This is a genomic window from Massilia sp. DJPM01 (assembly GCF_030348125.1).
In the GTDB taxonomy this organism is placed as follows: Bacteria; Pseudomonadota; Gammaproteobacteria; order Burkholderiales; family Burkholderiaceae_D; genus Telluria_A; species Telluria_A frigida.
In genome coordinates, this window is the sequence record NZ_JAQOZV010000012.1 from 1 (window position 1) to 57,671 (window position 57,671).

Genomic DNA, 57,671 nt, shown 5'->3' on the forward strand with positions numbered 1-57,671 from the left:
GTCGAGACTGGGCCAGCCTTATACAAGGCAGGCTGACGACAAAGTAGGTGCTGGAGGCCTCTGCCCCGATGAGTGCGATCCTGGAAAATTCGCCAAGGCTGATCCGCCGGAATGCGGATATCTATCTCCATCGGCGCCCGGACGGTACTGCCGATGCCTGCATCACTTGCAAACGGCCGGCCGGAAAAGTCTGCAGCCTCGACTATCCCCTGGCGCCAGCGCTCAAGGCTTCTGTCAGCGTGCAATTCCCAAGCTACTTGCTGCCTCAATGGGCAACGCTGCAATCGTCAGCGTCCGCCATGATTCTCGGTTTCAGGCGCACAATCTGATTGTGACTGCTTGCGCAGGCCAGTTGACGCCATCGCCAACTGGCCGCATGCCGGCGCTCACCCCGCCGGCACCACCGATCAGGCGCGCGCGCCCAGCTGCCTGCGCCGCATCACGCCCAGCGCCGCCAGGCCGACACCCATCATCATGTAGGTAGCCGGCTCGGGCACGACCTGCACCGAACCGTTATCGGCCGTGACCGCGATCTCGTTCAGATGGGAGTCGAGGAACAGCACGTCGGAGAACGTCAGCGCCGCACTGCCCAAAGCGAGCGCGTCCAGGCTGATGTGCGCCAGGTCGCCGCTGCCGAAGGCACCGGCGCCGGCACCGAGGCGCGTGTTGAACACGTACGAAATCAATCCGGTCGCGTTGTTGATCACACCGCCGTCGCTGTAGGTCGGACCAGCTGTGCCCAGGAAGCCGCCCTCGACGACACTGTTCGCCTTGAGCAAAGCCGAGTCGAAAGTGAGCGTGAACTGATAGCTGTACAGGTCCGAAATATCGGAGATCTTCACGGCCAGGTCCACCGTCGAGCCCACCGTGGCCGGCGCCGCGCTCAGCGACAGCGTTGGAATAGCAAAAGCCTGGGTACTGGCGGCCAGCAGCATGGCAGCCAGGCATTTCTTCAAAATCGTCATCGTGTTTATCCTATTGCCCCAAGGGGCGTGTTGTACGGTAAGGGCCAGCCGGATGCACGCACCCGGCCGGCCGCATTTGGTCAGTTGCAGGAAGTGCCTTGCGACAGGCGCTGCGCTACGTAAGCCAGGTCGCGCGCATTGACAACGCCGTCGACCACCACGTCGGCGCGGGAGTCAAAGCCCGCCTGGCCGGTGCGCTTGCCGAACGAGGCCTTGACGATCGCCAGGTCGGCGCAATCGGCAGTGCCATCGACGTTCAGGTCACCCGCCAGGCGGATCGCGACGTCCGCGTTCGACACGTCGAAGAACACGTTGCCGACCGCTTCCACCTTGATCCGTGCGGCTTTGGTCGTCACCGACGGCAAGGTGACGCTGGCGCTGCCGTTGTTCGGCACGCCCTCGGCCAGCAGGTAAGGCCAGGTCTTGCCGCCGTCAACCGACAGCGCAATGTTCACGCTGGCCGTGTTCACCGGCGCCACATTGGTGTTGGCGACGTTCCAGCTGACTTTCTGCACCGAGCCCGAATCGACCGTCACTCCTGTGTCGAACGAGGTCACCAGGAACGGCCCGGCGTTGGCAGCCAGCACCAGGCTGGTGCTGGCGCTGTTGACGCCGCCCCTGCCATCGCGCGCCGTCAGCTTGAAGGTCAGCGATGCCGGCGCGGCGTTGGTGCCGGCCAGGCCCACGTAGTCGGCGGTCGGCAGGAACTCCGAATAGCAGTCGATGTCGGCCACGCTCGGCGGCGTGGCGGCAACGGCACAGGCGCCCGTGACCGCATTCGTGTTGTTGGCCAGGATTTGCACCATGTCAGGGAACACCCGCGTCGGGTCGGCCGTGGTGTGGTTCTCGCCCGCCGAGTTGTATTCGAGCGAATCGGCGTTGCTCACGACGGCGCGCGTGCCGAACTGGCGGAACAGCGGGCCGTTGAGCTTGACGTTGCTGGTCAAGCCGGTCCCGCTGGACGCGCCACGGTCGTTCTGCTCCCACATGTAGGTGATCAGGTCGCCATCGGCATCGGTCGCGCTGCCGGTCAGGGCGAACGGCGTGCGCAGCGGGATCGTGTAGCCGGTCGGCACCGTCACGACAGGGGCGATGTTGCCCGATGCCGACACGGCACCGCCGCGCGTGGTCGGTCCGCCCTTGGCGACTTCACCGACCAGGCCGCTGCAACCGCCCGTGCAATCGGCCAGCTTGAGCGTAGCGACATTGACGCCGGCGAGCGCACCATTGAACGTCACGGTGAACGCCGTGTCGGACAGCGCGCTGACCGACACCGTGGCGCCCGCTGGCCAGCCCGGACTGCCTTCCAGGGCGGCCTTGACCCCGCTGGTGGTGTAGTTGGTGCCGCGCACGATCGGCGCCGACAGGTTGCCGTTCACGTCGATCCGGAATTGCTGGCCTGCCGTATTGAAACCCCGCAATGCCACGACCTGGACTTCGTTCAGGATCGACTCGGCGCTGGAGGTGTAGGTCACGATTTCGTCGAGGCTGCGCTGCGACCAGTACGGGTCGCTGTGCGGCTGCAGATTGTCGGTGCCGCAAATGCCGGCATACGCCATGATCGACGAGCCGCTGCCCACTTCCACCGAGGTGCCGCCATTGCGGTTGCCGCCGCTGCAATTGGAGGTGATGCCGTTGAAGGTGTGGTTGCCGGCAAACTGGTGACCGAGTTCGTGCGCCACGTAGTCGACCGCGAACGAGTCGCCGACCGGCTTCGGCAGGCCGGTGCAACCCTGTGCCTTGGAATTGCCGCCAACCACGCCGAGGCTGGCAATGCCGCCGCCGTTCAAGCCCAGCGCAATGTGGCCGACGTCGAAGTTGCTGGCGCCGGCCAGCAAGCCCGTGACGACGCGCGTGCGCGACAGGGTCGAACTGCCGCAGCCTTCCGACTGGGTGACGGTGTAGCATGCCGCCGCGCCGCAAGGGCCGTCGGTGCCGGTCATCTGGGCGGCGCTGTCGAGGTTCAGGGCGTCGGTGGCGTCGATCAGCACCAGGCGGATCGACGTTTCATCCTCGTAGACCTGGCTGACGCGGTTGATCAGCGTGACCTTGGCGGCCGTGACGTTGGCCGGGCCGCCGAAGTGGGTGGCGTAGCTCGGGTCGGTGACCAGCGCCAGCCGGTAGGTGCGCAACTGGTCGCTGACGACCGCGTTCGGCGCCATGTCGCCGTCCACCACCCGGAACGGGGCGGCGCTGGTGGCCTTGCCGTCGGTGGCGCTGACTTCGAACGCGCCGCTGCGGCCGGCGGGCAGGCTGGCCGCGACCGCACCCTTGGCGTCGGCCGTGGCCACGACGCTGTGCAAGGTGGCCGTGTCGCCTTCGCCGCGCACGCTCAGGTTGACGCTCGCCCCCGGCGCGAAGCCGAAGCCGCGTACCTCGACCGCGCTGCCCTCTTTATAAAACGAATGCGACAGCGCCAGCTGCGGCTCGGCCAGCGCGCCTTCGATCAACGGGCCGTGCGAGTTGATCAGGTCGACGCGGTTGTAGCTGGCGTACACGCTCGTATCGAGGTGGTAGTACGGGTCCACATACCAGCCGCCATTGGCCGAACGCACCGAGGCGTGCAGGCCGAGCGGCGTGATGTCCATGCGCAGGGTGGCGCTCGGATCGTCGATGCCGCGCCCCTTGTAGGTCTTGATCTCGGGGTGCTTGGCGGCCAGGCCGGCTTCCATGACGGGCGACTCGACCAGGGTGAAGCGCTGGTAGCCGCCATCCGGATGCGGCAGTGAAATGGTCTGGGTGCTGGCCAGGGCGCTGCTGCCGCGTTCGAGCGGGGCGTCGGCAACGTGCGACTGCATGCCGGCCGCGTCCAGCGTGGCGCTACGGAAGCGCCTGAGGTTCAGGGCTGGCGTGCGGGCGCTGGTGGCGCTCATCCGTCCAGCGGAGACGGCCACGTCTTGCCAGTACGGCGCGGCGCGCTGGGTCGATGCCGCTGCGGCGGATGGGCCGGCCGCGCCAGCCTGCGCGAACGGCGCGGCGGCAAAGGCAAGGGCAATACAGAGGGCAAGCGAGGATTTCTTGCATGCGGCGCTACGCGGATGTTGCAATCCGCCGTTGTCTAACGGATTCCAAGGCTTCATTGTCATGCGGTGCCCTTTCGCGGCGTGGTGAGCTTCGATTCGTCGGTGAGATTTCTTCCTGTGCTTTTTTCCGGCAGTACGGGCGTGCTTTTTCTTCAGGCAAGCACTGCCCTCGTCTTGCTGCAACTAAGGCAACAAGACTGGAGTAATAATATTGTCATATTTCCACTTTGCACAAGAATAATTAATTTCCTGTTGTAAAGTCAACGAAGGAAAGGAGCGTGGGCGGTACAAAGCGCATCGCTGGTATGCGCATGGCATGAAAGGTGGCCAAAACAGTCGCCGCGCCGGTCAAACTTGACACCCAGCGGCCAGCCTCGGTGGTCAGGCTGGCGGTCCTCGAACGCCAGCATGCCACTCGCGGGCAGCGGCAGGCGACCCGGCCTGCACGTCGGGCTGAGAAACAGGCTCACGGTGTCCTGCGCATCGGGAGAATAGTTGAACAGCAAGGCCGCCACGCCCTCGGCCGCGCGGATGATCGAGCCGCAGCACGGCTGCACGATCACACTCTGCTGATCGAAAGCGGAAGTGATTCGTTGAGCTTGCAGAAGATGCGTTTTTTGACGCAAGAAGACCAACCGTCGGCACGCACGCCGGGATTCGCTTTTAACAGCGATCCTGGCGCGCGGCCCGAGAAACTGCGCTTGAGCACCCTCAGTTGGCGGACGACGGGATTGGGCCCGCAAGCCGAAGAAATTCGGACAGTGCGCGTACACATATCGAGGTCGTCAACAAGGCCTTCATCTCCGGTTGCGGATCGAGCGGCGTCGCCGTCGTTCGGTCCGGCACGAGAAGCACCGGGGATCCCGGCCAGGCAGGCGACTGCCACTGGTCGAGCAGCACCGCACACCACCCGTTGGCCGCGTCGGCATCGTGCAGGGCCAGTGCGGCGAGAAGCCGGTGGGCGACGTCGAAACACGACGCGGGCCGGGGTAATGCATCCAGCGCCTGCCGACACCCGGGCGGCAGGCCGCCCGGCGCCTGGGCTGGACAGGCACTCAGCAAGCGCAGGCCCCAGGCGATGCCGTAGGCCTGGGTCGACCACCAGAAGGTGTGGCCGGGACAGCACTCGACCACTCTGCGCACGATCCTTTGCAGCGTGGCACCCGCCTTCGGCATGGCGAGCAATGCCAGGCCGGCGTTCGCCGCAACGTCATCGTGCGCGTCGGTCCAGCGCCCCCATCCTGGCTCGACAAAGGTGTGGACTCCCCCGCCCGCATCGACGTAGGGCGCCAGCAGGCCGGCACCGTCGAGTGCCACGCCCTGGGCCGCGCAAAAGCGCAGTGCCCACGCCGTGGAATCGGCGTCGGCACCGGTACGGCGGTTGTAGCCCCACCCCGCGTCGCCCTTGGCGGACATGACCGCGCGGCAGGCGCGGGCCAGCGCCGCCTGGACCCGCACGCGCGCCGCCGGGCCACGCTCGGCGGCGCCGCTCAGGCACCAGCCCACCCACGCCGTCGTCCATGCTTCGGACGGACCGGGCGCGAGGTCGAACTCGCGCCAGAATCCGTCCTCATCCTGCTGCGACAACAGGTAATCGATGCCGCCCGCAATGGCATCGCGGATGGCGCGCTCGAATGGCGCTGGCACGGGACCCCGACTCACCAGTCGTCCGGGCCGTCGATACCGACGCACACGCCGCAGGGATAGGGCGTGTGGGTGTCCAGGGTGCCGTAGCCGACGAAGACGCCGTTCCAGCTGACGGGCGCCGATCCGCCGGGGCAGAAATAGACATCCTTGCACCACTGGACCAGGGCGGTGCAAAAGGTATCGGTCCCGAGCGGTCTGCACGCCTGGGCCGAATCCCAGGGACCGGCCAGCGCGACGGCCGGTTGCGAAGCTTGTAATGCTGTGAATCCTGGTAACATGTCATTCTCCTTGAATCGTTGATGATGGGTAAAACATCCGGGCCGCACCATCACGGCCCGGCCTGGTGCTAGTAGTGCGGCAAGCGCCGCAGTTCCCGCAGGTTTCGCTGGGTGTCGATCAGGGGCCGGCCCGGCGCACTGGTGCTGCAAGGTTCGCAAGCAAAATAAATGCGCCAGCCCCGCAGGCCATCCGGGCCGTATTGCGCGCTCAGGTAGCTCGCCGCGTCGGCCCTGAGATCGCGCGCGCTCCGGCGCAGAGCGTCAATGCGCTGCGCCGGGACCTGCGCACGGGCCAAAAAGTCGAAGGCGATGTCCAGCGCAACGTTGGCGGGATCGAACTTCAAGGCGCGCGCCTGTCCCTCTTGCCCATCATCTACGCCGATCACGCCCACAGGGCCAGGCCGGTACAGCGCGTGCAAGTCTTTTTCCAGCAGCGATTGCAGCTCGGCCGGGTAGCCGCAGGCGGCCAGCAAGGCGGGCATCCTTTCTCCGAGCGCCCTGCCCGCGTGTTCCCCGCTTTTGAAGTACAAGGCCGTGTTGTTCATCCCCTTGCCGCTGGACCGAAAGGCGATCCCGCGCGGACCGTTCACGCCCAGGGCGCGCGCGAGATCGTCCGGGCCGGGGCCGTTCCAGTCGAATGGCCGGGCATGCGCCAGCGCCGCCCGAAACGCGGCCTCGTCCGGCTCGCCCGGAAAGCGGCAATACAAGGTGAGCGCGCTCGCCGTGTTCCCCTCCCAATCGAGGCGCAGCAGGAACGCGTCGGGACGGACCGCTTGCGCGAAGCGGCGCACCGACCAGGCCCAGTCGCCGGCGAACGGTATCTCGGCGGCCAGCACCTGCAGGTCGGGCAACTGGCTCGCGCTCAGCGGAATCATGCTGCTGAAGCGATGTTCGTCGTCGCTGTAGCTGTACTCCACCTGGCGGCTGAGCGCGCCCCGAAAGAGTTGCTGGAAGGTCGCAGCGGCACCCATGCTGTGCCGCCTCAGCCGGCCGCGTACATCGCGCTGTCGACGAAGGGGGCCAGGCCGAGTGCCGAGGTGGACGCCTCCGTGCCCACCACGAACGGCCACTCCTCGGTCACGTCGACGCTGCAATACAGGCGCTCGGCGACGCCGGTGGCGCGGTCGACAAAGGCCAGGATGACGATCACGTGGCGCCGTCCGCCCACGGTCTGGTGCACGCGCGTCTCGACGCTCGCCAGCTGGTGTCCGGGCCGTTCCGCAGCCGCCAGGAAGATGCCGGGATGCTGCACCAGCAGATAATTCAGCGCCCGGTGGCCCTCGGTGGCGCCCAGGTTCTCCGGGGTGCGCGAGGTGTCGCGGAACAGGTTGCGCGCCACGGCGTCGAAGTGCGCCGCGTCGATCTTGCGTGATTCGAGCACCGGCTGCGCGCTGCGGGTGAGCCCCTCGACCCATTCCGACAGGGAGAAATTGTAGAGCTGGTCGGCCGATACCGTCGTCAACAGCAAACCGCCGTGCGCGGGCGCCGCCGCGAACGTGCCGGTACGCCCGACCAGCACGCAGAAATGAGCCTGGTCGTCGCAGCGGGCAACGGCCTCGAACAGCGCCTCCTTCATGAAGCCCCCGGCCGGATTGATGGCGTACGCGGGCATGCCGTCGATCAGGAAGATGTAGCTCATGCGCATGGCCAGATGGGGGTTGCGCTCAAGAACCGAACAGATGCGGGCTCCACGCGCCAGACCGCTCGACTCGCGCAGCGCGCACTCGCGCTGCTGGTACTCGCGCTCGATGCCCAGCGAGGGGAAGCGCACTTCCAGTTGCCCGATCGCGTAGACATACTGTTCCGACACGCTGGTGCGGGCCTTGCCGGCACAGTCGGGACACGGCGCGGCCGATGGGGCTGATGCCGGCGCCGGCGGCGATCCGGGAAGATTGGCGGGGAGTGGGGACGTCTCAGGCTGCATCGCATTCATATCGTGATCTCCTGGGCAAGGCGAGTTGGTGGGAAAAGTACGGAGGCGTCCAAAAAACGCCATGGTGGTTTGAACAACGTAGCGACAAGATCGGGCCAGGCATCGGCGGGGCGCATCACGCGCAGCAGTTCCAGTGCGCCGGCCGCAAGCACCGCCGCGAAACTGGTTCCGGAGCGCAACTCGTAGCCGTGCCCAGGTCCGGCTCCGGGAACCAGCTCGCCGGGCGCGTAGACGACATTCGGCAGGCGTCGTGCATGGGCCGAAAATTCAGAGATGTTGCCCGATGCGCCAATCGAGCCGACCACCAGGATGCCGGGCCACGCACAGGGCGACTGGCCCCAGCCAGCGCCGTGATTGCCCGCCGGGACCACGACGATGGCGCCTTGCGCGCGCGCCCATTGCACGGCATCGCGCAGGCTGCGCCAGTGGGCCGAATCGGCTTGCAGCAGCTCGCTGGAAAAGACGATGGTGCGGCAGCCGGCGTCGACGGCTTGCCGCAGCGCGCGCGCGAGCGCATCGGCCGTGGCGGCGATCGATGCGCGCCCCTCCAGCATGGCGTCGTCGATGACGGCGAAGTTGAAGATGGTCGCGCCCGCGCACAGGGCCAGCACGCGCCCTTCGCGCGCATCGTCGTCATTGCCCACCAGCAGAGAGGCGCAAAAGGTCGCGTGCGCGCCAGCGCGGCCCGGCACCGCCCCGGCCGCTGTCACGATGCGCTCGCCGGCCAGTGCCGGATGAGCGAGGTCGGCGCCACCGTCCAGCAGCGCGATGCGGGCGCATGCGGCGCTCCCGCGAACATGGCCAGGGGATACGCCAATGCCCGCTTGTCGCAGTACGAGGCTTCTCGACACGCCATCCATGGTCCGGGTCAGCCGCCGGCAATGGCGTTGCAATCGGCGGCAAAGGGGTAGGACAGCTGCGACGAATTTTCCTTCGCCCCCAGGGTGCCCGGGGCCGGTGCCACCTTTGGATACACGAGGAAGTAGTTGGTCGCGGCGGCGTCCGATCCATCCGGCTTCTCCGTCTCCACCAGGATGCCGACCCGGGCATTGAGCGTCACGTTTTGCCCGGCGCCGACCGGTGCCGGGCCGGTGCCGCCCAGGTTTTGCTTCATCGGGGGCGAAGCGAGCTCCATGGTTGCCGGGTCGAACGACCAGCTCTTGCCGACTTTGGTGTTATCGATCCGAAATACCTTGAAGACGACAATCGCGTGGCCGGCGGGCGCCGTGATGGCCCCGCTGCCCGTCTGCGCGTGCGTGCACACGCCTAGTTGCCGATAGTGAATGACCGCGATCGGGTCCAGCGGCGTGGTACAAGCCGACAAGGAAAAGGCAAGGCAAGCCGAGGTCATACGAAGCGAGTTCATTGATTCTCTCCTTCAAGGGGCACGGAGCACATCGGTTCGTCGCAGCAAAACCTGGCAGGAGGATAGGTAGCGCCCACCGCTGCAACATGCCCGGCCCTGGTAGCACAGCGAGGGGACGTCTTGGTAAAGTCTGTTGCCCTTCTTGTGCTGCGGCATTGAGAAATATCAATGATTGATTGCCGACCTCGTCACTCTGCCAGGGGCGGCAAGGATCGCTGGGGCGCGACAGCGCACAGGCCGGCGCCGCGCTGTGAGGGGGTGGGCAAGCCCGGCCGGCTCGTCAGTTGTTCCGTGCCGGCCGAAGGCTGGCGGCCCATGACGATCGATCGCATGTCCTTGTACTTGCGATAAATGCTCAGGGCCGATCCGGCATCGCTTTGTGCGATCGCGCAGCGCAGCGCGCCCCGCTACAGTTACGCGCCAGGCACATACGCGGCAAGAAACTCGGCTGGCATGCGGCGCACCCGGCCGCTGCTGATTTCAATGCACACCAGATCCCATCGCCCACGCAGGACAGTCATGCCATCGCTGTCCCTGATCAGTTGAAAACGGCGCTCCATCGCGATCTTGCCATCGCCACCGGTCAGCCAGGTGGCCAGCGTCAGGGACTCACCCAACGCGGTGGGAAGCAGGTAGTCGTACTCGCCGCGGCGAATCGCCATCGCCCGGCCCAGGCGGCGGTAATCGTCCAGGTTCAAACCGAGCTTGTGCGAATGCGCCCAGCCGATCTGTTCGCACCATTGGACATACACGGCATTGTTGGTGTGATTGAGCCCGTCGATATCCCCGGGCTGAGGCGTGATCGTCTGCACGAATGGATTTACATGGTCCCAGTCCAAAACAGTCCCTTTTCACTAGATTTGTGCGATTGCACACCTTATCCGACGCCATTTTGTTCACCCTGCCCCCGCAGGCGCCAGCGGCCACTCGAGATACGCGCTTCCAAGCGCCCGCATCATTGCGCGCTCCCGTTCTCAGCCGAAGCGCGCCTGGTAGTCGCCCGGCACCACGCCCAGCTGCGCGGCAAAGGCGCGGCGCAGATTGTACTCCGTGCCGAAGCCGCTCTTGCTGGCGGCGCGCCTGACTGTCATGGCGGGGCACGCGAGCAGGCGGTACGCGGCCTGCCTGTGCCGCCGCAGCCGGCGGTGCACGGTCAGGGCCGACAGCGCCAAGCGGCCACCATCTGCCGGGACGGATGACAAAAAAACGGGAAGAAAAATGCGCTTCGTCCGAAATGCATGAGCTTCCCGCCTTATGCCGCTTTCTCGCCTCATCCCGCCGAAACGCGACGCTGATCCGGCGCAGGCTGAGCCCAGGCTTCGCCCCTGGTTGACATTCCCCTTACCCTCGCCGGGATGCAAACCCGCTCTGCCAGGCGGCACGCCGGGTCGGCGTAGCGCTTTTTTATCCGCGTATGTATCAGCTTGCGAGCGCCGCAGCCTACCTATACGAAATGATAGCTACGTCCATAAAGAGGTATATGTAAAGTCGCACTGACTTTGCAATTTGGCAAGGATTCGGAATAGGTAACTATCTGTTGTCGTGCGGCTCCGGCAGTGCGGCAACGAGAAACACGCAGTTGAATTCGCAAAAAATGCTTTCTCTTGAGTATTACCCGCTTACTACAAAGGCGGCGGGCCGTTGGCCTGGAAACAGAACACACGCTGACCAACATCGCCCTTCTTGAACCACGCCGCATGTCGACAGACGCGCGTCATCCTACCGCCGGTAGCACCCGGCGAGCGGGCTGCCCCCTGCGCCTTTCGATATGTCAAAACATGGCGGGAGCACCGTTGCTACCGGTCATTGATTAACTAAAAGGAATTCTGAATGACAAATTATTCTGACATTTGCATAGTTGGCGCCGGTATAGGGGGATTGACTTGTGCGGCCCAGTTGATCAACGCCGCCGCTGGCAAGAATTTGCGGGTCCGGGTGTTCGATATGGATACCAGCGTGGGCGGGCGCATCCAGTCGCGCAAGATAGACGAGGAGGAAATCGCCGAACTCGGTGCCGCCCGCTACTCGCCGCAGCTCCATCCGCATGTCGAGCAGCTCATGCGGGAATGCGGACTGGCGCATGCGACCTACCCTTTCACCCAGGTCGTGTCGCTCGATCGCGCACAGGAAAAGCTGAAGGCCACCCTGGTGAGCCTGAGTGCGATGCTGAAAGAACACCCGAATGATTCTTTCCTTGATTTCGTCAGCCAGTACCTGGGCGCCGCCGAAGCGACCCGCATGATCAAGGCCACCGGCTATGACGCCTTGCTCATGCCGGTCATCTCGGCCGCCATGGCGTACGACATCCTCAAAAAGCACCCGGAAACCCAAAGCCATACCGAAAACGCCGCCAACGAATGGCGCTATGCCACCGATGGCTACAGCGAACTGCTGCGCCAGCTGCAGCGCCAGGCACAGGAGGCCGGCGTGGAATTCCGGCTGGGGCATCGCTTGCTGTCGGTTGAAAAATGCGGCGCCGACCATGTGCTCGCCTTCCGCCATATGGGCGATACCCAGATGCACAGGGCGCGCCATGTGATCATGACCCTTCCGCCGAGCGCCATGAAGCGCCTGAACGTCGATTTTCCGGCTTCCTTCAGTCCCTTCCAGTACGATTCCCTGCCTTTGTTCAAGGGCTTCCTGACCTTCGATACGGCGTGGTGGGACGCGCTCGGGCTGACCGACAAAGTGCTGATGGCCGATAATCCTCTTCGGAAAATCTACTTCAAGAGCGACAAATATCTGGTGTTCTACACCGACAGCGCCAGCGCCACCTATTGGCGCGAATACCTGGAGCAAGGGGAAGACGTTTACCTGGACCGGGTGCGCCACCATCTGAAGGAAGTGCTGCCGCTGAATGGCCAGCCGCTGCCGCAGATCAAGGCGCATTTTTACAAGCACTGGCCGCATGGCGTCGAGTTCAGCCTGGAGCCGGAAGCCGAGCATCCGGCCACCCTGCTCCACCGCAACGGCATCATTTCCTGCTCGGACGCCTATACCGCGCATTGCGGCTGGATGGAAGGAAGCCTGATCAGCGCCGGGCACGCCACGCGCCTGTTGCTGGAGCGGCTCAACCACCCGGCTGACCAATCCGGCGACGGTGTGACGCGCGCCACCTCCCTGACAGAGCGCGCATGAGTATTCTCGACTTTCCCCGTTTTCATTTTCGAGGATTTGCCCGCGCCAATGTGCCGACCGCTAACCGCAATACCCACGGTCATATCGATATCGCCACCAATGCGGTATCGATCGCCGGTGAACCAGTCGATCTGCGCCGCCCGCCGTCCGAATTCCATGAGCACCTGAAACAGCTTGCCCCCAGGTTCAATGCCGCGGGCAAGCCCGATCCGGAAGGCATCTTCAGCGAGGCGGCAGGCTACAATTTTTGCGGCAACAACCATTTTTCCTGGGAAAACGCCAGGATCACCGGCGTCCAGCTGCGCGATGGCGAGGTCGATACCCAGGACGCGCTGGTCGGTGCCAAGCTGGCCCTGTGGGGACATTACAACGACTATCTGCGCACCACGGTCAACCGCGCCCGATGGGTCGACAGCAATCCGGCCGAGCCGGATAGCACGCTCATTTACGCCGGCCAGTTCACGCTGAGCGGCAAGCACGCCACGCCCAATACGCCCAGCCTGTTCAGTGCCGACATCGGGCAGGCGCACTCGGTACGCTGGGTCGGCAATGGCCATATCACCGAACGCCAGGGGCATTTTCTCGACGATGAATTCGGCCGTTCCAGGCTGTTCCAGTTTTCGGTGGCGAAGCAGGATCCCCATTTCCTGTTCAATCCGGACACACCGCTGCCGGACAGCATGCGCGCCTTGCAGCAGGCACTGGCCGACGAGGACGTGCTGGGGCTGACGATCCAGTATGCCTTATTCAATATGTCGACGCCGCACAAGCCCGACTCGCCGGTCTTCTACGACCTGGCCGGCAGCATCGGCCTGTGGCGCCGCGCCGAGCTGGCCACCTATCCGGCCGGGCGCCTGCTGCTGCCGCGCCAGGGCAGCCTGGGGCCGGTGCTGGTGAAGGTGCATGCGGACCGGGTCTCGCTGAATATGCCGACCGCCATTCCCTTCACCACGCGCGAGGCCGGCGCCGTGTCCGAACAGCATCCGACCCATGCCCTGGGCGGCAAGCGGGCGCTGGGCGATCTCCTGCTGCACGGCGCCACCGGCAGGCTGATCGCCCGCATTCCCGAGCAGCTGTACCTGGATTACTGGCGCCATCATGGTGTCGTCGATGTGCCGCTGCTGCACCCGGCCACGGCCTCCGGTTCGCTGAGCCTGTCCAGCGCCCAGGCGCAGTGGGACGAAGCCGACTGGGTGCTGCAATCGGACAGCAATCACCTGTATCTGGAAGCGCCCAACCGCCACAAGCAGCAGGACTTTCCGCAGACAATCACGGTACAAAGCCGTTTGCGTGGCGAGCTGGCCGCGCATCCGGCGTTGACGGCGCAGGCGCAAGACGGCGCGCTCGTCAGCGCGCAGGTGGCAGCATCGGCCCTGGGCGACGGCTACGCGCAGCTGACCCTCACCGGCCGCCGTCCGGGCGCGACCCGCATCATGCTGGGCGAGGCGAAGGGGCAGCAGTTCATCGGCGCCCGGGTCTTGCCCGACGACTGGGACCTGGACGAGGTAGCGGCCGAACAGGTCGATTATGCCTTCCTCTACCGGCACGTGATGAGCTATTACGAGCTGGTGTATCCCTTCATGTCGGACAAGGTGTTCAGCCTGGCGGATCACTGCAAGTGCGAAACCTATTCGCGCCTGATGTGGCAAATGTGCGATCCGCAAAACCGCGACAAGAGCTACTACATGCCGAGCACGCGCGAACTGTCGCAGCCGAAAGCGCGCCTGTTCCTGAAATACCTGACCCAGGTCGAAGCCGCGGCCAAGACCACGCTTCCCCAGGCCGGCGTGCGCCATGTCATCGGCTGCAAGGGCGAACTGATCGCCGAGCTGAAAAAGGCGATCGACCTGGAACTGTCGCTCATGCTGCAGTACCTGTATGCCGCCTATGCCATTCCCAACCATGCGCAGGGCGTGAAACTGGTCGAGGCCGGCCGCTGGCTGCCGGACGAGCTGGAACTGGCCTGCGGCACCGAAGACCGGCGCCGCAACAGCGGCGCGCGCGGCGCCCTGCTCGACATCGCCCATGAGGAAATGATTCATTACCTGATGGTCAACAATGTGCTGATGGCGCTGGGCGAGCCGTTTTACGCCGGCGCCCCGGCGCTCGGCGAGCAGGCGCGGCAGCGCTTCGGCCTGGACACGGAATTTGCATTCGAACCTTTTTCGGAGCATGTCCTGGCCAGGTTCGTGCGTTTCGAGTGGCCCGACTATCTTCCCACGCCGGGCAAATCGATCGCCACCTTGTATGCGGCGATCCGCCAGGCCCTGGCCGACCTGCCGGATCTGTTCGATGCCGACGGCGGCAAACGCGGCGGCGAGCACCACCTGTTCCTCAAGGAGCTCACCAACCGCGCCTATCCCGCCTATCAGCTGGAAGTGAGCGACCGCGACAGCGCGCTGTTTGCGATCGACTTCGTCACCGAGCAGGGCGAAGGCGTCGCGGTCGAATCGCCGCATTTCGCCGTGTCGCATTTCCGGCGGCTGCGCGAGCTGGCCGGCCGCTTTTCGGCACGCGGCAAACCGTTCGAACCGGCACTGCCGGCGCTGAAAAACCCGGTGCTGGAAGCACGCGCCGACTGCACCCTGGTCACCGACCGCAAGGCGCGCTCGCTGATGCAGCTGTATCAAGGCTGTTATGAGCTGACCTTCCAGCTGATGGCGCACCATTTCGCGCAAAAGCCGCTGGGCAGCCTGCGCCGCTCGCGCCTGATGAATGCGTCCATCGACATCATGACCGGTTTGCTGCGGCCGCTGTCGGCCGCACTGATGAACATGCCGTCCGGCGTGCCCGGCCGCAACGCCGGACCGCCGGTACCCGAGCCGGTCAGCACCACCATCGACAGCGATTACAGCCTCGGCTGCCAGATGCTGGCGCAGAAGTGCCTGGCGCTGGCCCAGTACGCCCGTAGCCTTGAAGCCGATGTGGTCGGCATGGCGCAAATCGCCATGCTGGAATTCTTTAATCAGCAATTGACCGATTTATCTCGGGGAAAGATGTCAAGAGAGGCCTAAATGCACAAAATCATCATCGTAGGCGGCGGCCTGGCGGGTAGCCTGAGCGCCATCTATCTGGCGCAACGCGGACACGAGGTCCATGTTGTCGAAAAGCGCAGCGATCCGCTGCTGGAAACCGCGGCAAACGCCGATCCGGTCAGCTCGCGCGCCATCGGCGTGAGCATGACCGTGCGCGGCATCAAGGCGGTGCTGGGAGCCGGGATCAGCAAACACGACCTGGACCAGTGCGGCGAGCCCATCGTCGGCATGGCATTTTCGGTCGGTGGTCAATACCGGGTGCGCGAGCTGGCTGCGCTGGAAGGCTTGTTTCCCTTATCGCTGGACCGCACCGCCTTCCAGCGCCTGCTGAACAGATACGCCGCCCAGCACAAGGTGAAATATTACTTCGGGCATAAGTGCCTGGATGTCGACCTGGAAAACAAAACCGTGCTGATCCAGGACGAGGATGGCGCCTTGCAGCAGTTGCAGGGCGACCTGATCATCGGCGCCGACGGTGCGCACTCCGCGGTGCGGCGTGCCATGCAAAGCAGCATGCGGCGCTTTGCGTTCACGCAGAGCTTTTTTCGCCACGGCTACAAGACCCTGGTGCTGCCGAACGCGGCGGAACTCGGCTTCAGGAAGGATCTGCTGTATTTCTACGGCATGGATTCGAAAGGCGCGTTTGCCGGCCGCGCGGCCACCATCCCGAACGGCAGCATCAGCTTCGCCATTTGCCTGCCCTACTCCGGCACCCCAAGCTTGAGCACGCACGACCGGGAAGCCATGTCAGGCTTCTTCAGCCGCTACTTCGGCCGCCTGCCGCAGGCCAGCCGGGACGCGCTGCTGGAGCAGTTCCTGGCCCTGCCCAGCAACGACCTCATCAATGTGCGCTCCAGCACCTTTCATTACAAGGGCAATGTGGTCCTGATCGGCGACGCGGCGCACGCCACCGCCCCCTTTCTCGGGCAGGGCATGAACATGGCGCTCGAAGATGTCCAGGTCTTTGTCACCTTGCTGGACCGCTACGGCGACGACCTGGCGCGCGCCCTGTCCGAGTTCACGCAGCAGCGCAAGGTGCAGGCGGACGCCATGCAGGATATGGCGATCGCCAACTACGAAGTGCTGAGCAACCCGAATTTTATTTTCTTCCTGCAGACCCGGTATACCCGCTACATGCACAAGAAATTTCCCCGTGTTTATCCGCCCGACATGGCGGAGAAACTGTACTTCACGTCGGTTCCCTACGATGTGCTGCAGCAAATCCAGAAGAAGCAAAACGTTTGGTACAAACTTGGAAGGGTAAACTAATGAACATTCTCGTCATCGGCGCCGGACCAGCCGGACTGATCTTTGCCAGTCAAATGAAACAGGCTCAACCCGCCTGGAATATCAGCATTGCGGAAAAAAATACCCAGGAAGAGGTGCTGGGGTGGGGCGTGGTGCTGCCGGGACGCCCGCCGCGCCATCCCGCCAATCCGCTGTCTTACCTGGCGCAACCAGAACTGCTGCATCCGCAATTCCTGGAGGAATTCAAGCTGGTCCACCACGACCAGCCGAACCTGATGAGCACCGGCGTGACGCTGTGCGGCGTCGAACGCCAGGTCCTGGTGCAGGCGCTGCGCGCCAAATGCGTGGCGGCCGGCATCACGATCAGTTACGAAACCCCGCTGGCCAGCGTGGCGCAACTGGAAGCCGGGTACGATCTGGTGGTGGTGTCGAATGGCATCAACCACACCTCGCTGGAACTGCCGCCAGCGCTGGCGGCGCAGGTCGATTTCGGGCGCAACAAATATATCTGGTACGGCACCACCCAGCTGTTCGACCAGATGAACCTGGTGTTCCGCGAGAACAAGCACGGTCTTTTCATCGGCCATGCCTATAAATACTCGGACACGATGAGCACCTTTATCGTCGAGTGCAGCGAAGAGACGTATGCCAAGGCCGAGCTGGGATTCGATGCCGAGCGCGACGCCGCCTATATCGCCAAGGCGTTCGCCCCGGAACTGGGCCAGCACAGGCTGGCCAGCCAGCCGGGCCAGGGCTGGCGCAACTTCATGACCCTCAGCCACGACCTGGCCAGCGACGGCAAGTTCGTCCTGATCGGCGATGCGCTGCAATCGGGCCACTTCTCGATCGGCCATGGCACCACCATGGCGGTGGTGGTGGCCCAGCTGCTGGTGAAAACGCTCAGCGCCGAGGCCGACACGGCCGCGGCCCTGGCCAGCTTCAACGCGCGCGCGGTGCCGCTGGTGCAGCTGTTCAAGGAACATGCCAACGCCAGCCGCCTGTGGTTTGAAACCGCGGGCGAGCGTGCCGCTCTGAGCAACGCGGACCTGACCGCCAGCTTCGACGCCCGCCGCAATCACTTGCCGCCGCTGCAGGATGCGCTGATGGCCAGCCTCGGCTACGCCCTCGGTCGCTAAAGGAGCCGCCATGCCGCCACACGCCACCCCGCCGCTGCTGCCGATGCAATGGAGCAGCGCCTACATCTCGTACTGGTTGCCGATGCAGCAAGAAGACCAGGTCACCTCCGGCTATTGCTGGTTCGACTATGCCCGCAACATCTGCCGCATCGATGGCCTGTTCAATCCCTGGTCGGAACAGGAGACCGGGCACCGGCTGTGGATGTCGGAAATCGGCGACGCCGGCCGCCAGCGCAGCCGCAAGCAGAAGGTCGCGTATGCCAGGCAAGCGTCGGCCAGCGGGGTGGAACTGCGCGCCACCGCGCTGGCCGACGAGGTCACACCGTTCCAGGCGCTGTTCCTGCCGCAGGCGATCCTGGTCGACGGCGCAGCGCGCCACGATGGCCGCCACAGCGTGCTGGGCCAGGCGGCTGACGCCTGGGTGGTGGAGCGGCCCGGCAAGGCGCGTTCGGTGTTTTACCTCCAGGCCGGCGGCAACGGCTTGCTGCGCATGGTCACCGGCAACGATGCGCAGCATCAGTCGGTACGCGACTTTCCAAACTTTGTTGCCGGGGACATCGCGGACAGCGTTTTCATGTCGGAAAAAAACGACGTGTCGTCCCGATAAGCGGCGAATCAGCCCGGCGCATCGAGGTGCGCCGCCGGCTTTCCGGGGATGGCCTCGTTCGCCATCCTCGCCCCTCATTCCAGTTCCAGCAATTACTCTCAAAGGAATCCCCTATGCCGTTGCTTGTCTATATTCTCGGGTTGACGATTTTTTCGATCACGACATCCGAATTCATGGTGGCGGGCATGATGCCGTCGCTGGCCCGGGCGATGGGCGTGTCGTTGACGCAGATCGGCTATCTGATCTCGCTGTACGCCATTGGCATGGTCATCGGTGGCCCACTGACCACCGTCGCTTTGCTCAAGCTGCGCATACCGAATAAACAAGCATTGCTGTCGATGCTGGGTTTGTACGCCATTGCCCAATCCATCGCGGCAGCGGCCACCAGCTACGACATCATGGCCATCGCACGGGTTGCCACGGGCGTAGCCGGCTCGGCCTGCTTTGGGATGTCGCTGGCGATCTGTGCCGACCAGGTCCGCCCTGAAGCGCGCGGGCGCGCCGCGGCGGTCGTGATCGGGGGGCTGATGCTGGCCTCTGTCCTGGGCCTGCCGATGGCCACGCTCATCGACCAGCACATGGGGTGGCGCGCCAGCTTCTGGCTGGTGGTGGTGCTGGCGGCAGCGTGCATGGCGCTCATCGCCATCCTGGTGCCGCGCTCAAGGTCCGCCGACGCGGTCAGCCTCGGCGACGAACTGGGGGAGTTCAGGAATCCCCATCTCTGGACGGCCTATGCCAGCAGTGGGCTGATCATCGGCGCGACCTTTGCGGCCTTCAGCTACTACACGCCGATCCTGACCGGGATTGCCGGTTTTCCGTCTTCCTCGATTCCGTGGCTGCTGGGTGTCTACGGCATCGCCAACGTGGTGGGCAATGGCGTGGTGGGCCGTTTTGCGGACCAGTACACCATTCCCATCATGGTCGGCGGCATGATGCTCCTGGGCGTCAGCCTGGCGCTGTTCGCCCTCTTCGCCGACAATCAAACGATCAGCATTGCGATGCTGGTGGTCACCGGCCTGGTTGGCATGTCCATGAATCCCGCCATCATCGCGCGCGTGATGAAGACCGTGCATCCCGGGCCACTGGTCAACACCGTTCACACATCGGTCATCAACATCGGGCTGGGCGTCGGGTCGTGGATCGGCGGCCTGGGTATCGCCGCAGGCTGGGGCTTGCGCTCGCCGCTGTGGGTCGGTGTTGCGCTGTCACTCCTTGCACTGCTCAGCTTGCTGCCTTACCTCGGGCAAAAGTCGCGTGATGCGGGCAGGGTCGCGTTGACGGCTGGAAGGAACTAAGGACCTGGGATTGACCATGGCCACCCCATGGTCAAGCTTCAGCCGAAGCGCGCCTGGTAGTCGCTCGGCACCACGCCCAGCTGTGCGGCGAAGGCGCGGCGCAGATTGTACTCGTTGCCGAAGCCGCTCTGGCTGGCGGCGCGCTTGACCGTCATGCCGGGGCGTTCGAGCAGGCCGCATGCGGCTTCCATGCGCAGCCGCAGCAGCAGCTGTGCCGGCGACAGGTTGGCCGCCTGGCGCAGCCGGCGGTGCAGGGTCCGCACCGACAGCGCGCACGCGGCCGCCATCTGGTCGACGTCGATCTGCTGCCCCAGGCGCGGCCGCAGCCAGGCGACCAGCTGGCCATGCACGTCCTGCGGATCGGCCTGCGCCAACAGTTGGGAGCTGAACTGGCGCTGGCCGCCCGGCCGCTTGAAGAACACCACCATCCGCTTCGCCACCGCCAGGCTGGCCGCGCGGCCCTGGTCTTCCTCCACCAGACTGAGCGCCAGGTCCATGCCGGCGGCGATGCCGGCCGAGGTGTACACCGGACCATCCTTGATATGGATCGCGTCGTCGTGCACGTCGATCGCGGGAAATTGCGACTGCAGCAAGGCCGCGTCCATCCAGTGCGTCACGGCGCGGCGGCCGTCGAGCAGGCCGGCGCGCGCCAGCACGAAGGCGCCGGTACACACCGCGCAGCAGCGCGCCACCCGGCCCGCCGCGCGTGCCACCCAGCGCACCATGGCTGCGTCATGCGCGCCGCCCGCCTGCGCCACGCCGCGTCCACCGGAGACGATCAGCGTCGCCCCGGCCAGCTTGCGCCCTGCCGCCGGCAGCGGCGCGGCCAGCACCGTCACGCCGCACGACGACGCCACCGGACCGCCGCCGGGCGCGATCATGCCGATCCGGTAAGGCTGCGCCAAGTCCGCGTCGCGGGCCTCGTCGTTGGCGCTGGCGAAAACCTGCGCGGGGCCGGTCGCGTCCAGCAGTACGAAGCCGGGAAACACCAGCAGCCAGATATCGATTGGTTTCATTTGGCAGATATTCCACTATGAATGTCATTCATGTCAATCGCCCCCGTGACATGATGGGCCTCTTGTTCAAGGAGGCAATATGACACGCACCATCGCTATCTATGTATTCGACGACGTCGAAGTCCTCGATTTCGCCGGGCCCTACGAAGTGTTCACCTGCGCCACCCGCGTGGCGGCCAAGATGATGCCGGATGGCGAAGCACCGTTCCGGGTGCGCACCGTCGGCGCCACGGCCGCGATGCTGCGCGCCCGGGCTGGACTGAGCGTGCTGCCGGAAGCCGATTTCGCCGGCGCCGGCAGGATCGATGTGCTGATCGTGCCGGGCGGCGTGGTCACGGCCGAAATGTCGAAGCCGGACGTGATCGCGTGGATCGCCGCCACCGCCAAAACGTCGGAACTGACGGCGTCGGTCTGCACCGGCGCCATCCTGCTGGCGCAGGCCGGCCTGCTCGACGGGCAGGAGGCGACCACCCACTGGGAAGACGTGGCCGAACTGCGCGCGGCCTTTCCGCAGGTGCGGGTGCTGGCCGAACGGCGCTGGATCGACAACGGCGCCATCGTCACCTCCGGCGGCATTTCAGCCGGCATCGACATGTCGCTGCACCTGGTCGAACGGCTGGCGGGGCGCGAGCTGGCCGTGCGCACCGCGCGCCAGATGGACTACGACTGGAACCAGGGATGAGGATCGTACGCGGCAAGGACTACACGGGCTCGCGCGCCTGGGAGGCGCAGCTGATCGCCGCCATGCAAGACGCCACCGTGCGGCTGCACTGGACCGACCAGCCCTACCCCTGGCATGTCAACGATGGCGAGGAAGTGTTCGCCGTGCTCGATGGCGAAGTGACAATGCACTATCGGGAGGCTGGCCGCGAGCTGGTGGCGCACCTGCGCGCCGGCGACATCTTCCACGCTGCCGCCGGCGACGCTCACAGCGCGCACCCGCAGGGACAGGCGCGCATTCTCGTCATCGAGCGCGCCGGCAGCGTTTAAGCGCCGGGCGGCGATCATCGGCGCGGCCTCGCCGCGCCCGCGTGCCCCGGGCGCCGGCGTACTGGATTTTCAAGCAAGGTAGCCGTTTATGCATACCGTCTCTCCAGGGTGACATCCGCACGTTTGGATGGTGCAACTATTTGACACTGGCAACCCGGTCCCTGATACTGGAGAAACACATTTTGCCCCTACTGCGGTTGACTCGCGCAAGGCAGATACTCCGGGTCCAGACCGATGCGCAGCAGTCAAGGGGAATGGCGATCCTACCAACAGCAAGGTCCGGCCTCGCCGGTGCCGCCCTTTTCCATCGCGCGCGCCTCCTGGCGGGGCTGTGCGTCCTGTGGCTGACGATGGCGCCTGCTCAAGCTGGCGTGCCGCCGGCGCAGGCGTCCGCCACCAGCACGGGCGTTGCCGGAATATTGCCCAAGGCCCGGTTCAGCTATCGCAGCTACGGAGCCGAACACGGCCTGAACAACGTGGGCGTGCTGCGCCTGATACAGGATCGACAAGGCTTTATCTGGGCCGGCACCGAAGACGGCCTGTACCGCTACGACGGTTACCGCTTCGATGCCTTCGGCCTCAAGGAGGGCTTGCCGTCCACCGTGATGACGGCCCTGCTGGAAGACGGGTCCGGGGTGCTGTGGGCCGGCACCCACGGCGGCCTGGCCCGCTACGATGGGCACCGTTTCATGCCCGTCAAGGCCAGCTCGGGCTTGCCGGCGGTATCCATCAACGGGCTTGCCCACGGCAAGGCCGGCTTGTTCGCCGCCACGGCGCAAGGTCCGTACCGGGGCGACGTCCAGTCCGGCTTCAGCCCGCTGGCGAACTGGCCCGGAGGAGAAGCCACCGCCATCCTGCAATCGAAAGCATCGCCATCCCTGTGGATCGGGCGCTGGGATGGCGAAGCGCATATGCTGGCATGGCGCGATGGCCGGTGGCATGACATCCCGGTCCCGGAAGGCGAACCGCACGAGCGGGTCGACGCCCTGGCTGAAGATGGCGAGGGCCGGATCTGGGCCCGCACTCCCACCAGCCTGTGGCTGCTGCGCGCCGACGGCTCCCGCTTCGACCTGGCCGCCACCCCGATTCCCCTGGTCAGCAGCCGCGGCTACCTCGCCACGGGAAAACGGGGCGATCTGTATGTGTCGACCGATCACGGCTTGCTGCATCGCACAGGTGAGCAATGGGAAATCACGACGGGCAAAAATGGCTTGCCGGGCGCCCCCTGGCCGGTGCTGGAAGACCGCGAAGGGTCGCTATGGATTGGCTCGGTGGGCTTGCATCGCCTGCTCGGACGCGGCATCTTGCATGCCTACACCACCAGCGAAGGTTTGCCTTACGACGTGGTGTGGAACGTCTTCCGCGACCGCGACCAGCGTTTGATGGTCGGTACCAGCCACGGCCTGGCAGTGAGCGATGGCGCGCAGTTCCGCACCATCAAGGGAACGGAAGACAATATGATCCGCTCGATCGTCCAGGGGCCCGACGGCAGCATCTTCCTCGCCGGCGTGCCCGGCAACGAAATCCTGCGCTACTCCCCGTCCAGCGGCGCCCTGACGCGCCAGGTCATCAGCGCGGGCACGCCCGCCAAGCGGACCTTCCGCCTGCTCGCCGCGCGTGACGGCAGCGTGTGGGCCAGTACCGATGGTGCCGGCCTGTGGCATGCCGATAGCGGCGCTGCGCAGCTGCATTTTGAACAAGTCGTGCTCCCGGGCGGCAGCGCCAGCGAATACATCAGCGACGTGCGCGAAGATACGCGCGGCCGCGTCTGGGTCGCCGCCCAGAACGGCCCGGCCGTGCTGGAAAACGGCACATGGCGCCGTTTTACAAGCAGCGACGGGCTCAGGGACAGTTCGGTAAGCTATATCGTCGCGCTGCGCAATGGCGATTTCCTGCTGCCCTACTTCGATCCGCTGGGCATGGCCAGGGTGCGCTACGAGAACGGCAAGCTGCACGTCCTGGAGCACTATGACGCGGCATCGACCCAGTCGCCCGACAAGGTCTACCTGGCAGGCGAGGATGCGCTCGGCCGCATCTGGCTGGGCGGCGGCCAGGGCATCGACCTGCTGACCCCGCAAGGCAGCCGCCACTTCGGCGCGACCGAGGGACTGATCGGCGAAGATACGGCCGCCATGGCATTTCTTGCCGACAAAGATGGCGATACCTGGTTCGGCACCACGAAGGGCCTGGTACGCTTCGACCAGAAGGCGTTTGCCGTCCTGCCCGCCGACCAGCCATTGCGCACGACCTTGCTGCGTACCAGAATCGGTGGCATCGACTACCCGGCGGCCGCCCGAGAGGTGCGCGTGACGGCGGACAATACCTTTGAAGTGCGGTACACGGGCCTGAGCTTCGTGGGCGAAGGAAAAATCCAGTACCGGGAACGTCTGCTGGGCCGCGAAACCGCCTTTAATATCACCGACAGCCGTGACGCACGCTACTCCGGACTGGCGCACGGCAACGACCGCTTCGACGTGTCGGCGCGCATCGGGCCGAACGGTGCCTGGGGTCCGGCCACCAGTTTCGCCTTCCAGGTGCTGCCCGCCTGGTGGCAGACATGGTGGCTGCGCGGCATCGCTGCGATCGGCACGCTGCTGCTGATGCTCGGCTATCGCTGGCGTGTCGGCCGCATGCGGGACGAAAATGTGCGCCTCGAAAAGCTGGTGGCGGCCCGCACTGACGATCTGCAGCAAGCCAACGCCGCGTTGCAGGAATCAAGCATGCTGGACCCGCTGACGGGCTTGAAGAACCGGCGTTTCCTGAGCGTGCTGATGCCGGAAGAACTGGCGCGCACCATGCGCCAGCAGCGCTCTCGGGAGCATGCGGCCGATGCCGGCGCCGCACACAATATCGACCTGTGCGTGTTCATCGTCGACCTCGATCACTTCAAGATGGTCAACGACGAGCATGGCCACGCCGCCGGCGACAGCGGCTGCGCCAGGTGGCCGAGGTGATGCGGCATGCCTGCCGTGCCTCCGACGTGGTGGTGCGCTGGGGCGGCGAGGAATTCCTGATCGTGGCGCGCAATACCGACCGCGACCGCGCGCATCTGCTGGCCAGCCAGGTGTGCCAGGCGGTCCGTTCGCACCGCTTCGACCTGGGCAATGGGGTCGTGCTGCACAAGAGCTGTTCGGTGGGATTCACCGCCTACCCGCTGCTGCCCGGCGCGCCGGAGCGTTTTGACTGGGAGCAAGCACTGGAACTGGCCGATCAATGCCTGTACGCGGCCAAGAACAGCGGCCGCGATGGCTGGGTAGGCTGCTTGCCGCAGCAGGCGCTTGGCGGTGAGCCCATGCAAACGCTGCCCCTGTTCGGCCCTTGCATCGTGCTCAGTTCATGGAACGGCAACAGGCAGGTCAAGTGGCATTAATAGGCTAGTGCAGAGCCCGCTTTGTACGGCTCGACAAACGCCGTACTTCACTGCGCATTTACAACAAATTAGCATATTTTTAACGTTTGACCCGCGATACGCATGCTTAATTAGCACTGTTCTCAGGATTTGAAATACATTGAGAGACCGAGCTCGGGCTTAACGAAATCGCTAACCTGACAGCTGGGACCCACTATAAAGGAGACACTACATGAGCATTCGCTTTCGTCGTTCCTTGTACGCACTGCTACCCACCATCGCCCTCTTCGCCTCGTTTTCCGAGGCGGCCGCCAGCACCATCAACCAGAACGCTTCATGGACCATCGACCGGGCTGGCACGTCCACCAAGTACCGCTCGGTGGCCTATGGGGACTCGATTTATGCCGGCTTCAACGGCTCCGTCACCAGCGCCGCCAAATACGCGGCACCGACGGTGAACGCGGAATATCTGTCAGCGCAGTGGGGCACGGACATCGAGAGCGTGCGCCGCACCAAGTCCGGTGCGATCGCCGAAGACGTATACAACAATAAGATCGTGGCTGAACGCTCGTACATGCAAGCGAGCAACACGCGCGTTGTCACCTTCGAGATGTGCGGCAACGATGGCTTGCAGGCGCGCGCCAGCTTCAAGAGCCAGACCGGCACCTGCAATTACAGCGTACTGACCGCGGCGGAAAACAGCTGCAAGAAGTATGTCACGGCGGCGATGGACTACATCAATGCCAACGCCTATGCCGGCGTCAAGCTGAAGGTAGTTTCCAACCTGCACTACCCGGGCTATACGGTGGATGATGTGCAGAGCACCTGCAAGGATGCGGCCACCGGTGCTACCGTGAAAATGCAAGACAAGTTCCTGCCCGCCCTCGCCAGGATGAACTTCATGATGTGCGACGTCGCGCGCCAAAAGGGTTTCCAGTGCGCCGACAACTTCGCCCAGTACATGGGAGCCGACTACGATAGCAACGGCGACGGCCAGATCGACGCCGTGGCGCTACGCTATGTGACCGGCGAGAGCGAAACAAGCTATGTCACCCGCCTCACATCGGCACTGCGCTCGACCATCCGCGACGCCAACACGCACTTCGTGTCGTCCAGCAGCAGCTACGACTACATCCAGTCGGACGACACCCACCCCACCTACAACGGCAGCACCTTCAGCTCCGGCCTGTTCGGCAGCACCACCGGCAGCGGCGCGCCGCGCTACACCACTTTTAGCGGTGGCAAGAGCCCGATCTGGAATCAGTACGGCCATGAGCGCATCGGCTGGGCGGTATCGGCCTACAATCCGGCCACGCCGTAACGGCCAGGCGCCGATCCTTGGATACGCCTCCGCGTTCCAGGCCGGCAGCGGCCGGCAGCGAGAAGAGCGCTGCCGGCCATGCCTGGGGTCCATCCCGGGGCCGCATTGTCATCGCGGTGCTGCTCTGCATCGCCGGCGGCGCCCTGCTGGCGCTGCTGTGGATGCCATCGCGCTCCGGGACCGATCCTGGCGGCGTCGCCGCCACGCCGGCGCCGTCACCTGCGCAGGCAATGCCGCCGGCGCAGGCCGCTACCCCGGCCACCGTGCCCGCCACGCCGGACATTACCTTGCGCAAAGAGCAGGCACGTGCGCCCGAGGGCGACGCCGATCCCACGCCCGACCTCAAAAGCTACGTGGCGCGCGGCGAGAATCCCAGCATGGCCGAGGTCATCAAGCGTCTTCACGAGCGCGGCATCCACTCCGGCCTGGGCGCTTTTTCGCCGCCGGGAACCAGTCCGCCCCTGGTCGGGCTCGCGGTGCCCGAGGACTTTGTTTTACCGAAGGGCTATGTGCGCCATCACCAGGCAACCGATGACGGCCAGCGCATCGAAGCGGTCCTGATGTTCGCTCCCGGCTTCCAATTGCTGGACGCCGCCGGCAAGCCCGTCGCCATGCCGAAAAACGGCATCGTGCCGCCCGAACTGGCGCCGCCCGGCTTGCCGATCCGGCGTATCGTCATCCCCCCGGCAATCGAACAGACGCGGCAAGGCCGCTGAACACCATGACCCTATTTCCCAACGCGACAGTACGCACCGCGGGGGCGATCCTCGCCAGTGGCGCCATGGTGGCGCTGTATGCGCGCGGCGGCGCCGCCTGGCTGCTAAGTTTCGTGCTGCTGGTGCCGTGGCTGCGCACCCTCGACAGCAGCCCCACGCTGGCCGCGACGCTGCTGCGCGCCTACCTCATGACGCTGGCCTTCACGGCGGCCGCTTTCGCCTGGTTCGGCATCGCGCTCGGGTTGTATGCGCAGGTCGGTGCGGCCACCGGGGTGGCGCTGCTGCTGCTCGCCGCGCCGCTGTTCCAGCCGCAATTTCTGGTCTTCGCGCTGGTGCGCCACATCACGACGCATCGCTACGGCGCCGTGCTGGGCGCGCTGGCGGGCGCGGCGGCGTGGGCAGCGACGCAGCGGCTGATGCCCGGTCTGCTCGGCGACACACTAGGTCACGGCCTCTATCCCTCCCGCTTGCTGCGCCAGGGCGCCGATGTGGGCGGCACGGCCGGCTTGACCGTTCTGCTACTGCTAGCCAACGAAGGTCTTGCGGCGGCGCTGGCGCGGCGCGCCGGCGGCATGCGTGCGATTGCCAGGCCACTCGCCCTGGCCGCGCTGGTGCCCGTGCTCCTGGCCGGCTACGGCCTGGCGGTGCTGTCCGCCAGCCCCGGCCCGGCGGGCAAGCCGCTGCGCATGGGATTGATACAGTCGAACATCGTCGCCTACGACCGCCAGCGCCAGGAAAAGGGCACGCACGCGGTGGTGCGCGAGGTGCTCGATACGCACTTCGCAATGAGCTACGACGCTGTCGTACGCCAGCATGCGGATGCGGTGATGTGGCCGGAGACGGCTTACCCCACCACCTTCGGCCATCCCAAGAGCGACGCCGGTGCCGAATTCGACCGTGAAATCTTGTCCATCGTCAATGCAGCCGGCGTGCCGTTCATCTTCGGCACCTACGATCGCGACAGCGCTGGCGAATACAACGCGGCCGCGTTCGTGCAGCCCGGCAGCGGCCTGATGGGCTTCTATCGCAAGACGCGCCTGTTTCCACTCACCGAGTACGTGCCGGACTGGCTGGACGGGCCGCTCGTGCGGCGCCTGCTGCCGTGGACCGGCGACTGGCGGCCAGGCAATGGCGCACGTGTGTTCCCATTGCGCCTGGGCGACGGGCGCGAGATCCCGGTGCTGCCCCTGATCTGCCTCGACGCTGTCGATACCGGCCTGGCCATCGACGGCGCGCGGCTGGGCGCGCAAGCCATCCTCACCATGTCGAACGATTCCTGGTTTACGGCCAGTCCGCTGGGTGCGGAAATGCACCAGGTCGCGGCCGCATTTCGCAGCATTGAAACGCGCCTGCCGCAATTTCGCGCCACCACCAACGGCTTCAGCGCCGCCATCGACGCCACCGGCAGCGTGCTGGCCGGCACGCGCATGGGCGAACGCACCCTGGTGATCGCCGACGTGCCGGTGCGCATCCCGGGGCGCACCCTGATGGTGCTCTGGGGCGACTGGGTCGGGCTCGCCGCCGGCGCCTTCCTGGTGCTGCTGGCGGCATGGTCGACCCTGCCATCGTGGCGCCCCGGCCGCGTGCAGGTTCCGGCGTCGGCGGACCCAGCCATGCTGGAGCCGGTCGATGTCGCCGTGTTGCCGCCCAACGCCCGGCTCGTGGCCGGCGCCCTGCATGTGTTCGCGCGCGCCAGCCTGCTCTGGATGGGGATGGCGATGCTGCTCGACGATGCGCTGCGGACAAATACGCTGGCGCAAGTCCGAATGTTTACCGCATTCTTCCTCGCCCCTTGCGCTGCCTCGTGGTGCGTGCTGTTCCTCTTTTCGGCGAGGGCATCGATTACTCATGGGAGCCTGGTATTGAAACGCGACGCGCACCGCCTCGACATCGCGCTGCGCGACGTCGCCGGGATACGGCTCTGGCGCCTGCCTATTCCCTGCCCGGGGATTTCCTTGCAGCTCGCCGGCGGCCGGCGCTACGCCCTCGCGCTGGCCAATCCAGGCGCCCTGGCAGGCGCGCTGGGAGCCGCCGGCGGCCCGCCGGGTCAGGAGACGACACGCACGCGCGCGGCGCTGCAGGCCTATGCCCAGGCCGGCCTGGCGATCCGGCGCTCGCGCCTCGATCATCCGGTCGCCAAGTTTGTCCTGCTCCCGCTGGCGCTGGCGCTTCCCGCGTTCCACCTGCACCAGCATATTTCCTACGGCAGCGCTTTCGGCGAATACTACAGTTTTGGCCTGAAGGCTTACCTCAGCGCCTTTGCGCTGTGGTGGGCCGCCTGGTCCATCGGCGTGGTACTGAGCGAGGCGCTGCTGCGATCGGCGATTGAAGCCGCAACGCTGCTGGCGGCGTGCATGCACCCCGCACGCGCAATCGATGTCCGCCAACGGCTCGAACGCGGCGGCCACCTTGCCCTTTTTGTCGGCATGCCGGCATGGCTGCTGCTGACCATCCTGCGCGCGTAGAGCGGCGTCCTGTTCAAGCCGGATCGTTGAATGGCCCCGTGGCCAGCACGCTGCTCGGCGGCACGTCTGCCGGCACCGTACTCACACGCGCGTTCTTGCCGGCCATGTTGCCATCTGGTTCAAGACCTGGCCGGCGCCTGCGGTAGATTCCCTCGCTCGTGCCCGCCGAGCAGGCTGCATATCGTGCAGTGACTGATTGAGCCGACGCCGGGTCCAGCGCGACACACCCGCCGGCGACGGCCAGGCATGCAGCGCACCCTCAGGCGACATGGTTCGTATCATGGCAAGGTGACGGAGGGTGGCGCGATGAATGGTGCGATATAATACAAGCAACAATGTTAAGCCTGCACTCTTGCGCGCCGCCCCTGAGCACGACTTCGCCCGTCCGTTCACCTTCTCTTCCTCACCGATGACACACAACGCCTGGTTCTCGTCGCATCTTCCCATGTCCAGCACGCGCATGCGCCTGGTGTGCCTGCCCCACGCGGGCGGTGGCGTGGCGGTTTTTCATCCTTGGAAAAAGGACTTGCCGGCCGATATAGAGATGTGCCCGGTCCAGCTGCCGGGACGCGACTCGCGCTATCACGAACCGCTGCGTACCGATGCGCTCGTCATGGTCGAGGAAATCGCCGAGCAACTGGTGCGCGCGCCGCGCGCCGAGTCGCTGGTCATCTACGGCCACAGCATGGGTGCGACCCTGGCCTACGAGCTGGCGCGCGCGCTCGGCGCACGCGCGCTCGCGCCCGACCTGGTGATTGTCTCGGGCCGCCCGGCGCCGCAGCGCCAGTCCGGCACGGGCGAAGCGCTGCACACCCTGCCGGACGCGCAATTTATCGAGAAGCTGAACGAACGTTACGGCGGCGTCCCGCAAGTCTTGCTGGACGATCCGGAATTGATGGCCTTCTACCTGCCCATCCTGCGCAACGACCTGCGCCTGGTGGAAACCTACCGCCACCATCCGGGAGCGGCACAGGATTGGCCGCTGATCGTGTATGGCGGCCTGGAAGACCGTTCGGTCGGGCGCGACGGCCTGGCCGAATGGGCGGCCGTGACCAGCGGGCCGTTCCGCCTGCACATGCTGCCCGGCGACCATTTCTTTTACCAGACCCGGCGCGCCGCCTTCCTCGACCGGCTCGCAACCGACCTGGGCCAGTTCCGCCTCAATCGCCGCTGAAGCGCGGTTCGCGCTTGTCGCGAAATGCCTGCAGCGCCTCGTTCAGGTCGCGGCTGAGGAAAAAGTTGGTATTCCACTGCGCCACGTATTCGAGGCCGTCTTCCTCGCTGTGCTCGTCCGCGTGGTCGAGCACCTGCTTGACCCCTTGCACGGCCAGCGATGAATTGGCGGCGATGGTGCCAGCCATGCGGCGCGCCGCCTCCATCAGCGCGACGCGGTCGGCGAACACCTCGTTGACCAGGCCGACGGCCTGGGCGCGCTGGGCGCCGATCATATTGCCGGTAAACGCCATCTCGCGCACAAAACCGCTGCCGCACAGCCGGCCGATGCGCTGCAAGGTGCCCAGGTCGGCCACCATCGCCATCTTGGTTTCCTGGATCGCCAGCATGGCGTCGGCCGCAGCCAGGCGGATATCGCAGGCGCTGGCCAGATCGAGTCCGCCGCCCAGGCACATGCCGTGGATGGCCGCGATGACCGGCTTGGGGCAGCGCCGCACCGCCGTGAAACACGCCTGGAAATCGCGGATGATCCGGTACAGCACGCGGTTGCGCGCGGCCGTGCTGGTGCTGGCGCCGAGTTCCGGGATCAGCCCCATGGCCTCTTTCAGGTCGAGGCCGACGCTGAATACCCGCCCTTCGGCCCAGATCAGCACCACCGACACGCTCTCGTCGTCGGTGACGGCCGCGAAGGCGCGCGCCAGTTCGGCAAAGAACAGCGGCTGCATGGCATTGAGGCTGCCGGGATTATTCAGGACGATCTCGGCGACCGCCCCATGGCGCTCCAGCCGGATCAGGCGGTAGGATTCAGACATGGTGACCTCTTTCTGGTTGGCTCAGGGCGATGCGCCCGACGATCTGTTGCAGGTGCGCGGCGGCGGCGCCCATCAGCGCTTCGGCCACCGCATCGACATGGCGTCCGCGCCACGGTTCCAGCGGCGTGCCGCGCACCCAGGCGTTGAACGCGCCCATCGCCGGGCCGCAGTGGATCTGGTAATCGACCCGGCCGGAGGGCGCGCCGGACATCGCCAGCCGGTTGCTGTGCACGTAATACCAGCGGAAGATCATCGCCATCTTTTGCTTGGGACAGGCTTCGGCGCGCGCGATTTCGGCCGGCGCCGCGCGCGCGTAGTGGGTCTTGGTTTCTTCCCACACCGCCTCGAAACTGCGGCCGTGGAAATAAGTCTGTTCGATGGTGCGGCGCGTGCCCGCATCGAGTTCGTCGATCGAGGCCAGCTGCCGGTACAGCTCATACAAGCGGTTGGCGCGGGCGGCGAACAACACGCCTTTGCGCAGCACCTGGATGCGCGCGCCGATCTCGAACATGTCGCCGGCCGGGGCCATGTCGCAGTCCTGCGAGCCGGCGGCGGCCAGCAAATCCTTGACGGCGTCGCTGGTGTCGGCCTCGATCGTGCATTGATTGATCGACCCGGTCAGCACGAACTCGGCCCCCAGCACGAAGCCGGCGGCCAGCGCGGCCGGCGTGCCCATGCCCCCGGCCAGCCCCACGCGCGGGCGCGCCAGGTAACCATGCCGCGCCTGCGCGGCGTCGCGCAGGCGCAGCAGCTCCGGGATCAGCACCGAGGCGACCCGCTTGTCGGTGTGGCCGGCCGAATCGGCCTCGCCGCACAAATCGCTGGCCAGCGGAATGCGCGCGGCCAGCGCCGCTTCCTGCGCGGTCAGGCGCCCCTCGGCCAGCAACGCGGCCACCAGCGCGGGCGGGGGCGGCGCCAGGAAGCGTTCGGCCACCTCGATGCGCGACGCCTTGCCGAGGATGTGATGGCGTGCGCGCACGCGGCCGTCGGCGTCTTCGCTCAGGCCGCTGCAGCGGTAGCGCACCAGGGCCGGCGTGATGTCGATGAAGGCGGCCGCCTCGATCACGCGCACCTGGTGCCGGAGCAAGAGGTCGACCAGCTCATCTTCCAGCGACGGCATCAGCATATTGTGCAAAAAATTGACGCCGAACGGGGCGCCGGCCGGAATGCTGGCGCGGATTTCGGTCAGCGCGGCATCGATCGCTTCGAGGCGCTGGCCGCCGGAACCGTAAAAGCTGAGCAGGCCAGCCCTGGCCATGCGCGCCACCAGCGCCACGGAAGCGATGCCCTTGACCATGGCGCCGCACACATAGGCATAGCGCACGCCGTGATCGCGCAAGAATGCCGGGCTGCCCAGGCTGGCGGGATGGATCGTCGCGGTATTCATCAATTGGCGAACGCCGTGCTCTGGCGGATATTCTGGATCAGCCGGGTCAGCACCGCACCCGGCCCGACCTCGACGAACTCGCGCTCGCCGCGCCGGATCAGGTACTCCACGCTCTCGATCCAGCGCACGCTGCCGCTGACCTGGCGCAGCAGCGTTTCGCGCAGCGCATCGGCGGCGTAAGGCAAGGCGGTGGCGTTGGCGACCACCGGCGTGTGCGGCGGCGAAAACGCCAGCGTGTCCAGGAAGCGCGCCAGCTCATCCTCGGTCGGCTTCATGTAGCGCGAGTGAAACGGCGCGCTCACGTCGAGTTCGACGACGTGCCTGGCGCCGGCCCCGCGCAGGCGCGCGCCGGCCGCGGCCAGCTCGGCCTTGGGACCGGCGATGACGGTCTGGTCGTAGGCATTGTAGTTGGCCACGTCGAGCGCGCTGCCTTCGACGGCGCGGCGCACCTGCGCCGGTGTCAGTCCGATCACGGCAGCCATGCCGCCACCGCCCACGCGCGCCATCAGTTCACCGCGTTTTTGCACCAGCCTCACCCCCGTGGCGAAGTCGATCGCGCCGGCGGCCCACAGGGCGGTGATTTCGCCCAGGCTGTGACCGGCGAAAAACGCGGTCGGCGGCGCGCCGCGCGCCAGCCACGCCAGCGCGCTGACCACGAACAGCGCCGGCTGGGTGTACTGGGTCTGCGACAGTTTGCCGTCGGGGTTGTCGCGGCATAGCGCGGCCAGGTCGTAGCCGAGGATGGCCGAGGCTTGCGCCGTTTCCTGCGGAAATTGGGCAAACAGCGCCGCACCCATGCCCACGTGTTGGGAGCCTTGTCCCGGAAAGATAATCGTCATTTAGGTTCCAAATCTGGTGTCGATACGTTCGCGTACTTCGCTGCCGGCGAAGGTCGTCTCGTGCATGCGCCGTTCCGCCGCCACCGTGCCCGGCAGTGCTGCGCGAATACGCTCCGTCAGGTGCCGCTTGAGCAGCACCAGCGATGCGCGCGGCTTGTCGGCGATCTCGCGCGCCAGGCGCAGCGCCAGCGCGACCACGTCCTTGCGCCTGGCCACGTGCACGCCGACGCCGCGCCGCGCCAGTTCGCCGCCCTGGTAGCCGCCGGCCGTGAGCAGCATTTCGGCGGCCAGCGCGCTGCCGAACTTTTCAGGCAGGATCAGGGTCGCCCCCATCCCCGGCGTAAAGCCGTATTTCATGAAGTTGGCGCTGTAGACGGCTTCCTCGGCGAGCACGATCACGTCCGCAAACAAGCCCATTACGAGGCCGCCGCCAAGGGCGTGGCCCTGCATGGCCGCCACCACCGGGATCTCGCAATCGAGCAGCAGGCGGTACAGCGGCATGTCGTCGAAGCGGATGCGCTGCTCCACAATGCCGATCAGCTCGTCACGGGTGCCGCCGGTGCAAAACACATTGTCGACCCCGTGCAGCACGATGACATGGATGGCCGGATCGGCCTGGGCCTGGTCGAGCGCGTGCGCCAGGCCAACGACCAGCTCGTGCGTGAACTGGTTGCTGTTGGCGCGGTCGGCCAGTTCGATGAGCGCGATATGCGGCGCGGGAAAATGCAGGTGAACCACGGAACTCATGCTGTTTTTCCTCCCCAAAGGCCGTGTTCGATCAGCTCTCGCGTACGGTCGAGGCTGCCAGGTTGTTGCATGAGCGCGGCGATGCTGGCCACGGCCAGCTGCTCGTCGCGGTCGGTAATCGGTGCGAGCTGCCCCATGTAGTGCTTGAGCGTGGCCACCGCCGTCTCGGGAATGCGCTCGACCGACAGCACCAGCCGGCGCAGCGCCTCATGTCCCTGCGGCGCCAGCTGGTCGGCCAGGTGCAGTTCGACGGCGCGGCGCGCATCGATCTTGTGCGCCGTCAGGGCCAGCATCTGGCTGTTGTGCGCGCCCAGGCGGCGGATCAGGAACGGCAGCACGCACGCCGGTATCAAGCCGAGCAGCACTTCCGGCAGCCGGAAGCTGGCCGCCTCGGTGCAGATCACGTAGTCGCTGGCCGCGACCAGACCCACGCCGCCGGCCTGCACGGCGCCTTCGACCAGGGCGACGATGATGCACGGGCTGCTGGCAAACCGGCGCAGCAGCCTGAAATACTGTTGCGCCGCCTCGGCCGGCGCGCAGCTGGCGCTGCCGCCCAGGTCGGCCCCGCTGCAAAACACCGGGCCATTGGCACACAGCGCCACCACGCGCACCAGCGGATCGGCCTCGGCCTGGTCGAGCGCCGCGCTAATCTGGCCGAGCAAGGCGGCGTCGAGGGTATTGTTGGCGTCCGGCTTGTCGAGCGTGATGGTCAGCAGCCGGCCCTGCTTCTGGAGTTTTACGCCCATCGGTACTCCCGGTGGTAATCCTTGATACGGTCCAGCACCAGCAAGCCGCGTCCGCGCATCAGGCGTTCCCAGTCGAGCGATTCCGGCTCGGCGTCGCGCACGCCGAAGCGCAGGCGCTGCTGGGTTTCCAGCAGGCGCTCGTACTCGGCCATCGACAGGGCATGGCGCGCATCGAGATGGGCGCCGATGTCGAGCCGGGCGATGGCGCGCTGCGAGGCGGCCGTGGCCACGGCGCTGTAGAACTCCGAACAGCATCCTGAGCCGTAGGAAAACAAGCCCACGCGCTTGGGCGCGTCGTCGAAGCGCCCAAGCGCCAGGATCCCGGCCAGCGCCAGGAACACCGTGCCCGAATAGATATTGCCGACCCGTGCGCAAAAGCGCAGCGACGGTTCCAGCCGGCGCAGGAAATCCTGCTCGACCAGGGCCGGCGCCACCCGTTCGAATTTGCGCATCATGGTGCGGTGCGCACCCTTGGCCATGCCGCCGAACGGCGTGTGCACGGCCAGGTAGTCGAAACTGCCGAAGCTGGTGCCGGGCGCCTTGCGCTGATACGCCAGGAAGCTGTTTTCCATGCATTCCAGGTAGGTCAGCAGCGACAGGTCGGCGTCGCCGGTTTCGATGTCCGGGGTCGGACGGCAGGAATCCATCACTTCGAAGCCGTAACAGCCGCTCAGCCCTTTTTCGATCTCCACCAGCAGCGGCTGGTCGCCGATCAGCATGGCCACGCCGGCGGCGCCCTGCGACGGCTCGGCGTAGGTATGCGGAATCGGGCGCGCCATGTCGGTGGTGATGACCAGCGACTTGGCTCCCGGCGACAGGCCGGCGTGCGCATGCGCCAACGCGCTTTGCAGGGCCGCCGTGCCGCCGTAGCAGGCGTGCTTGACCTCGAAGGTGCGGCAGTTGCGGCTCAGCCCCAGCGCCTGGTGCACATAGGTGGACAAGGGCTTGCCGAAGTCGACGCCCGATTCGCTGGCCACGATCAACTGCTCGATGCGCTCGCGCTGCTGCGGCCCCAGGCGGTCGATCACCGGCTTGGCCGCGTTGACGGCGAAGGTCACCGCGTCCTCGAACGGCAGCGCCACGGTTTTCTCGCGCATCAGCAGGTTTTGCATGCGCTGCACGTCCAGCCCGCGCGCCGTCGCCAGCACGTTCACGTCGAGCGCGGCGCGGCCGACGTACACGCCCATGTCTTCGATCCCGGCCCTCATGCGCGGCTCACCGCGACGCAGGTGTTGAAGCCGCCGATGCTGAAACCATTCGACAGCGCCGCATTGATCGTCAGCGGCGCGCTTTCGCGCCCGGCAAAGCGCAGGCGCGGGTCGATCGCCTCACTCAGGCGCGGATTCGGATGGACGAAGTTGTCCCGCATCTGGATCACGGTGGCCACCAGTTCCACCACGCCGGCCGCGCCGATGGTATGCCCGGTGATGGCCTTGGTGGAATTGAGCACGGCCCCGGTCCCCACGGCCTGGGTAATGGCGGCGCATTCGGCGCGGTCGCCCGTCGGCGTGCCGGTGCCGTGCGTATTGATGTAGTCGATCTGGCTGCCTTCGAGGCCGGCGGCGGCCAGCGCGGCGCGCATCGCCGCCGCTTCGCCGTCGGCATTGGCCTCGGTGCCGGCATTGCCATCAAGGACAATCGACGCCCCGGCCAGGCGCGCCAGCGACTGCGCGCCGCGTGCGCCGGCGCTGTCGGCGCTTTCGAGCAGGACTGCGGCGGCGGCCTGGCCGTAGACGAAGCCCAGGCTGGCGCTGTCGAAGGGGATCGACGCGCGCGCCGGGTCGCTGCCCTCGGGCGGCGCGGCCAGCGCGCCCAGGTTGGCAAAGGCGAGCATCTCCAGTTCGGAAAAATCGCTCATGGCACCGACCACCAGGCAGGCGCGCGCGGCGCCGGAGCGGATCAGGGTCCAGCCCTGGAACAGGGCGGCGTTCCCGCTCGCCATGCCGGCGCCGGTGGTAAACCCGATCCCGCCCAGGCCGGCGATTTCGCTCACCGCCGCCACCACCGTGCTGTCGAGGAAACTGGCGGCGTAGCGCGGATTGACGTACGCCGGGCGTTCCATGAAGCGTTCGTAGGCGTCGGCAAACTGGGCCTGGTGCAGATTACTGCCCGCCACCACGATGGCGCAATCGCGGCCGCTCCAGCGCCCCGATTGCAGCGCCTCGAGCGCGGCGGCGCAACTGGCCTGCAGCGCCGCCGGCCGGCCGCGCAAGACCTGGCGCGCGCGCTCGTCATCTAACGCGGAGTCGCCCCGGTACAGCGCGGCCGGAAAACTGCGCCCCGAACGCGCCAGACGGGTCCAGCCGAAAACGCCCTGCCCGCTGCGCAGTGCCGCGCCGAAGAGCGCCACGTCGGGCGCCACAGCGCCCTGAAATCCCATGCCTGTCACAATCACCCTCATGCCTGCCCCTCCACCAGCACCGCGCCGGCACGCCGGCGCAGGTGTATCAAAAATACCTCGACCAATGAGGCGATATCCTGCACCCCGGCCAGTTCGGTCGGCGCGAATGTCAGCTGCAAGTCCTCCATGGTGCAAATCGCCACCTCCACCCGGTCCAGCGAATTGGCTCCCAGCTCGTGCAGGCTGGCGCCCATGGTGATGCGCGCGCCGTCGACGTGCGGCAAGATGCGCCGAACGTGTTCGCGCACCTTGCTGAACACCGCCTGCGCCTGCGGCTCGATGAAGCCGATGACCTGCTGGGCCACCGCGCCGATGGCCGGCTCCAGCCCGAGGCAAAAGTGGTCGGTATCGATCGCCGCGATCTGCGGGGCCTCGCCCAGCCAGGTGCTCCAGCCGTGATCGGGCTGGTCGTCGTCGATTTTGACTGCCGCCAGGCCGAGCGGACTATCGGGTCCGATGAAGCTGTGACGGTTGCGGATCATGATGGTATGCATGGGACAGGGTTCCGGGTTGTAATGATCGAGCAAGGGCGCACACTGGTTCGCCGTAGCCAGTAAAGGTGCGGTGAGCGCCGCCAGCTCGCGTTCGGACAGGCGCACGTCGCGCGTGCGTTCGAGCAGCGCGCCGACCACGGTGTTGAGGAAGCCATCCCACGAAGCGGCGCGCAGCGAAGCCAGCGCGGCCGAACCGGGGGCAAAGGCGTCGAGCAAAATCAGCGCCCTGACCTGCTCTCCGGCCTGCACCAGCTGACGTCCCATCTCGAAGGCGACCGCGCCGCCGAACGAGTAGCCACCCAGGATGTACGGTCCGCGCGGCTGGATGCGCCGCACTTCCGCCAGATAGGCGCTGGCCATCGCTTCGAGCGTGGCGAACGGCGTTTCACCGGAGTCGCCCGCGGGTGCGCGCAGCGCGTGCAGCGGCCACGAGGCCGGCAGGTGCGCGCCCAGGCGCGTGACCCAGTCGGTTTCACCGAGCACGCTGTGGACCCAGAAGCTGCGCGGTCCGCCGCCGGCGCCGTTGATGGCGATCGAACTGGCCGGCGCCTGGCGTGGCGCGGCCGGGGCTCGTGCGCCGCGCGCCGACAGTTCGGCGGCCAGCAGCGCGATGCTGTTATACCGATGCAGCAGCGTGGCCGGCAAGGCGCCGAAACGCGGCTCGAGCTTGTGCAGGATATCGATGGCGACCAGCGAATCGACGCCATACACGTCGAACGGGGCGTCATTATCGAGTTCGTCGTCGAGCGTGCGCAGCACGCCGGCGACGACCGCGCGCACCGCGTCCAGGTCGGCGCCGCCGTGCGGCGCCTGCGCGGGCGGCTCCACTGCCGGTGCCGGCGCCGCCTCAGGCTGCGGCGCGAGCAGGCGGATCACCGCCACCTGTTGCTGGTCCGAGGCGACGATCCGTTCGATCGCCTCGACCGCGTCGGCCAGCGTGACCGAACCGACGCCGTGGCGGCGCGCCAGCGCGCGATGGCGGTCGGTCGCGACCACGCCCACATCACCCCAGAAGCCCCAGTTGATGATCTTGACCGGCCAGCGCCGGCGCAGCGCCAGCGCCGCCGCTGTGGCGTCCTGCAGCGTGCTGGCGGCCGTGTAACTGGCCTGGCCCGCGTTGCGGGTGAACGAAATGGTCGACGAAAACACCAGCAGCCAGTCGAGCGCCACGGCATCGAACGCCTGCGCCAGCATGCAGGTGCCGCGCCCCTTGGCGCGCAGGGTGGCGCTGAAGGCATCGTCGTCCAGCCGCGCCAGGGTCTGGTCCTGCAGGGCCAGCGCCGAGTGAATCACCCCGTGCACCACGCCCCAGCGCGCCAATGCGGCGTCGCGCGCCTGTTCCAGCGCGGCCAGGTCGCCCAGGTCCGCGCGCAGGTAGATCGCTTCGCCTCCGGCCGCCATGATGGCGGCGATGCTGGCGTCGATGGCCGCATCGGCCGGGCGCCGCCCGACCAGGGCAATGCGCGCCTGATGGACTTGCGCCAGGTGGCGCGCCAGCGCACCGCCGATGCCACCGCCACCGCCGACGATCAGATACACGCCGGCGCGGCGGAACGCCGGCTGACCGGCCGCTTTCAGCGCCAGCGGGTCGAGATGCTGGGCGTAATACTGGCCGGCGCGCCACGCGGAGCTGCCGGGAGCAGCCTCGTTCACGAGAGCCGCCACCGCCGCGCCGGCTGGGCCGTCCTGCCCGGGCAGGTCCAGGTGCGCCACGCCAACAGCGGGAAACTCCTTGGCGAGGACGCCCGCCAGGCCGGCCAGCGCGGCCGCCTGCGGCATGATCGCGTCGCCGTCGAGCACCCGGTAGATGCCGTTGGTGAGCACCACCAGTTCGGGCAGCACGCGTTCGGCCAGCACCCAGGCACGGACAAAGCGCACCAGCGACAGCGTGGCCATGTCCTGGAACTGGTCGAGCGCCACGCCTTCGGTGAGCGGCTCCCCGGCCAGTCCGGCCATGAAGACCACCCGGCCCAGGTCGGGCAACGCGGCGGCCAGTTGCGACCAGTCGGACAGCGAACGGTGATCGATTTCGAGCGGGCTTACTCCCTCCGCGCCGGGGCGCCAGCTTGAACCGAGCAAGACCTGGGTGACCGCCCCTGCCCCGGCGAGGTGCACGCCAAGGCCAAGATCGATCCCGGCGTGCAGGACCAGGGTATGCCCGGCTGTCGCGGCGCGTGCCGGCGGCGCCGCGGCGGCGCGCCACTGCGGGCCGAAGTAGGAGGCGGCGTCGGCGCCGGCGTCGCGGCGCGGCGGCAGCGAGCTGAAACCGCTGATCTCGACCAGCAATTCGCCCTCCGGCGTGACGATGGCAATGTCGAAGCTGGGCGCCTCGCCCTGGCGCAGCGTAGCGATGGCCAGGCAACCGGGCACCAGCGGCCCATGCTGCACCAGGCTGTCGAGCAGGTAGGGCAGCATGGCGTCGGCCGCGCTATCCTGGCCCAGTGCGAAGCCGATTGGCGTCTGCAACGCCGCGTCGAGCACGCGCGGGTCGAGCGTGTAGCGCGCAAAGTCGGCCGGCACTTCCAGGCGCGCGATGACCCGCTGGCGGTCGCGCCGCAGCGAGGTAATTCCGCGCAAGGCGCCGCCATATTCCAGGCCCAGGCTGTGGAAGGCGGCGTACACCGCTTCGCCGCTGAATTCTTCCGCGTGGTCGAGCTGCAAGTCGATACGGCGGGCAGCGGGCCGGTCGATCACGACTACCCGGCCACGGCAATATTCACTGTCGAAGACAATGTCGTCGGCGTCGGGCCGGAAGCGCATATTCATGGCCTCGGCCGGCGCGACGAATGGCCGCGTCCAGACCACCTTGCGCAGCGCGATGATGCGCGCACCCGGCGTGAGCAGCCGCGCCGCACAGGCCAGTGCGATCTCGACGTAGGTCGCCCCCGGCAGGGTCGGGGTGCCGGCGATGACGTGCTGCGCCAGCAGTTCGTGGTGCGCGCTGAACTGCTTGCGCGCGGTGGCCGTGGAAAAACTGTGCTCCAAGCTGTCGATCAGCGGATGCACCGCTTTTTCCGGGACCCAGAAGCGCCTGCGCTCGAACGGATAGGCCGGCAGCGACACCACCTGGCCGGCGCCTGGCGCGAGCATCGTGTCGCTCGCGGCGCCGCTGGCGCGCAGCGCCACGATCAGGGCGGCGCGATCGGCGGCATTGACCACGCGCTGGTGCGTGTGGCGCGTGCGCCGCTGCGCCAGGGTATGGGCAATGTCGGCCAGTGCCACATCGCTGCCGCCATCCTCCAGCCAGTCGGCCAGGGCGGCGCAGCTGCGCCGCAGTGCCTGCGGCGTGCGCGCCGAGACCACGAAACTGAGCGGTCCGGCCGGCATTGGCGTTGCCGCCGGCGCCGGCCACTCTTCCAGCACCAGATGCGCATTGGTGCCACTGAAACCGAAACTGCTCACCGAAACGCGGCGCGCCACGCCGGCCGGCGGCACCCAGTCGCGCAAGACCTGGTTCACATAGAACGGAGAAATCGCGAAGTCGATCTTCTCGTTCTCGTTCCGGCAATGCAGCGTCGGGGCCAGCTTGCGCGCCCGCAGCATCAGGACGCTCTTGATCAGCCCTGCTACACCGGAAGCCGGCAACAGGTGTCCGATATTGCTCTTGACGCTGCCGATAGCGCAGAACTGCCGGTTTGCCGTGTAGTTGCGGAACGCATCGGTGAGCGCATCGACTTCGATGGGGTCGCCCAGCTGGGTGCCGGTGCCATGCGCTTCGGCACAGGTAATGGTCGACGGATCGATGCCGTAGCGCTCATACACGCTCATGGCCAGCGCGGTTTGCGACAGCGCGCTGGGCGCCGTCATGCCATTGGTGCGGCCATCCTGGTTGATGCCGCTGCCGCGAATGACGGCGTAGACCCGGTCACCCTGCGCCAGCGCGTCGCCCAGGCGCTTGAGGACCACCACGCCGACTCCCTCTCCCGGCACGAAGCCATTGGCGCCGGTGTCGAAAGTCTTGCAGTGTCCTTCGGGTGAGAGCATGCGCGTCTGGCACGTCAACAGGTGCATCTGCGGCGTGATCATCAACGACACGCCGCCGGCCAGCGCCAGGTCGCATTCGCCGTTGGCCAGCGCCTGCGCGGCCAGATGGGTCGCCACGAGCGACGACGAACATGCCGTGTCGAGCGACACGGCAGGCCCCTTCAGGTTCAGGAAGTAGGCCAGGCGGGCGGCGAGAATGGAACTCACATTACCCATGCCGAACTGCGCGCCAGCCTCGGAATCGGGGTCCATCAGGCGGAAGTAGTCGCCCTGCCCGGCCCCGGCGAACACCGCGCAGCGCATGCCCGAGAGCGCGCTGTCGGGCATGCCGGCGTCTTCCAGTGCCAGCCATGCCTGTTCCAGGAACAGGCGCTGCTGCGGGTCCATCCACTCGGCTTCCTGCGGCGAGATCTTGAAGAACAAGGGATCGAACTGGTCGACGCCATCGATAAAGCCGCCTTTGCGGCAGTAGGTCTTGTGCGGATACAGCTCGTCCACCGACCAGCGCTCGCGCGGCACGTCGGTGACCGAATCGACACCCGCCGCGAGGTTGCGCCAGAACGCGTCCAGGTTGTCGGCGCCGGGGAAGCGCCCCGCCATGCCGACGATGGCAATGTCGGTCGGGCGCACCTCCGGCGTGGGCACGGCGGCCACTTGCGGCGCGGCGGCGGCAGGCAGCGGCGCTGCCGCCGTCATGCTGTCGACCCAGCCGGCCAGTTCGCTCAGGCGCGAATAATCGTACAGGCGCGTGGCGCGCAGGTCGATGCTGAAGCGGTCTTGCAGCTTCTTGGCAAATTCGACGGCCAGGATCGAATCGAGTCCCAGTTCGACGAAGGGCGCGTCGTCGGCGATGTCGTCGCGCTCGAGGTACAGCAACTCGGCGAGCATGGCGCGGATATCATCGAGGCTGCGGGCAGGCGCGGCGGGCGATGGCGACGGCGGCGACGGCGGCACTGGCGCCACCGGCTGCGGATCGGGCGAGCCCGGGGTACCGATATGGGCGGCCAGTTCCGCCACGCTCGAATGGTCGTACAGGCGGCTGGCGCGCAGGTCGATGCTGAAGCGGTCCTGCAGCTTCTTGGCGAATTCGACCGACAGAATCGAATCGAGCCCCAGGTCGACGAAGCGGGCATCGGCGGCGATCTCCTGCGGTTCCAGGTACAGCAGCTCGGCCAGGATGGCACGGACCTCCTCCAGCGGGCCGGGGCCGGCCAGCACGGCGGCCGCCGCAGCTGCGCCGATCGTGATGGCCTCGGCCGGTGCGGCCGTTTCAGCCGCCGGCACGGAAGGCCGCTGGTGTCCCTGGTCGAACCAGACGTGTTTGCGCTCGAATGGGTACGTGGGCAGCGATATGCGCCTGCCGTGGATGATGGGAGGCAGGCCGGCATGCGCCGCCAGGCTTGCCCCGCCCAACCATGCGCGGCACTGGTTCAGCAGGTCAATGGAGGAACTGGCCTGCAGCGTGATCCGATGCTCGAACTGTTCACGCCCGTTTTGCAGCGTGAATACCAGGTCGCGCCAGCTCACCGGCGCGCTGTCGAGGTGCTCGCACAGCCGCACCACGGTGGCGCGCAAGGCGTCGGCGCTCTTTGCCGACAGCGGCACGGTGGCCGCGAAGTCGGGTGCCGTATCGACCGGCACCGGCGGCGCCGATTCCAGCGCCACGTGGGCGTTCGAGCCGCCGAAGCCGAAGGCGCTGACGCCGGCGCGCAGCACGGCGCCGTTCCAGTCGCTGCCTTCGGTCATCAGGCGAAATGGCGAGCCCTCCAGTTTCAGGTACGGGTTGACCTGCTTGACATGCAGCGTCGCCGGCAAGCGCCGGTGGCGCATCGCCATCAGCACCTTGATCATGCCTGCGACGCCTGCGGCCGGTTCGAGATGGCCGATATTCGATTTGATCGAACCGAGTCCGCACGCGCCCGGCGCGAGCGTGACGCCCTGCTCACGCGCCAGGGCATGAAACGCGCTGGTGAGCGCTTCGACTTCGAGCGGATCGCCCAGCTCAGTTCCGGTGCCATGCGCTTCGACATAACTGACGCTGTCGATCGGCACGCCGGCACGCTTCCAGGCATTGAACACCAGTTCGGCCTGGGCCTGCGGATTGGGTGCGGTGAGCGAGCTGGCCTTGCCGCCGTGTCCCTCGGCGCTGGCGCGAATGACGCCGTAAACATGGTCGCCATCGGCCTGGGCACGCGCCAGGGTTTTCAGCACCAGCACGCCCACGCCTTCGCCCTTGACATAGCCATTGGCCGCGCTGTCGAAGGTTTTGCAGCGCCCGTCCGCCGAGAGCATGCCCAGTTGGGACGCCAGCACGTAGGTATCGGGCGAGAGGATCGCGCTCACCGCGCCGGCGAGCGCCAGTTCGCATTCGCCCTGCTGGAGCGACTGCACCGCACGGTGCACCGCCACCAGCGAGCTGGAACAGGCCGTGTCCACGGTCTGGCTCGGGCCACGCAGGTCGAACCAGTACGACACCCGGTTGGCCAGCATGGTCTGGGTATTGCCGAGGGCGGCCTGCGCCCTGGCCTCGCCGGCGTCGCCGATGAGACGCATGTATTCGTTGGGCTGCGCTCCCGCCCACACCCCCACCGCCTGTCCGGCCAGCGTGGACGGGCGAATCCCGGCATCCTCCAGCGCCGACCAGGCATGCTGCAGGAACAGCCGGTGCTGGGGATCCATGAACACCGCTTCGCGCGGCGACATGCCGAAAAATGCGCTGTCGAAGTGGCCGATGTCCGGCATGAAGCCACCCCAGCGCGATACCGACTTGTCATGTTCGCGCCCGGTGCTGGCGTGGTAGGCGCGCCAGTCCCAGCGTTGCGCCGGTACTTCGGTCACGCAGTCGTCACCGGCGGCCAGGTGTTCCCACAGCGCGGCGATATCGGTCGACTGCGGGAAGCAGCCGCTGATGCCGACCACCGCCACCGGCTCCGGCTTACCGGCAGCGGGCTTCGCGGCCGGCTCGGGTGCAAGCGCTGGCTGCGCCGGCGGGGTGGCCGCGACACGTTCTGCCTCCCACGAAGGCTGTAAATGGGCGGCCAGGGCGGCCACGCTCTGGTGCTGGAAAAACGCCGTCGGCAGGATCGGCACGCCGAGTTCCTGCCCCAGCGCCGAAGCCAAATCCTTCATATACAGTGAATCCAGACCCACCTCCGAGAAGCGCGACGCGCGTGTGAGTTTTTCGGCCGGCAAGCGCACAATGCGCGCCGTGCACTGAAGTACGATCTGTTCGAGCGCATCGATCCCGGCGTCGGCCTGCAATGCCGGCATGGCGACGGCCTGGCGTGGCGCCAGCGCCGCCTCGATTCGCCCTATGTCGCCGCAGGCGACGGCGAGCACCGGCGCCCCCGGGGCCAGGGCCTGTCCCAGGAGGCGCAAGGCACTGTCGCTGCGCAGCAGGTCGAAACCGCTGCTGGCGACATAGCGTTCCTGGTCGCTGCCGGCCAGCCCCATGCCGCCATCGGCCCAGAGCGGCCAGTGGATCGCCACGCTGCGTCCGGGGCGGCGCAACGCCCGCCATTCGGCAAACGATTCCAGGTAGCGGTTGGCGCTGGCGTAGTCGCACTGGCCGAAATCGCCGATCAGGGCCGACAGCGATGAAAACATCACAAAAGCGTCGAGTGGCGTGTCGCGCGTGAGTTCGTCGAGAATGCGGGCACCCTCGATTTTCGGCGCCAGTACCGCGCGCAGCGCGCTTTTGTCGGTCAACAGCGCTGGTTCGATGGCGCCGGCGGCGTGCACGATTCCATGCACGGTGCCATGCCGAATACGGATCGCATCGAATAGCTGCTGCATCGCGGCGCGGTCGGTGACGTCGGCGCCGATGAATTCGATATTGCGTCCCGGCGCTTCCGGCGGCGCATGGCGGCTGGTGACGATCACGCGCGCATCGCACTGATCGACCAGCCAGCGTGCCACCTGCATGCCGATGCGCCCCGTCCCGCCGGTGATCCACCACACGCCGTCGCGGCGCAGCGGCGCTTCGCCGCGCGGCAGGGTCATGGGCACGACCGCGTGCAGCGAGCGCGCGCCGTCGATATGACGCAGCTCGGCGCCATCGACGCCGGTTTGCAGTTCACGGGCGATGGCCGCCAGCGCATCGCCGTCAACCTCCAGGGTTTGCCACAGCATATGCGGATGCACCGTCCGCAGCGAGTGATGCAGCGCCGCGCTGGCTACGGCGGCATGCTCGCCGTCGCGGTGCAGTACCAGCACGCGCCGGGCCTGTGGCGCAGCGCGTGCCACTTCCAGATACGCGTCGAGGCGATCGAAGCAGCCGGGCATCATGGCGATCGCGCTCGCCGAATGCCAGTCGCGCCCGACCGGCACGGCCAGCAGCGTGCCAAGCCGCGCAAGGTCGGCGTCGCTGCCGCCAATCAGGCACAGCGACGCTGGCGGCGCCGCCGGTGTGCCCTCCTGCGCGATCCAGCGCCGGCCGAAGACGTGCACGCGCTCAAGCGCCGCAGGTTTGGTCGCGGGCTCCGAATCGACCCAATAGCGCTCGCGGCTGAACGGATAGCCGGGCAGCGGCACGCGGCGGTGCGCCGCCGCCGGGTACAGCGACTCCCAGTCGAGCTGCTCGCCGGCCAGGTAGCGCGCGGCCAGCGCATGATTGGCCGCGGCGCCCAGCACGGCGCGATGGGCGTGGTGCTTGCGGCAGGCCCCGAGCGTGTAAGCGATATCGTGCGGATCGTGACGCTGGCCTTCGCCGGCCAGCCAGGCTTGCATCTGTTCCACCTGCTCGCGCAGCGCGCTCTCGCTCATGGCCGAGACGACCAGCAGGGACGCATCGCTGCTGCGCGCCGGCAGCGGCGCGCGGGCCGGCGCCTGCTCGATCACCACATGCACATTGGTGCCGCTCAGGCCAAACGCGCTCACGGCGGCCCGCAGCGGCGCGGCCGGCCAGGCCTGACGCGCGGTTGCGACGAAAAACGGACTGTTGGCAAAGTCGATGGCGCCGTTGGCGCGCTCGAAATGCAGTGATGGCGGAATTTCGCCGTGCCGCATCGCCAGCAATACCTTGATCAATCCGGCGATGCCGGCGGCCGGGCCGGCGTGGCCGATGTTGGTCTTGGCCGAGCCGATGGCGCAGAACTGGCGGTCCTGGGTCGAGTGCCGGAAGGCGCGCGTCAAGCCTTCAATCTCAAGCGGATCGCCCACACGGGTACCGGTGCCGTGCGCTTCCACGTAGCCGATGCTGCGCGGGTCGATTCCGGCGCGCTGGTACACCTCCGTCTCCAGCTCGGCCTGCGAGCGCGCGCTTGGTGCGGTGATGCCGTTGCTGTGTCCATCCTGGTTGGCCCCGGATGCGGCTATCACACCATATATATAGTCACCATCGCGCAGCGCCGCCTCCAGCGGACGCAGTACCACGGCGCCCACCGCTTCGCCGGGAACGAAGCCGTCGGCGCCGTCGTCGAAGGCGCGGCAAAGGCCGTTCGGCGTGAGCATGCCGAGGCGGCCGGTCAGGTGATGAAAGCTTGGCGTGGTGCTGACGAAAACGCCGCCGGCGAGCGCCATGTCGCACTCCCCGCTGCGGATACTCTGGCACGCCAGGTGCACCGCCAGCAGCGACGACGAGCAAGCCGTGTCGACCGACAGCGCAGGCCCGCGCAGGTTGAGGAAATACGAAATGCGTGCGGCCAGCATGGAGACCCCGTTGCCCAGGAAGGCCTGCGGCTGGAGGTTTTGCGAGTCCATCTGGTGAATATAGTCGCCCGCCCCGGCGCCGACGAACACGCCGCAGCGCCTGTCGTCGAGCCATGAGGGAGAGTAGCCGGCGTCTTCCAGCGCGTGCCACGCTTCTTCGATGAACAGCCGCTGCTGCGGATCGGTGAACTCCGCCTCGGCGCCCGACATGTGGAAAAAGGCCGGGTCGAATTTATCGATATCGTCGAGAAAACCGCCCCACTTGCACGGACTCTTGCCCGGTTTGGACGGGTCGGCGTCGTAGTAGCTGTTGACGTCCCAGCGTTCGGCCGGGACTTCGCCGGTGCGGCAAACGCCGTCGCGCAGATCGCGCCAGAACGCGTCGGCATTGCGCGCGCCGGGAAAGCGTCCCGCCAGGCCAACCACGGCGATGGCGGCGGACGCGCGCGCCGGCTCGGCACTCGCCGGAACAATAGCAGCCGGCGCGGCGGCGGCGATATGCCGCGCCAGTTGTTTGACGTTGCTGTAGTCATACAGCACGGTGACCGTCAGGTCGGTCGCACAACTGGCGTTGACGCGCTTGACGAGGTCGAGCCCGGAAATGGAATCAATACCCAGCTCGGAGAAACGGCGCTCCGGATCGATATCGGCGGCGCCCACGCACAGTACCGCCGCCAGATGGCGTGCGATCACGCGCTCGAACTGCGCCACGTCGGCGCTGGCCGGCGCAACGGCGGCGACAGGCTGCACGGGCGCGCTGACCGCAACCGGCGCCGGCGCCAAGCGGCTTTCAGGCGCGCGCGCGGTGGCGATAAACACCGCCTGGGGCGCGTCAGGCTCGGCCCGAGCCAGTTCCACCCGGCCGAAACATTCCGCCAGCGCGGCGCGCCAGCGAGCCTCGTCGAGCAGGGGCGAATGCGGCAGGCGCGCCGCGACGTCGTCGTACAGCCACCAGCCGTCGGTCAGGCCGAAAGTGAGGGTCGAGAAATCGAACACCTGGATGCTTTCGTTGAGCAGCAGTTCGCCGCCCTCGCGCAGCAGGCTGCGCACATTGCGCAGACTGAGGCCGATGTTGCGCGTCGCGTGCAGCACATTCGAGGCCAGCGCCAGGTCGAAGCTGTTCTCGTCGATGCCCTGGGTTGAAGGCGCGCGTTCGACGTCGTAGGTGGTGAAGCGGGCAAACGGATACTGCGGCCCGAGCTCCGTCTTGGCCTTGTGAACCAGGCCGGCGGACAGGTCGCTGAAGACAAAATCGACCCGGCCGGCATCGGCTGCCAGTGCCGCCAGCACCGCCCGCGTGGTGCCACCGGTACCGGCGCCCACCTCGAAAATGCGAACACGCTCGCGTTGTGCCAGGATTTCCCGGACCCGCGAGAGCAGTGCCTCCACCACGCGGCCGTTATAGCGGTCGACGATCGGATTGTCGCGGTACAGCGGCGCCACCAACTCGGTCGAGCCGCCCGGGAACAGCACTTCGGCCGGGTTTTTCTCGCCCGCCAGCACGGCCGGGTAGTGCGCCAGGCACTGGTCGATCAGCGTGGCGAACGGTGCGCCCCAGCCCGTGATCGGCCCGCCGTGCGCTTCGACCGGCTTGGCCGCGATGGCTTCCAGCGCCGCGCCTAAGCGTGCATACTTGGGCGCCACCTTCAGATTGAGACGGCCGTCGGGGCCGAAAAAGCGGCGCAGCGCGGCGCGCCCATGGTTTTCGACCGCCGCAAAGGCGGCGGCGATATCGTCGTCCCCGGTCGACGCCAGGAGGCCCATGCGCGCCAGCGTGGCGGGATCGACCTTCATCGGCATCATCTGCGGCTGGTCGCTGGACAGACATGCTTCCAGCGCCGCCAGGCCCTCCTCCACGCCGATTGCGCCGATCCCGTGTTCGAGCGCGCGCTGGCGATGCAGCGGCGTGGCCACCGCGCCGACGTCGCCCCAGAATCCCCAGTTGACGACCCGTACCGGAAACGAAGCGCGCTCCCGCAGGTCGAGGGCGATGGCATCCTGCGCCATCGACGCTGCCGCGTAGTTGGCCTGGCCGGCGTTGCCGAAGAACGAATTGGCCGACGAAAAAAACGCCATGAAGTCGAGCGCCTGTCCGGCGAACAGTAGCGCCAGATTGGTGCTGCCGGCCAGCTTTGGTGCCAGCACCGCCCGCAGCGTGGCGGCATCCATGTTTTTCATGCGCACGTCACGCAGCACCATCGCTGCATGGAACACGCCATTGATCGCGCCGCAGCGCGCCCGGGTGTCGGCGACGATGGCGGACAGCGCCTCCGCGTCGGTGATGTCGGCCTGGCGATAGACAATCGCCTCGGGCAGCGCCAGCGTCAGGGCACGTCGTCCCACCAGCACCACGCGCGCGTCGTACTGGCTGGCCAGGTAGCGGGCCAGCACCAGGCCGATGCCGCCGGCGCCGCCAGCGATCAGGTACACGCCGCCGCGCCGCAGGCGGCTGGCCGCGTGCGCCGCCGGCACATGCTCAATCAGCGTGCGGCGGTAGCGCTGGCCGGCGCGCACGGCCAGCACCTCGCCGGCTTGGGTGGCCGGCGCTTCGTTCCACGCCGCGCCCGGATCATCCGACTCCATTGCGCACACCCGCAGGTGCGGCTCCTCGCGCGAAACCGTCTGCGCAAACCCCAGCAGCGCGGCGCCCTGCGGCGGCGCGCACACAACCACCGGCAAAGCTCGCGCGCCATCCTGCGGCAAGGCTTGCAGCAGGTGCAGCAAGCCGACCAGGTCGCGCTGCGGGTCGGCGCGCCCACCGAGGAAAATAACCCGTTCGATCGGTTTGAGCTGCGCCACCAATTGCGCAAAGGCCGCCGGCAGCATCGCATCCACCTGCCACTGCCCCGGTCCGACCGACAGGCTGTGCTCACCCAGGACCACGTCAAGCAGCTGCCCGGCGGGCGCCGCATCGAAGCTCACGTCGGGCGCGCGCACCAGCAGCGTCAGGCCCGGCACAATCGCGTCGCCCACTGGCGCCGGAGCGGCAATCCATTCCGGCCGGTAGTAGCGCAAGGCCGGTTCGCCAGAGCGCTGCGGCGCGGGTGCCGGGTGCAGCTCCGCCACGCCGAATTGGGTCAAGCTAGCCAGCACCGCGCCGGCTTCATCGACAAACGTCATCTCGAAACTGCGCGCGCCGGTCAGGCGTACGTGCGCGTAGCAGATGGCCGGAAGGGGCGAATGTACCGCGACCGCGCCGATCGACGCGGGCACCAGCACCGCTTGCGAGGTTTGCGCCAGCAACGCCATGGCGGCCTGGAAGGCGCCATCGACCAGCGTGGGGTGCAGCGTGTAGTAGCCGATGCTGCGCGCTTCTCCCGGCGCCAGCTGCAACTGGGCCAGGGCCTCGCCCTCGCCCAGCCAGAGCCGCTGCAAGCCACGGCAGTAAGGCCCGAGCACGACGCCGGCGCCGTCGAAGCGCGCCAGCAGCGCCGCGACGTCGACGCCGGCGCCGTTCAGCCATTTGTCCAGATCGAGCGCCTTTCCCGCTGCGCCACTCGCGGCCACGGTACGGCCGCTGGCGACCGTGATGCCGGCGCCGAGGATTGAAAAGGCGCCGTCGGGTTGCAGGCGCAGTTCGACGCTGGTGGCCTGCGCATCGATGTGCAGCGGGCTGCGCAAGACCACGTCGGCGAGCGCGCGCGCGCCGGTGGCGGCCAGGGCCAGCTCCAGGAAACAGGCGCCCGGCACGATGTGGCGGCCGAGAACCCGGTGGTCGCGCACGAATGGCAGGCTGGCATCCCACAGGCTGTGGAAGCCGTCCGCCCCCGCGTGGTCCAGCAGCGGATGCGGTGCGCTCGTCAGTTTGGGCTTGGTCGACACGCCCAGCGCGTGCTTGCGGCGTTCGAAGCAGTAGGTCGGCAGGCCGATGCGCGGCGGCGTCTGGGTGCCGAACTGCTCGTCGGCGCGCGGCAGCGCGGCATCGGTGTCGCCGATGGGTGCGCGCAGCAAATCAATCAGCGCCGTGCGGGTGGCCGCGTGCAGTACCACCCGGTGCGCATGATGATCGCGCCCGGTGAGCAAGGTCCAGCTCACCGAATCGAGGGGTGCCTCGGGCCGCTGTTCGAGCCAGCGCGCCAGCGCAAGGCAGTTGTGCTCCAGTGCCGTGCGGGTTTTGGCCGACACTACAAATGGCAACGTCTGGTGGCGTACATCGGCGCGCACACGGGCCGGCGCCTGGGCGATGACCAGGTGCGCGTTAGTGCCGCTAAAGCCGAACGAACTGATTGCCGCGCGGCGCGGCGCACCGGCGGTCGTGGGCCAGGGCGCGAGCGTGGTATTGACGTGGAACGGCGTCGCGGCGAAGCCGATAGCCGGATTCTCATGCTCGAAGTTGAGCGACGGCGGCAACTCGGCTGCCTCCAGCGCCTGGAGCACCTTGATCATGCCGGCCATGCCGCTGGCGCTCATGGCGTGCCCGATGTTTGTTTTCGACGAACCGATGGCGCAAAAGCCACGGGCAGCGGTAAATTTGCGAAACGCCGCGCTGAGCGCTTCAATTTCGATCGGGTCGCCCAGCGCGGTACCGGTGCCGTGCGCCTCGACATACCCGATCGTCGCCGGGTCGATGCCAAACTTCTCGTACACTTCGAGCGCCAGGGCCGTTTGCGATGGCGCGCTCGGCGCCGTGATGCCGTTGGTGCGCCCATCCTGGTTGATCGCCGAGCCTTCGATCACGCCGAGGATATTGTCGTCATCGGCCAGCGCGCGGTCGAGCGGCTTGAGCACGATCACGCCCACGCCTTCGGCCGGGACGAAACCATCGGCGCTGCGGTCGAAGGTGCTGCAGGCGCCCTTCTTCGACAGCATTCCCGCCTTGGAGCCCGCCATGTAGAAATTGGGCGTATTCAGAACGCACACGCCGCCGGCCAGCGCCAGGTCGCTGGTGCCGAGGGCCAGGCTCTCGCAAGCCAGGTGAATCGCCACCAGCGACGACGAGCAGGCCGTATCGATGGCCACGCTGGGGCCTTTCAGGTTCAGGTGGTAGGAAATGCGCGCCGCCAGGATCGAACTGGCGTTGCCCATGAAAGCGTAGGCGTCTGGCTTGATACCTTCATCGGATATCTGGTGGATGAAATCGCCGCCGGCCACGCCCGCGAAAACGCCGCAGCGCACGCCATCGAGCCTGGCGGACGTCATGCCGGCGTGCGCCAGCGCGGCGCTGGCCTCTTCCAGGAACAGGCGCTGTTGCGGGTCGATCAGTTGCGCTTCCTTGGCGGAGATGTTGAAGAACGCACAGTCGAATTCATCGATGCCGTCGACCAGGCCGCCGCGCTGGCAGAAATCCTTGCCGCGCGTCTGAGGATCGGCCTCGTACAGCTGCGCGAGGTCCCAGCGCGACGGCGGGATCGGTCCCACGCTGGAAACGCCATTGCGCAGGTTTTGCCAGTACGCGTCGGCGTCGTTCGCGCCGGGGAAGCGGCCCGACATGCCGATGATGGCCACCGGCTGGCGCCCCGCCGGTGCCGGTGCCGGAGCCGTGGCGGAGGCGGAGGCGGAGGCGTGCACGTTGCCGATCAGGTTCATGGCCTGCGCGGCGCTCAGTTCCTTGCGCGCCACCATGCGCAGGACGGTTTCTTTAAATGTAGTCATGTCTGCCTCAATTCCAGATCGGATGGTGGTCCACGGCCGCCAGCGCGGCCTCATAGTCAACCGCGCCTGACTCGAGCTGTTCGAGTACCTTGCGCAATGCGTCGTCGCTGTCGGCGGCCGCCGGCGCAACCGACACCGCATGGACCGGCGTCAAACGGGGCGTTTCAACGGGCGCCGGCGCGGTGGCCGGCATCAATTCATGCACATGCCTGGCCAGTTGCGACAGTGTGGGATAGTTGAAAATCACCGTCGTCTGGAGTGCCAGCGACAACCTGTCGTTGATGCGCTGTACCAGCTCGGCGCTGAGGATCGAATCGGCGCCGAAATCGGAGAACGACATCACGCCGCCGTTACGTACCTGCTCGACCGACATTTCGAAAACCCCGGCCACAGCTTCGGCCACCACCTCGGTGACTGCGTCGAGCGACAGGGCCGCCGCTGCCGACGCGGGCGGCTGCGCTACCGGTGCCGCAGCTTGCACCGCGCGCTTCCCGGCCGCCAGCACGCTCTGTGCGCCGCCGCCGTACACCAGGCGTGCATCGAGCCCCGCGCCCTCGAACACATGCAACCACTGCTGCTGCGACAGCAACGGCGTATCGGGCAGGCGTGCGTGCGGGTCTTCGGCCAGCCACCAGCCGTCGAGCAGGCCGAACGTGACGGTGGCGAAATCGCTCACCGCGCTCATTTCATTGACCAGCAACAGCCCGTTCGGGGCAAGCAGCGCTGCCGCATTGCGCACGGTGCGCGCGATCTGCTTGCACGCGTGAAGGCAATTGGCAGCCAGGACGATGTCGAACGAAGCCAGCTCGAAACCCTGGGTCTGCGGTTCGCGTTCGATATCGAGCAGCGCGAAACGGACAAAGGGATAGCTTGCGCCGAATACGCGCTCGCCATGTGCCAGGAAGGCTGGCGAGATATCGGTGTAGACGTACTCCACGCCCAGCCCCAGCGCGGCCAGGCGCTTGAGCAGCTCGGCGCTGGCGCCGCCGGTGCCGGCGCCAATTTCCAGTACGCGCACGGGGCGTGCGCCGACGTGTGCGGCCTGCACATGCTGGCAGGCGGCCCCCGCCAGCGCCGCATGGAACTCGTCGGCCTTGGGCGAACCGCGGTAGACCCGTTCCATCAGATCGGTACTCCCTTGCGGGAAGAATGCCTCGGTCGGCGCGGCGGCCCCGCGCAGGATCGCCGGATAGGCGTCCAGGCAGCGCGCCAGCAGGGTGCGGTGGGCCGCCAGCGCAGGGTGGACCGGCTCGTCGGCGATGGCGTCGCCGGTACGCAGCGCCATGGCTTCCAGCGCTGCCAGCAGCGGCCGATAGCGCGCCACCACGCCCGGCAGGTCCGGCAGGTCCGGCGCGGCGACGACGCCATCGGTGCGCCAGCCCATCGATTCGAGTACCTGGCGCACCCGCACCGCCGCGTAGCGCTCCAGTGACTGAAACGCCTGCTCGTCGTCCGGCTCGGCCACGGCGGCGCGCGCGGGTTGGCGCATCGCCCTCAGTTCCACGCCGTCCAGGGCCAGCAACACACGGCCGGCGCTGTCGGCGATGGCGATGTTGGCGCCGTCGAGGTGAATCCAGGCGGCGCCGGCCAACTCGGTCGTGCCCGACAGCGTGCCAACCGCGTAGGGCAGCTTGGCCTGGGCGTCCGGTGCGTCGATCAGGAAGCCCATCAGGGCCTGCATGGCGCCATCGACCGTGCTGATAAAGTCACCGCCGGGGCGCAGTTCGGCGAGCACCTCGTTCGGCCCCACCGACAGCGATTGCAGCTTGCGCAGGCGCCCGCCGTAGAAAATCCCGGCGCTGCGCGAGGCCGTATAGATGCCCTCGTGCGTCATGCGCGGCTGGCAGCGTGCGCGAATCTGATCAATCGGCAGCGTGCGCGGGGCCAGGACTGCGCCGCCCGTTCTGCCACGGCTGCATACGTTGCCGTCGGCCCGCACCTGGAACGCGCCGTCCGCGTCGAAACTGATCTCGATCGTGACGCCCTGCTCCGCTGCGACTACGGGCGCGAGCCAGACGATGTTGGCCAACGCGCCGGGCGCGAGCGCCAGCACTTCGGCCAGCTGCGCGCTGGCGGGCATGACGCGCCGGCCGTCGACCTGGTGCCCGGCGAAGAACCATTCGTCGCCGCTGAAATGACGGGTATGGGAAGTTCCTGGCGCCGCGTGCGCGCGCGCCGGCTCGGCGATCCAGTGGCGGATGCGCTCGAACGGATAGGTCGGCAAGGCGACGCGGCGCCCACCGCGCGCGACGCGCCAGGCGCTCCAGTCGACCCGCTCACCGTCGCGCCAGGCCTGCACCAGCTGCGCGGCGAGTGCGTCGGCCGGCTCGATGGCGCCGCCGCGCAACTGCGCCAGCAATGCGGCGCTGCTGGCCGCTGCAAAAGCTGTGCGTACGGCCATCGGCTCACGACCGGTCTGCAGGGTATGCGCCAGGTCGCCCAGTTCGATGGCCGGATGGCGCTCGATGAACAGCGCCAGTTCGGCGCACAGCGCCTGCAAACGCTCGGTCGTGCGGGCCGACAGCGGCACGATGTCGAGCATTCCGGCATGCGGGGCGGCGCGCGTGTCCACGTGTTCTTCGACGATCAGGTGGACATTGGTGCCGCCCGCGCCGAACGAACTGATGCCCGCGCGGCGCGGTGCCCCATTACTGGTCCACGGCTGCGCGCGGTTAGCGAGATGGAACGGCGACTGCTCCAGCGCCAGGGCGGGATTGTGCGGCGTGCAGTGCAGGCTCGGGGCAATGGTCCGCTCGCGCAGTTGCAGCAGCACCTTGTGCAGCGCCACCATGCCCGCCGCCGCTTCCAGATGGCCGACGTTCGACTTGACCGATCCAAGCGCGCAAAATCCGCTTTGGCCGGTGAAGCGGCGAAACGCCTGGGTCAGTCCCGACAGCTCGACCGGGTCGCCCAGTGCGGTGCCGGTACCGTGCGCCTCAAGGTAAGTGATGCTCTCCGCCGCGACGCCTGCGCGGGCGATGGCGGTGGCGATCAGGTCGGCCTGGGCTTGCGGATTGGGCACCGTAAAGCCGCTGGTGCGCCCACCCGAATTCATCGCGCTGGAGCGGATCACGCCGAGGATACGGTCGCCATCGCGCAGCGCATCGGCCATGGGGCGCAGCAGCACCGCGCCGACGCCCTCGCCCACCACCAGGCCATCGGCGCCGCTGCCGAAAGGGCTGCAATGCGCTCCGCGCGAGAGCATCTTCATCTGACTGAGCACAACGTATTGACGCGGGTGCAGCAACAGGCTCACCGCCCCCGCCACGGCCATGCTGCACTCGCCACGGCGGATGCTTTCGCAGGCCAGGTGCACGGCCGACAGGGCCGAGGAGCAGGCCGTGTCCACCGCCATGCTCGGGCCGTGAAAATCCATCTGGAAGGACACCCGGTTGGCGATCGACCAATACGGCGAGTTGGCGCCGGCGGGCTGGCCCCCGTCCCACTGGCCGGCGCTGAACAGCTGATAGTTTCCGTGCATGACACCGGCAAACACCCCGACCTGTTGGCCGGCCAGCGCGGCGCGCGTGTGGCCCGCATCCTCGAACGTGGCCCAGACGGTTTCCAGGAACAGGCGCTCCTGCGGGTCCATCGCGTTCGCTTCGCGGGCCGAAATGCCGAAGAACTGCGCATCGAAATCATCCACGCCGTCGATAAAACCGCCCCAGCGGCTGTAGGTCTTGTCGCGCGCCGCGCTGGTGTCGAAATAGGCGTCGTGTTCCCAGCGATTGACCTCGGTGATGCTGTCGACGCCCTTGCTGAGCGTCTCCCAAAGAGCATCCGCGTCGGGCGCGCCAGGGAAGCGCCCGCTCATGCCGATGATGGCGATGGCGTCGTCGGCCGGTATGGCGCGCGCGCCCGCCTGCTCCGGCGGCGGCACCGGTGCGGCGGCCGGTGCCGGCAATTTGAGCGCCAATTGCGCCAGGTTGCGCGTTTCGAAGAACAGCGTCTTGGACAAGGGCCCGAGTTCCTGCTCCAGGCGCGCCGTGATCTGCATCATCACCACCGAATCGATGCCCAGCGTTTCGTGGGCCTGCTCCGGCTGCACCTGCGCGGGATCGAGGCGCAATACCTCGGCCACGACGCGGCGCAGGAATGGCAAGCGCTGGTCGCCGGCGGCGCGCAGCGGCGCGGCCGGCAGTGCCGCTGTGGTGCCGTCGGGCGGCGCCGACAGCTTGATCGGCACGGCCGCACTGACGCCGGCCGCGAGAATGCGCAGAAACGCGGCGACCCCTTCATCCGCGCCAATCGAATCGGCCCCGCGCCGCAGCGCCTGGCGGCGCGCCTGCGCCGACGCCACGATGCCGACGTCACCCCAG

The 57,671-nt window shown here is 67.1% G+C and carries 35 protein-coding genes (1 of these 35 running past the window's edge); 15 read left to right on the plus strand and 20 right to left on the minus strand.

The genetic code is table 11. From position 1 onward, the window contains the following. The first annotated feature begins 68 nt into the window (after positions 1–68). Positions 69–329, plus strand: coding sequence for a hypothetical protein (locus PO883_RS10290; RefSeq protein WP_289309672.1), 261 nt, complete (start codon positions 69–71; stop codon positions 327–329). Positions 330–407: 78 nt separating this feature from the next. Here PO883_RS10290 and PO883_RS10295 read toward each other — a convergent pair whose 3' ends face one another. The 10 genes from PO883_RS10295 to PO883_RS10340 form a co-directional block, all read right to left on the minus strand. Beyond that, positions 408–965: a cohesin domain-containing protein gene (locus PO883_RS10295; RefSeq protein ID WP_289309673.1), complete on the minus strand. Its 558-nt coding sequence runs from the start codon at positions 963–965 to the stop codon at positions 408–410. Positions 966–1,045: 80 nt separating this feature from the next. After that, positions 1,046–4,051 (minus strand): M12 family metallo-peptidase, encoded by a 3,006-nt coding sequence (locus PO883_RS10300; protein WP_289309674.1) that lies wholly within the window; start codon positions 4,049–4,051, stop codon positions 1,046–1,048. A 197-nt stretch (positions 4,052–4,248) separates the two neighbouring features. Further along, a complete protein-coding gene (locus tag PO883_RS10305; RefSeq protein WP_289309675.1) occupies positions 4,249–4,614 on the minus strand; it encodes a hypothetical protein in 366 nt (121 codons plus the stop codon). A gap of 85 nt (positions 4,615–4,699) precedes the next feature. Then, positions 4,700–5,635 (minus strand): hypothetical protein, encoded by a 936-nt coding sequence (locus PO883_RS10310; protein WP_289309676.1) that lies wholly within the window; start codon positions 5,633–5,635, stop codon positions 4,700–4,702. 11 nt (positions 5,636–5,646) lie between these two features. Beyond that, positions 5,647–5,913 carry a hypothetical protein gene (locus tag PO883_RS10315; RefSeq protein ID WP_167088726.1) on the minus strand — a complete coding sequence of 89 codons (267 nt, stop codon included), beginning with the start codon at positions 5,911–5,913 and terminating at the stop codon, positions 5,647–5,649. Positions 5,914–5,981: 68 nt separating this feature from the next. Then, positions 5,982–6,884 (minus strand): hypothetical protein, encoded by a 903-nt coding sequence (locus PO883_RS10320; RefSeq protein WP_289309677.1) that lies wholly within the window; start codon positions 6,882–6,884, stop codon positions 5,982–5,984. Between the two features lie 11 nt (positions 6,885–6,895). Then, positions 6,896–7,846 (minus strand): hypothetical protein, encoded by a 951-nt coding sequence (locus PO883_RS10325; RefSeq protein WP_289309678.1) that lies wholly within the window; start codon positions 7,844–7,846, stop codon positions 6,896–6,898. Further along, complete coding sequence (locus PO883_RS10330) at positions 7,843–8,697, minus strand: S8 family serine peptidase (protein ID WP_289309679.1); 855 nt, start codon at positions 8,695–8,697, stop codon at positions 7,843–7,845. Before PO883_RS10330 ends, PO883_RS10325 begins: the two co-directional genes overlap by 4 nt. 17 nt (positions 8,698–8,714) lie before the next feature. Next, complete coding sequence (locus PO883_RS10335) at positions 8,715–9,212, minus strand: hypothetical protein (protein ID WP_289309680.1); 498 nt, start codon at positions 9,210–9,212, stop codon at positions 8,715–8,717. A gap of 413 nt (positions 9,213–9,625) precedes the next feature. Next, a complete protein-coding gene (locus PO883_RS10340) occupies positions 9,626–10,051 on the minus strand; it encodes a thioesterase family protein (protein ID WP_289309681.1) in 426 nt (141 codons plus the stop codon). Positions 10,052–11,042: 991 nt separating this feature from the next. Between PO883_RS10340 and PO883_RS10345 the strand changes: the two genes are divergently transcribed. The 6 genes from PO883_RS10345 (at position 11,043) to PO883_RS10370 (ending at position 19,671) form a co-directional block, all read left to right on the plus strand. Continuing rightward, positions 11,043–12,350 (plus strand): FAD-dependent oxidoreductase, encoded by a 1,308-nt coding sequence (locus PO883_RS10345; RefSeq protein ID WP_289309682.1) that lies wholly within the window; start codon positions 11,043–11,045, stop codon positions 12,348–12,350. Beyond that, positions 12,347–15,364 (plus strand): iminophenyl-pyruvate dimer synthase VioB, encoded by a 3,018-nt coding sequence (vioB, locus tag PO883_RS10350; RefSeq protein WP_289309683.1) that lies wholly within the window; start codon positions 12,347–12,349, stop codon positions 15,362–15,364. The genes PO883_RS10345 and vioB overlap by 4 nt, the downstream gene beginning before the upstream one ends. After that, positions 15,365–16,654, plus strand: a complete 1,290-nt coding sequence (locus PO883_RS10355; protein WP_289309684.1) for an NAD(P)/FAD-dependent oxidoreductase — start codon at positions 15,365–15,367, stop codon at positions 16,652–16,654. After that, positions 16,654–17,769, plus strand: coding sequence for a tryptophan hydroxylase (locus tag PO883_RS10360; RefSeq protein WP_289309685.1), 1,116 nt, complete (start codon positions 16,654–16,656; stop codon positions 17,767–17,769). The genes PO883_RS10355 and PO883_RS10360 overlap by 1 nt, the downstream gene beginning before the upstream one ends. Before the next feature lie 10 nt (positions 17,770–17,779). After that, positions 17,780–18,376 carry a violacein biosynthesis enzyme VioE gene (gene vioE / locus PO883_RS10365; protein ID WP_289309686.1) on the plus strand — a complete coding sequence of 199 codons (597 nt, stop codon included), beginning with the start codon at positions 17,780–17,782 and terminating at the stop codon, positions 18,374–18,376. Positions 18,377–18,489: 113 nt separating this feature from the next. Continuing rightward, positions 18,490–19,671 (plus strand): MFS transporter, encoded by a 1,182-nt coding sequence (locus PO883_RS10370; RefSeq protein WP_289309687.1) that lies wholly within the window; start codon positions 18,490–18,492, stop codon positions 19,669–19,671. A gap of 38 nt (positions 19,672–19,709) precedes the next feature. On the opposite strand, the gene PO883_RS10375 is transcribed toward PO883_RS10370, so the two are convergent. Then, a complete protein-coding gene (locus PO883_RS10375; RefSeq protein ID WP_289309688.1) occupies positions 19,710–20,687 on the minus strand; it encodes a GlxA family transcriptional regulator in 978 nt (325 codons plus the stop codon). 79 nt (positions 20,688–20,766) lie between these two features. Between PO883_RS10375 and PO883_RS10380 the strand changes: the two genes are divergently transcribed. From PO883_RS10380 to PO883_RS10415, 8 genes are all read left to right on the plus strand, one after another. Continuing rightward, positions 20,767–21,369 (plus strand): DJ-1/PfpI family protein, encoded by a 603-nt coding sequence (locus PO883_RS10380; RefSeq protein ID WP_289309689.1) that lies wholly within the window; start codon positions 20,767–20,769, stop codon positions 21,367–21,369. Next, the gene (locus PO883_RS10385) at positions 21,366–21,677 is read left to right on the plus strand and encodes a cupin domain-containing protein (RefSeq protein WP_289309690.1); all 312 of its coding nucleotides are present in this window, start codon (positions 21,366–21,368) and stop codon (positions 21,675–21,677) included. Before PO883_RS10380 ends, PO883_RS10385 begins: the two co-directional genes overlap by 4 nt. A gap of 350 nt (positions 21,678–22,027) precedes the next feature. Further along, positions 22,028–24,631 (plus strand): two-component regulator propeller domain-containing protein, encoded by a 2,604-nt coding sequence (locus PO883_RS10390; protein ID WP_289309691.1) that lies wholly within the window; start codon positions 22,028–22,030, stop codon positions 24,629–24,631. After that, positions 24,631–25,047 (plus strand): GGDEF domain-containing protein, encoded by a 417-nt coding sequence (locus PO883_RS10395; protein WP_289309746.1) that lies wholly within the window; start codon positions 24,631–24,633, stop codon positions 25,045–25,047. The genes PO883_RS10390 and PO883_RS10395 overlap by 1 nt, the downstream gene beginning before the upstream one ends. A 211-nt stretch (positions 25,048–25,258) precedes the next feature. Then, on the plus strand, positions 25,259–26,347 hold the full coding sequence (locus PO883_RS10400) for an SGNH/GDSL hydrolase family protein (RefSeq protein ID WP_289309692.1): 1,089 nt from the start codon (positions 25,259–25,261) through the stop codon (positions 26,345–26,347). 17 nt (positions 26,348–26,364) lie between these two features. After that, positions 26,365–27,063 (plus strand): hypothetical protein, encoded by a 699-nt coding sequence (locus PO883_RS10405; protein ID WP_289309693.1) that lies wholly within the window; start codon positions 26,365–26,367, stop codon positions 27,061–27,063. Between the two features lie 5 nt (positions 27,064–27,068). Beyond that, the gene (lnt, locus tag PO883_RS10410) at positions 27,069–29,528 is read left to right on the plus strand and encodes an apolipoprotein N-acyltransferase (RefSeq protein WP_289309694.1); all 2,460 of its coding nucleotides are present in this window, start codon (positions 27,069–27,071) and stop codon (positions 29,526–29,528) included. A gap of 352 nt (positions 29,529–29,880) precedes the next feature. Then, positions 29,881–30,702, plus strand: a complete 822-nt coding sequence (locus PO883_RS10415) for a thioesterase II family protein (RefSeq protein ID WP_289309695.1) — start codon at positions 29,881–29,883, stop codon at positions 30,700–30,702. Here PO883_RS10415 and PO883_RS10420 read toward each other — a convergent pair. The 9 genes in view from PO883_RS10420 to PO883_RS10460 are tightly spaced (at most 7 nt apart) and all read right to left on the minus strand, a layout consistent with a single transcriptional unit that may run on beyond the window. After that, entirely contained in the window at positions 30,689–31,513 is an 825-nt protein-coding gene (locus tag PO883_RS10420; protein ID WP_289309696.1) for a crotonase/enoyl-CoA hydratase family protein, read from the minus strand. The two genes, PO883_RS10415 and PO883_RS10420, sit on opposite strands and share 14 nt — an antisense overlap. Next, positions 31,506–32,900, minus strand: coding sequence for a PfaD family polyunsaturated fatty acid/polyketide biosynthesis protein (locus PO883_RS10425; RefSeq protein WP_289309697.1), 1,395 nt, complete (start codon positions 32,898–32,900; stop codon positions 31,506–31,508). The genes PO883_RS10420 and PO883_RS10425 overlap by 8 nt, the downstream gene beginning before the upstream one ends. Then, positions 32,900–33,739, minus strand: a complete 840-nt coding sequence (gene fabD, locus PO883_RS10430; RefSeq protein WP_289309698.1) for an ACP S-malonyltransferase — start codon at positions 33,737–33,739, stop codon at positions 32,900–32,902. Before fabD ends, PO883_RS10425 begins: the two co-directional genes overlap by 1 nt. Further along, positions 33,740–34,486, minus strand: coding sequence for a polyketide synthase (locus tag PO883_RS10435; protein WP_289309699.1), 747 nt, complete (start codon positions 34,484–34,486; stop codon positions 33,740–33,742). After that, a complete protein-coding gene (locus PO883_RS10440; protein ID WP_167088755.1) occupies positions 34,483–35,232 on the minus strand; it encodes an enoyl-CoA hydratase-related protein in 750 nt (249 codons plus the stop codon). Before PO883_RS10440 ends, PO883_RS10435 begins: the two co-directional genes overlap by 4 nt. Continuing rightward, positions 35,223–36,440: a hydroxymethylglutaryl-CoA synthase family protein gene (locus tag PO883_RS10445; RefSeq protein ID WP_289309700.1), complete on the minus strand. Its 1,218-nt coding sequence runs from the start codon at positions 36,438–36,440 to the stop codon at positions 35,223–35,225. The genes PO883_RS10440 and PO883_RS10445 overlap by 10 nt, the downstream gene beginning before the upstream one ends. Next, positions 36,437–37,633, minus strand: coding sequence for a beta-ketoacyl synthase N-terminal-like domain-containing protein (locus PO883_RS10450; RefSeq protein WP_289309701.1), 1,197 nt, complete (start codon positions 37,631–37,633; stop codon positions 36,437–36,439). The genes PO883_RS10445 and PO883_RS10450 overlap by 4 nt, the downstream gene beginning before the upstream one ends. Then, on the minus strand, positions 37,630–53,352 hold the full coding sequence (locus PO883_RS10455; protein WP_289309702.1) for an SDR family NAD(P)-dependent oxidoreductase: 15,723 nt from the start codon (positions 53,350–53,352) through the stop codon (positions 37,630–37,632). Before PO883_RS10455 ends, PO883_RS10450 begins: the two co-directional genes overlap by 4 nt. Positions 53,353–53,359: 7 nt before the next feature. Then, positions 53,360–57,671 carry the final stretch of an L-histidine N(alpha)-methyltransferase gene (locus tag PO883_RS10460; protein WP_289309703.1) on the minus strand. It continues 21,272 nt past the right edge of the window, so the window shows 4,312 of its 25,584 coding nt (coding positions 21,273–25,584); the start codon falls outside the window, past its right edge; the stop codon is at positions 53,360–53,362.

What these genes read in the sequence shown, in the direction of transcription:
- PO883_RS10290 (WP_289309672.1), top strand. Translation starts at nt 69, where the DNA reads ATGAGTGCGATCCTGGAAAATTCGCCAAGGCTGATCCGCCGGAATGCG.
- PO883_RS10295 (WP_289309673.1), bottom strand. Translation starts at nt 965, where the DNA reads ATGACGATTTTGAAGAAATGCCTGGCTGCCATGCTGCTGGCCGCCAGT.
- PO883_RS10300 (WP_289309674.1), bottom strand. Translation starts at nt 4,051, where the DNA reads ATGACAATGAAGCCTTGGAATCCGTTAGACAACGGCGGATTGCAACAT.
- PO883_RS10315 (WP_167088726.1), bottom strand. Translation starts at nt 5,913, where the DNA reads ATGTTACCAGGATTCACAGCATTACAAGCTTCGCAACCGGCCGTCGCG.
- PO883_RS10320 (WP_289309677.1), bottom strand. Translation starts at nt 6,884, where the DNA reads ATGGGTGCCGCTGCGACCTTCCAGCAACTCTTTCGGGGCGCGCTCAGC.
- PO883_RS10325 (WP_289309678.1), bottom strand. Translation starts at nt 7,846, where the DNA reads ATGAATGCGATGCAGCCTGAGACGTCCCCACTCCCCGCCAATCTTCCC.
- PO883_RS10335 (WP_289309680.1), bottom strand. Translation starts at nt 9,212, where the DNA reads ATGAACTCGCTTCGTATGACCTCGGCTTGCCTTGCCTTTTCCTTGTCG.
- PO883_RS10345 (WP_289309682.1), top strand. Translation starts at nt 11,043, where the DNA reads ATGACAAATTATTCTGACATTTGCATAGTTGGCGCCGGTATAGGGGGA.
- vioB (WP_289309683.1), top strand. Translation starts at nt 12,347, where the DNA reads ATGAGTATTCTCGACTTTCCCCGTTTTCATTTTCGAGGATTTGCCCGC.
- PO883_RS10355 (WP_289309684.1), top strand. Translation starts at nt 15,365, where the DNA reads ATGCACAAAATCATCATCGTAGGCGGCGGCCTGGCGGGTAGCCTGAGC.
- PO883_RS10360 (WP_289309685.1), top strand. Translation starts at nt 16,654, where the DNA reads ATGAACATTCTCGTCATCGGCGCCGGACCAGCCGGACTGATCTTTGCC.
- vioE (WP_289309686.1), top strand. Translation starts at nt 17,780, where the DNA reads ATGCCGCCACACGCCACCCCGCCGCTGCTGCCGATGCAATGGAGCAGC.
- PO883_RS10370 (WP_289309687.1), top strand. Translation starts at nt 18,490, where the DNA reads ATGCCGTTGCTTGTCTATATTCTCGGGTTGACGATTTTTTCGATCACG.
- PO883_RS10375 (WP_289309688.1), bottom strand. Translation starts at nt 20,687, where the DNA reads ATGAAACCAATCGATATCTGGCTGCTGGTGTTTCCCGGCTTCGTACTG.
- PO883_RS10380 (WP_289309689.1), top strand. Translation starts at nt 20,767, where the DNA reads ATGACACGCACCATCGCTATCTATGTATTCGACGACGTCGAAGTCCTC.
- PO883_RS10385 (WP_289309690.1), top strand. Translation starts at nt 21,366, where the DNA reads ATGAGGATCGTACGCGGCAAGGACTACACGGGCTCGCGCGCCTGGGAG.
- PO883_RS10390 (WP_289309691.1), top strand. Translation starts at nt 22,028, where the DNA reads ATGGCGCCTGCTCAAGCTGGCGTGCCGCCGGCGCAGGCGTCCGCCACC.
- PO883_RS10395 (WP_289309746.1), top strand. Translation starts at nt 24,631, where the DNA reads ATGCGGCATGCCTGCCGTGCCTCCGACGTGGTGGTGCGCTGGGGCGGC.
- PO883_RS10400 (WP_289309692.1), top strand. Translation starts at nt 25,259, where the DNA reads ATGAGCATTCGCTTTCGTCGTTCCTTGTACGCACTGCTACCCACCATC.
- lnt (WP_289309694.1), top strand. Translation starts at nt 27,069, where the DNA reads ATGACCCTATTTCCCAACGCGACAGTACGCACCGCGGGGGCGATCCTC.
- PO883_RS10420 (WP_289309696.1), bottom strand. Translation starts at nt 31,513, where the DNA reads ATGTCTGAATCCTACCGCCTGATCCGGCTGGAGCGCCATGGGGCGGTC.
- PO883_RS10425 (WP_289309697.1), bottom strand. Translation starts at nt 32,900, where the DNA reads ATGAATACCGCGACGATCCATCCCGCCAGCCTGGGCAGCCCGGCATTC.
- fabD (WP_289309698.1), bottom strand. Translation starts at nt 33,739, where the DNA reads ATGACGATTATCTTTCCGGGACAAGGCTCCCAACACGTGGGCATGGGT.
- PO883_RS10435 (WP_289309699.1), bottom strand. Translation starts at nt 34,486, where the DNA reads ATGAGTTCCGTGGTTCACCTGCATTTTCCCGCGCCGCATATCGCGCTC.
- PO883_RS10440 (WP_167088755.1), bottom strand. Translation starts at nt 35,232, where the DNA reads ATGGGCGTAAAACTCCAGAAGCAGGGCCGGCTGCTGACCATCACGCTC.
- PO883_RS10445 (WP_289309700.1), bottom strand. Translation starts at nt 36,440, where the DNA reads ATGAGGGCCGGGATCGAAGACATGGGCGTGTACGTCGGCCGCGCCGCG.
- PO883_RS10450 (WP_289309701.1), bottom strand. Translation starts at nt 37,633, where the DNA reads ATGAGGGTGATTGTGACAGGCATGGGATTTCAGGGCGCTGTGGCGCCC.
- PO883_RS10455 (WP_289309702.1), bottom strand. Translation starts at nt 53,352, where the DNA reads ATGACTACATTTAAAGAAACCGTCCTGCGCATGGTGGCGCGCAAGGAA.